This window comes from Pseudomonas sp. 13159349 (assembly GCF_013305685.1).
Taxonomy (GTDB): Bacteria; Pseudomonadota; Gammaproteobacteria; order Pseudomonadales; family Pseudomonadaceae; genus Aquipseudomonas; species Aquipseudomonas asiatica.
On the sequence record NZ_CP045553.1, the window covers coordinates 1,335,794 to 1,392,746 of the forward strand.

Consider the following 56,953-nt stretch of genomic DNA (forward strand, 5'->3'; position numbering starts at 1 on the left):
GTCGATATCGACGCCGTGGTCGAAATCGCCGTGGACGACGAGGAAATCGTCGGCCGCATGGCTGGCCGCCGCGTGCACCTGGCTTCGGGCCGCACCTACCACATTCAGTACAACCCGCCGAAAGTGGAAGGCAAGGACGACGAGACTGGTGAAGACCTGATCCAGCGTGATGACGACAAGGAAGAGACCGTTCGCCATCGCCTGTCGGTTTACCACAGCCAGACCAAGCCGCTGGTGGACTTCTACCAGAAGCTGTCGGCGGCCAATGCCGGCAAGCCGAAGTACAGCCACATCGAAGGCGTCGGCTCGGTCGAAGCCATCACCGCCAAGGTCCTGGCAGCCCTGAGCTGATCCAGCGCCTGACGCACCTCGACAACGGCCCGCTTGCGGGCCGTTGTCGTTTTTGGCCCTGTTGCCACATGCGATCCCTGTAGGAGCGGCCTTGTGTCGCGATGGGGCGCGCAGCGGCCCCAAAAAACTTAGCTTCGCCGCGAAAATTGCAGGGGCCGCTTTGCGGCCCATCGCGACACAAGGCCGCTCCTACAGGGACGGCGCCAGCCGAGCGGGCAATGGCCGCACAGCGGCCCCTTGCGGACACAACGCCGCGGCTGCTCTATACTGCCGCTCTTTTCCCCCTAGTACCTGGATACCCGTTCGATGACCACCCTGCTGGCCCTGGATACCGCTACCGAAGCCTGTTCCGTCGCACTGCTGCATGACGGCAAGGTAACCAGCCATTACGAGGTGATCCCGCGCATGCATGCCCAGAAGCTGCTGCCGATGATCAAGCAGCTGCTGGCCGAATCCGGCGTGGCGCTGAATGCGCTGGATGCCATCGCCTTTGGCCGTGGCCCGGGCGCTTTCACCGGCGTGCGCATTGCCATCGGGGTGGTCCAGGGCCTGGCCTTCGCACTGGAGCGCCCGGTTTTGCCGGTGTCCAACCTGGCCGCACTGGCCCAGGGCGCGCTGCGTGAACACGGTGTACAGCAAGTGGCGGCCGCCATTGATGCGCGCATGGATGAAGTGTATTGGGGCTGCTACCAGGCCGCCGAAGGTGAAATGCGCCTGGTCGGCCAGGAGGCAGTGCTGCCGCCCGAGCAGGTGGCGCTGCCGGTGGGCAGCGCTGGCGAGTGGTTCGGCGCCGGTACCGGTTGGGGCTATGCCGAGCGCCTGGCGGTGCAGGTGGCCGCCAGCAATGCCAGTGCCTTGCCCAACGCCCTTGACATCCTCAGCCTGGCCAGCTTTGCCTGGGCACGCGGCGAGGCGATCGTTGCCGAACAGGCGCAACCGGTCTACCTGCGCGATAATGTAGCGACACCCAAGAAGCGCTGAGTGTTGTTCGTCGGTTATCGCCGATGACACTAAAACCTTTTGCGCGATCTGTGGTCCAGTTATCACTCGAGCATTAGCGATGGAACCCTGATGCTGCTAGATTGCCATCATTGGTTCTGAGTGCTCATGCCATGCGTATCGACGGTTTCTCATCACAGTCCTATCCGATCAAGCGCACGCCGCGCAAGGCAGCTGTGCGTGACGAGGCCATCGATGATGCCGAGGTGATCGAGGAGGTCGAGACCGCCCCTCAGGAAACCACCGCTCGCCGCCGCAGTGGTGGCCTGCCAGCACGCCAGCAGGACATGATCTTCCCCCGCGCCCGTGACCGCCGCACCGCTACCGCATTGGCCAGCTACCTGAGCACTGCCGGTTTTACCGACTGGGACATGGAAGTACTGGGGCTCGACCTGTACATTTAGTGGATGAGTCCATCACCACTGCCTTATTTTCTCGGTTGCCCGTCATGGAGCGAAAACGCCTGGCGCGACTACCTGTATCCCGCCGACGCCAACAGCGGTGAAATGCTCGGCTACTACAGCCAGGTGTTCAACGCCGTCGAGGGCAATACCACTTTCTACGCACGCCCCGCACCAGGCACTATTGCGCGCTGGGCGCAGATCATGCCCGAACACTTTCGCTTCACTGCCAAGTTCCCCCGGGACATCAGCCATGAAGGCGACCTGCGTGATCAGCTGGAACCGGCCTCTGACTTCACCCGCCTGATGGCCCCGTTGGGCCAGCGCGTAGCGCCATACTGGCTGCAGTTGCCGGCCCAGTTCAGCCCAGCACGGCTGGGCGAGCTTTGCCACTTCCTTGACGAAGTCGGAGTGCCGGTGGCCGTGGAGGTGCGTAACCAGGCTTTCTTCGCCAAGGGTGAAGAAGAGCGGTTGCTCAACCGCCTGCTGCATGAGCGCGGTGTGGAGCGTATCTGCCTGGACCCGCGCGCCTTGTTCAGCTGCACCTCTCGTGAACCTGCCGTGCTGCATGCGCAGGCGAAGAAGCCCAAAGTACCGCCTCGCCCGGCAGCCTTCACCCAGCACCCGCAGGTGCGCTTCATCGGCCACCCGCAGCTGGAGGCCAACGAGGCCTTTCTTACCCCCTGGGTGGACAAGGTCGCCGCCTGGATCGAGGAAGGCCGCAACCCCTACATCTTCCTGCACACCTCGGACAACCGATTGGCCGCGGCATTGGCCCAGCGCTTTCATCAACGCCTGATGCAGCGCCTGCCGGGCCTTGCCGCGTTGCCGGAATTGCCGCGCACCCCCGCGGTCGAACAATTGGGGCTACTCTGACCTTCCCCTGACTGCCGGAGGTTGAACCATGGATGTGCAAACCCTGCGAGCCGAAGCCTTCAAGGCCCTGCACGAGCGTGACAGCGCCTTCGTCATCCCCAACCCGTGGGATGCCGGCTCGGCCAAGTTGCTGGCCAGCCTGGGCTTCGAGGCGCTGGCCACCACCAGTGCAGGCCTGGCTTTCAGCCTGGGCCGTCCGGACGCCGAAGGCGCCTTGAGCCTGGACGATACCCTTGATAATGCCGGGGAGATCGTCGATGCCACCCCGCTGCCGGTGGCTGCCGACTTGGAGAACGGCTTTGGTGACCTGCCCGAAGATTGTGCCCAGACCATCCTGCGCGCTGCCGAGGCTGGCCTGGTAGGCGGTTCCATCGAAGATGCCAGTGGCCGCAGTGAAGCGCCCATCTACGACTCCGGGCTGGCCGTGGAGCGCATTCGTGCAGCTGTGCAGGCAGCGCGTAGCCTGTCGTTCCCGTTCACCCTGTGCGCCCGGGCAGAGAACCTGCTGCACGGGCGCATGGACCTGGACGACACCATCCTGCGCCTGCAGGCCTATGCCGAGGCCGGTGCTGATGTGCTGTACGCGCCAGGGCTGCGGACTGTCGAGGAAATCCGCGCGGTGGTGCAGGCCCTCGCGCCGCGGCCGGTGAATGTGCTGATGGGCATGGCGGGCGTGCCGCTGAGCGTCAACCAGTTGCAGGACCTGGGTGTACGCCGCATCAGCGTCGGCTCGTCGCTTGCCCGTGCCGCGTTGGGGGCCTTCCACCGTGCCGCGCTGGAGATTCGCGATGAGGGCACCTTCGGCTATGGGGAGCAGGCGCTGCCATTCGCCAAACTCAACGACCTGTTCCGCCGCTGATGAGGGCCGTGCTGGCGTTGCTGGCCAGCCTGTCGCTGCTTGCGGGGCTGGCCTGGCACCTGGGTTGGCGGCTGCCCGCCGCGTGGAACCCGTGGGCGCCGCTCGACGTGCGTCAGCCCCCCAACCTGCTGACCCCGTACAAGTTGTCTCGCCTTCGCGATGACCCGACGCTGTGTCGCCTGGCACTTCAAACCAGCCAGCTGCGCTACCGGGCACAAGCCGACAGTTCGGCTACTGCCAACTGCCCATTGCGGAACGTATGGCGTATCGACGGTGGTCAGGCGCGGCTCGGCGGCAGCTTCCTGGCCAGTTGTCCGTTGGCAGTGGCGTATGCACTGTTCGAAAACCATGGGCTGCAGCCTGTGGCGCAACGGGTGTTGGGGCAGCCGGTGGTTCAGATCGACCACCTGGGCAGTTTTGCCTGCCGCAATGTCTACCACCGCAAGCAGGGCCGGCTGAGCCAGCACGCCACGGCCGATGCCCTGGACATCAGTGGCTTTCGCCTGCGGGACGGCCAGCGCATCGTCCTTGCGCGGGACTGGCAGGCGGGCGGGCAGAAAGCGGAATTCCTTCGTCAGGTGCAGCGGGCGGCCTGTGACAGCTTCAGCACGGTACTGGGGCCGGACTACAACGCTGCACACCACAACCACTTTCATATGGACATGGGCCGCTGGCAGATCTGTCGCTGAGCGTGGGCGCGTTCAGGCGTGGGCGCGCACATTGTTAAGCACCACCGGGCGTGCCCAGTGGATGTCGAACTCCAGGTCGTTCTGTTGCTTGGCCAGGGTGGCGTCATCGAACGGTTCGCGCGCCGGGTCCAGCAGGTTGGTCTCGAACTCGGCGATCGGCAGGAACAGCGAGCGCGGAGCAGGGCCGGGGCCGGGCTCGGCAATCGGGTGACCTTGGCTCATCACCACCGGGCGTAGCCAGCTGTTGCTGATATCGAGCTGGCGCTGCTGCTCGATCAGCTCGACTGCGCTAAACGGCTCGGGGGCGGGCGGCAGCAGGTTGGCTTCGAGTTCTGCCTTGGGCAGGAACAGTGGCTCGGGCGGTGCCACGATGGTGTCATGCACCGGGCAGGCACGCTGGGCGTCGATCAGGGCTAGCGCCCGGGCGCCGCCGATCGGCTCGCCACTGCTCTGGTCGTATTGCACGAACGACTGGCTGACGCTGTCTACCGGCTCTTCCTGCTGCTCGGCCATGGCCCGGGCAAAGAAATCCTGCCACAGGTGGCTGACGCCCCCGAGTGCCTGGGTGTTGTGCTGACTGTAGTTGCCGACAGGCGACAGGTAGGTCAAGCCGATGGGAAGAGTATCTGACATGGCAGTCGCGCGCGTTGTGCTCTGGCAGAATAGCGGGATATTGCCTGTATCGGCCGAAGTAGCCGATACATTAACGGCTGGGTTCAATTTCTAGGTGTGAATGATGGAAGAGCAGGGCACAGGTATCCGGGTCGAGGCGTTGTCGGCTGAATTCGAGGCGCAAGCTGCTGCGTGGGCCGAGCGCCTTGAGCTGCCGCTGCAGGACGATGCTGCCGGGTTCGCCGTGCAGGTGGGCGTTGATGGCTTGCAGATCCAGCAATTGGGCCCGCAGGCCCCGGGGCCGGTGCGGGTGGACTTTGTCGAAGGCCAGGCCGCGCACCGGCGCATGTTCGGTGGTGGCAACGGGCAGATGATCGCCAAGGCGGTGGGCATTGCCCAAGGCGTGCGTCCGCAGGTACTGGATGCCACTGCCGGGCTGGGCAAGGACGCGTTCGTGCTGGCCAGCCTGGGCTGCCAGATGACCCTGATCGAGCGCCAGCCGCTGATTGCCGCGCTGCTGGAGGACGGCCTGGCGCGGGCCCGTGCGGATGAAGAGGTGGGGCCGATCGTGGGGCGCATGCGCCTGCTGACCGGCAACGCCATCGAGCGCATGCGCGCCTGGGAAGGCGAGGCGCCACAGGTGATCTACCTCGACCCGATGTTCCCGCACCGGGACAAGAGTGCGCTGGTGAAGAAGGAAATGCGTGTGTTCCGCCCGCTGGTCGGTGATGACCTGGATGCCCCGGCCCTGCTCGAAGCCGCCCTGGCGCTGGCCAGCCACCGGGTGGTGGTGAAGCGGCCGCGCAAGGCGCCGATCATCGACGGGCCGAAGCCGAGCCATAGCCTGGAGGGCAAGTCGAGTCGGTATGACATTTATCCGAAGAAAGCGTTGAGAGGCTGATCGCAACTGCGAGATCATCTTGTCAGTCTGGCCTCAATGCTAGTCCATGCGGATTTTTGCTACTTCCTTGTCGATGTAATTACCTGTGAAATCATCGAGATTTTTCGAACGTGGCCTTCTTCTGGGCCACGTAGACGACGGCTGATCTGGCCTGTTGTAGAAGGTAGAAGTGGTCGGGGCACCGTTGCTACTGTATTTGGCCTTAAATTCTTCAAATCTTTTTGTTACTTCTTCAAAACCTTTTGTTACATCTTCAGGGCTGATTTTTGCCGCGTCGACGTATCGTGTTCTGCCATTGAATTCGTCACGCGTAAGGCTCGTTAAAATGGATTCTTGGGAAGTGGCGTTGAGGATTCTATTTTTACCTATTGTTCTTACTTCGGGGGATTGGGATATTGCCTCCTTCATCCCTTTAACTTTTTGGGCTGCAAAGTGTCGTGTAAGTATTTTGTATTCTCGGGATGTCAAACTGGGGTTGTTCTCGTACAGGCGAAGAATGATGTTTTTTGCGCGGTATCCTCCGGTCACGAATTTTAGTATCGAAAACATACCGCTAGGATCCGATCTGTTAATGGGATCATTGGTACAGTAAGCGTAAGCATTGATTCCCCCTTTTTCGAATGGGGACAAGCTATCTGCACTGTGAAAGCGCATCAGTCCCACGTTGAACAAGCGATGGCCATTACCGAGCAGGTAACCGATGGCTGAGGGTAGCCAGGTTTGCCCGGTAAAGCGGGACAGTACCTGGTAAGAGGCCGGTAAACTGTCATTGCCATAAGGGCTGTAGGCAATGGCCGTTTGGCTTCCTGCATGGGCGGTAACTGTCGACGCTTGGGCATCGGTGGCCAAAAGCTGTGTTGGCGTGGTTTGGTTGGTCGTTTCGCACAGATTCTGGTGGTTGGCGCTGACGACTGTGAAATGAGCACTGCCTGAGTGCATTGTCGAGAGTTTGCTGCCCTTGTAAAAAAGTTTGAGTGTTTGCATGGACATGGTCGCGTTCTATTGCGGACGAGTACATGAGAGTCTGTCAGGAGGGGGGCTGGTCAGATACTGGCAAAAATGTCAGGTAGTGCGCCGGTTGGGGCGCAGTAACTGGCATACGGGGTTCTACAAAGTGACCGCGTATGCCAGAAGGTGCTTTCAGGGTAGGTAAGCTCGCAAGAATACCCCCACCACCTCGCGCACATGCGCTTCTGCCTCGTCACCTTCCAGCGGCCCGGCACACCCCAGCAGCAACCGATAATCCGGCGCGCCCTTGACCAGGCAGAAGAAGTGTTCGGCAGCTCGCAGCGGGTTTTCGATGCGCAGCAGCCCGCGCTCATGCGCCCCGCGCAGCAAAGCTTCCATCCCCGCCAGCACGCGCTTGGGCCCGGCTTCGTAGAAGTACTCGCCAAAGCTCGGGTCGAGGCTGCCCTGGGCCATGATCAGGCGGCTCAGTTTGACCGCTTCATCGCTGCTGATCAGCGCCTGGAAACCACGGGCAATGGTCAGCAGTACCTCTTCTACCGGCACACCGTCGGGGTACTCGAACAGCAGGTCGGGCAACTGGATCTGGCAGGTTGCCATGACCGCCGAGCCGAAAAGCGTCTGCTTGTCGGTGAAGTGGCTGTATACGGTGAGCTTTGAAACACCTGCCGCCGCAGCGACCGCATCCATGCTGGTGTTGGCGTAACCGAGGCTGAGGAAAAGGGCTTTGGCTGCTTCGAGAATTGCCTCGCGTTTGGCCAGGTCCTTGGGCCGGCCCGGGCCGATGGGTGCGTCGTTGGACATTGTGGTCTGCATCTGGTTGGAGAAACACCATCTTAACGGTTCAGGCGCCATCCGGCTAAAGCCTGCGGGGAAAACCTGTGTGGCGGTAAATTGACGAGATAATTTTAACGTGTGTAACTTCGCGCCATTCGTCGATTAGTTGACTTTTCGTCGCATGCAGGAGTGCCCTCATGGGGGCGCCCGATGAGCCCAAGACATTGATTTTCAGGGGCGGGACGGGGTGAGCATGGCTCCCATCCACAGGGGGCTTGAGGTGCTGCCTGCCGGCGCGAGGGACTGGCAGCAGGCAAGGTTCGCCTAGACTCCACCGAAGGGTCTGTAGGAAAAGGCTTACAAGGGGAGGACATGGAACGTTTTTCATGGGAGACAGTAGGAGCAGCCTTGTGCTGCGAAGAGGCCGGTACAAGCAATAGAGAGGCTTTGTCAGTACCGGCCTCTTCGCAGCACAAGGCTGCTCCTACAGAACCTCGCCGAACCAATGAGTCATGTTTTGTTATATGAGCCGGCTTGCCGTCGATGGGCCGCAAAGCGGCTCCACTTCGCTTAACTGACTGGCATTGCGCTGCGAGGGTGGTTTCCAGGGCACCCTCGCAGGTTTCACGTACGCAGTGTTTCAGGCGCTGCCGTTGAAGATGTCGCTGTTGAAGATATCGACCCCGACCAGGGTGATGGTCGTCGTCTGCCCGCCGGATTCGGCAATGGAGATCCCGGTGATCGAGTTCATCAAGGAAACCGAGACCTGGCCTACGACGTCAAATTGCAGTTCAGTGCGACGCTGACGGACAAAGATGGCGACTCGGCGAGTAGCACGTTCGACGCCAACCTGTTCGCCAACGAATCGGGCAACGCACCGTTCGACTTCACCCTGGTTGGCACGACTGGCCAGCGCGATGCCTTCAACGTCGACCTGTCGACCGATCAGCTCCTCTACCAGGTCAGCGGGTTCGATGCTGGCGCGGGGCAACGAGACACGCTGGTGCCCAATGGTGATCCGAACGCCGTCGTCCAGTCGATCGACAACACTGGCGCAGACAGCATCTGTAGCGAGGCTTCGGTCGGGTCGGGTACCCCGAGTCCTATGCCTTCGGCAACCTGATCGGAACCGGAAGTATCCTGCCGCAATATGGGTTCTGGGACAGTACGATCGGCGCCGACGGCCTGGGGGCTACCGGTCTGGCCTTTGAGGTCGACGGCGGCCCCGTTCTCGACGAGTACGCGGTTGTGATCCTGTGTGGTGGTGTACTCGATCTTACGTCATTGACGACGGTCGGGTTCGCGGTGGTGAACATCAGGAACAGGTTCTGGCCGGAGGGGGCGTTGGCCAGGCTGAATAACAGGTCCTGACTGGTGCCGATGAACACCTTGTTCAGCAGATTGAGCGCGTCGTCGGAGTTGCTCGTGTCCGGATGCTTCAGCGGTTGGTATTCCACCGTCCAGATCTTGCCGCCGCTGACGGGCGATCCGGTTTCTTCGATATAGCCCGCGAAGATGATCGCGCCTGTTGGCCCGCCAGCCCGGCCCAGCACGATGTTGTTGTCTGCAACGAGGTCGTTTCGTCCAGCGTCACGCTCACACCGGTCGCGGTGATGATCGGCGCGCTGTCTGTGAACGAGGCCGTGGCCCTCACCACTGCCGGTTGTCGAGGCCTGACCACAGGCCTCTGTAATAGACCTCCACTATGGCGAAGCGCCATGAGCTGCGCATCGGCTGATACTCCTAGGCGGACTGGGAGTATCGGACTATACGGCCCTGGCGCCGGGAGCCCGAAGGCGCACGGTCACATGCCGTTCAACGCACGCCTGCCGTATTCGGCTGCAACCTCTTCCCGGCATCCGTTGCCTGACTTAATATACTCTCCAGTACAAATATTGAATGTGCCCTCCGCGAAAGGATTCATCATGTTGCGCCATGCCTTGTTCATTGCTCTGTCTGCCGCTGCCGCGCTGTTGCTGGCGGCGTGCGGCCAGGAAGCCGCTCCACCGGCTGCGCCACGCCCGGCGCTGGTGGTGCAGCCGCAGCCGGCCGAAGCCGCTGCCGACAGTTACCCCGGCGAAGTGCGTGCACGCTTCGAGCCGGAACTGGCTTTCCGCATAGGCGGCAAGGTCAGCAAGCGCCTGGTCGAGGAGGGGCAGCGGGTAAAGGCCGACCAGCCGCTGGCCGAACTGGACCCGCAGGATGTGCGCCTGCAACTGGAGGCCAACCGTGCCCAGCTGGCAGCCGCCGAGGCCAACCTGTCGCTGGTGCGCGCCGAGCGCGATCGCTACCAGAAGCTGCTGGACCGGCAAATGGTCAGCCATTCCCAGTTCGATAACGCCGAAAATCTCTACCGTGCCGGCCTGGCCCGGCTGAAACAGGCCAAGGCCGAGTTCGACGTGGCTGGTAACCAGGCTGAATATGCTGTGCTGCGCGCCCCGCAGGCCGGGGTGATCGCCAAGCGCCAGGTGGAAGTGGGCCAGGTGGTCGGCGCAGGGCAGACCGTGTTCACCCTGGCCGCAGATGGCGAGCGGGAAGTCGCCATCGGCCTGCCGGAGCAGCAGTTCGCCCGCTTTGCCGTGGGCCAGCCGGTGAGCGTGGAGCTATGGTCGCACCCGCAGGAGCGCTTCCAGGGGCGTATCCGCGAGCTGTCACCGGCTGCCGACCCACGTTCGCGCACTTTCGCTGCCCGTATTGCCTTTACCTCGGCCGCCACCCCGGCGGAGCTGGGCCAGAGCGCCCGGGTGTTCATCGCCCACGAAGGGCTGATCCCGCTGGCGGTGCCCCTGTCGGCAGTCACAGCGGAAAACGGCCAGGCCTACGTCTGGCGGGTCAACAAGGACAGCCGCCTGGAGCGGGCAGTGGTGCGCCTGGGGCCCTACGGCGCCGACAGCGTACCCGTGCTCGAAGGCCTCGCCCCCGGCGACTGGGTTGTCGCCGCGGGTGGCCATGTATTGCGCGAGGGCCAGGAGATACGCCCCGTGGACCGTACCAACCGCGTAGTGAACCTGACGGCCAAGGAGTAAGTCCCGATGGGTTTCAACCTTTCTGCCTGGGCGCTGCGCAACCGCCAGATCGTCCTGTTCCTGATGATCCTGCTGGCGGCCATTGGCGCCATGTCCTACACCAAGCTCGGCCAGAGTGAGGACCCGCCGTTCACCTTCAAGGCCATGGTCATTCGTACCCTGTGGCCCGGTGCCACCGCTGAGGAAGTGTCGCGTCAGGTCACCGAGCGCATCGAAAAAAAGCTGATGGAAACCGGCGAGTACGAGCGGATCGTCTCGTTCTCCCGCCCGGGCGAATCGCAGGTCACCTTCATGGCCCGCGACTCGCTGCATTCCAAGGACATCCCCGAGCTGTGGTACCAGATCCGCAAGAAGGTCGCGGACATCCGCCACACCTTGCCGCCGGAGATCCAGGGCCCGTTCTTCAATGACGAGTTCGGCACCACCTTCGGCAATATCTATGCACTGACCGGTGAGGGCTTCGACTACGCGGTGCTCAAGGACTATGCCGACCGTATCCAGATCCAGTTGCAGCGGGTCAAGGACGTGGGCAAGGTCGAGCTGATCGGGCTGCAGGACGAGAAAATCTGGATCGAGCTATCCAACGTCAAGCTGGCCACCCTCGGCGTGCCGCTGGAGGCCGTGCAGCAGGCCCTGCAGGAGCAGAATGCGGTCAGCACCGCCGGTTTCTTCGAAACGCCCAGCGAGCGCCTGCAACTGCGGGTGAGCGGGCGCTTCGACAGCGTCGAGCAGATCCGCCAGTTCCCCATCCGCATAGCTGAACGCACCTTCCGTATCGGCGATGTGGCCGAGGTGCACCGCGGCTTCAACGACCCGCCCGCACCGCGCATGCGTTTCATGGGCGAGGATGCCATTGGCCTGGCGGTTTCGATGAAGGACGGCGGCGACATCCTGGTGCTGGGCAAGGCATTGGAAAGCGAGTTCGAGCGCCTGGCACGCAGCCTGCCGGCCGGCATGGAACTGCGCAAGGTCTCGGACCAGCCGGCGGCGGTCAAGGCCGGCGTGGGCGAGTTTGTCCAGGTGCTGGTCGAGGCGTTGGTCATCGTGCTGCTGGTGAGTTTCTTCTCGTTGGGCCTGCGCACGGGGCTGGTGGTGGCGCTGGCCATCCCGTTGGTGCTGGCCATGACCTTCGCCGCCATGCACTACTTCGGTATCGGCCTGCACAAGATCTCCCTCGGCGCGCTGGTGCTGGCCTTGGGCTTGTTGGTCGATGATGCGATCATTGCCGTGGAGATGATGGCGATCAAGATGGAGCAGGGCTACGACCGCCTCAAGGCGGCCAGCTACGCCTGGAGCAGCACCGCGTTCCCGATGCTCACCGGCACCCTGATCACGGCGGCGGGCTTCCTGCCCATTGCCACGGCGGCCTCCAGTACGGGCGAGTACACCCGTTCGATTTTTCAGGTGGTGACCATTGCCTTGCTGACCTCCTGGGTGGCCGCCGTGGTATTCGTGCCTTACCTGGGCGAGCGCCTGCTGCCGGACCTGGCCAAGCTGCATGCCTCCCGTCATGGCAAGGACGGCCACGCGCCAGACCCTTACGCCACACCGTTCTACCAGCGTGTACGGCGTGTGGTGGAGTGGTGTGTGCGGCGGCGCAAGACGGTGATCCTGCTGACCATTGCCGCCTTTGTCGGCAGTATCCTGCTGTTCCGTTTCGTGCCCCAGCAGTTCTTCCCGGCCTCAGGGCGCCCGGAGTTGATGGTCGACCTGAAACTGGCCGAGGGTGCCTCGCTGGCCAACACCGCCGAGCGGGTCAAGCAACTGGAGGCGTTGCTCAAGCAGCAGGAAGGTATCGACAATTATGTGGCCTACGTGGGCACCGGTTCGCCGCGTTTCTACCTGCCACTGGACCAGCAGCTGCCGGCGGCCAGCTTCGCCCAGTTCGTGGTACTGGCCAAGTCGATGGAAGACCGCGAGCGCCTGCGCAGCTGGCTGATCAGCACCATGGACCAGCAGTTCCCCGACCTGCGTGCCCGGGTCACCCGCCTGGAAAACGGCCCGCCCGTGGGTTACCCGGTGCAGTTCCGGGTGACTGGCGAGCACATCGAGAAGGCCCGCGCGCTGGCCCGTGAAGTGGCCGACAAGGTGCGCCAGAACCCGCATGTGGTGAACGTGCACCTGGACTGGGAAGAGCCGAGCAAGGCGGTGTTCCTCGAGATCGACCAGGACCGCGCCCGCGCCTTGGGCGTGAGCACCGCTCACCTGTCGAGCTTCCTGCAAAGCTCGCTGACCGGCACCACGGTCAGCCAGTATCGCGAGGACAACGAGTTGATCGAGATCCTGCTGCGCGGCACCCGGCAGGAACGCAGCGAGCTTGGCAACCTCGGCAGCCTGGCACTGCCGACCGACAATGGCCAGAGCGTGGCGTTGTCGCAGGTCGCGACCCTGGAGTACGGCTTCGAGGAGGGCATCATCTGGCACCGTAACCGCTTGCCGACGGTGACCGTGCGCGCCGATATCTACGACAAGGAGCAGCCGGCGACGCTGGTGAAACAGATAGAACCGACCCTGCGTGACATTCGTGCCAAGCTGCCGGATGGATATTTGCTGGAAGTGGGCGGCACGGTCGAGGACTCCGAGCGCGGGCAGAAGTCGGTGAATGCCGGCATGCCGCTGTTCGTGGTGGTGGTGCTGAGCTTGCTGATGATCCAGCTGCGCAGCTTCTCGCGCACGGTGATGGTGTTCCTCACCGCGCCGCTGGGGCTGATTGGCGTGACCTTGTTCTTGCTGGTATTCCGCCAGCCGTTCGGCTTTGTCGCCATGCTTGGCACCATTGCCCTGGCGGGGATGATCATGCGCAACTCGGTGATCCTGGTGGACCAGATCGAGCAGGACATCGCGGCGGGGCTGGATCGCTGGCAAGCGATCATCGAAGCCACGGTGAGGCGCTTCCGCCCGATCGTGCTGACTGCTTTGGCGGCGGTGCTGGCGATGATCCCGTTGTCGCGCAGTGTGTTCTACGGGCCGATGGCGGTGGCGATCATGGGCGGGTTGATCGTGGCCACGGTGCTTACCCTGCTGTTCTTGCCGGCGTTGTATGCGGCTTGGTTCAGGGTGAAGAAAGCCTAGCGGCTGTCATCGCACTGTAGGAGCAGCCTTGTGCTGCGAAGAGGCCGGCACGGCAACATGAATTTTCATGTGCTGCCCCGGCCTCTTTGCAGCACAAGGCTGCTCCTACAAGGATTTGCGACAACCGGGATTCAGAGGGCGCCGAAGACCTTCTTGGCCAGGCTGGTAGCCGCTTCAGCCGGGTTCTGGCGAATGCTCTGCTCCTGCTTGGCAATCATCTCGAACAGGCCATCCAGTGCCTTTTCAGTCACGTAGTTCTCGATGCTGGCGCTCTTGGCATCGACCACACCCAACGCCACTGCCTGCCCGGCAAAGTTGTTGTACTGCTGAGCCAGGCCAACCTTGTCGGTAGCCTGCTTGACGATCGGCAGGAACTTGGCGCGGATCTGCTCGCGGCTGCTCTTGTTCAGGTACTGGGTGGCCGAGTCGTCACCGCCGGCGAGGATGCCCTTGGCATCGGTCACGCTCATGTTCTTCACGGCATCTACCAGAATCGCCTGGGCCTGCGGCACGGCAGCCTCGGCGGCCTTGTTCATGCTGGTTTCCAAGGCCTCGACCTGTTCACCCTTGCCGAACATCTTCATCGCCTTGGCGGCCTTGCCCAGGTTGCCAGGCAGTTCGATGCGCACGTCGGGGTTGTCGCTGAAGCCGCCCGGGGTGCTCAGCTGCTTGACGGCCAATTGTGCGCCTTGGGTCAAGGCATCCTTCAGGCCGCCAGTGGCGTCTTTCTGGGTCAGATCGCCCAGCGACAGGGCCAGGGCACTGGCCGACAGCAGCAGGCCGGCACACAGGGTGGTGAAGCGCAGGGAAGTGCGGATCATGAAGCTTTCCTTGTAAACAGATGAATGCGGGTTTCAGCGGACCGGATCGACCTTGATCCGCACGGGCTGAGGGTCACTGCCGTCGAGCATGACACCGTGGTGCTCGGTGTTTATGAACAGCAGCTTGCCGTCCAGCTCGATGCGCGCGCTTACCGCATAGCGGTGGCCTGGCTTGACCTGGGCCGGGTCGTAGATGAGGTGGAATGGCAGCGGTACGTTGCCTTTGACCGGACCAGCCTGGCGGGCCAGGGTAACCGCCGGGGCGTCCATCAGCGAGACGTCCTGCAGCTCCACGCTGAGGGTGGCGGCCGGTGGCAGGGCACTGCGTTGCAGGTAGAAGACTTCGCCATCCAGGCTGGCCTGGTTGGACGGGGTGTGGCTGGAACAGGCTGCTAGCAAGGATGCGCAACACAGCATAAAGAGCTTTTTCATGGTATCTCCGAAGTCCTTGGCGTTGGCTTGTGGCCAACCCCAGGGACTTTAGCGGATTTCTTCTGGTGGGTCCTTGATGAAGATGCGACAAAGACAAAGAGGGGGAGAGCAAGGCGAAGCGCAATATTCAGCTACGGCGCGGCGGTCGCAGGCTGATTGCCTCCAGTTCGGTAACGCTTGGAAGGGTCAGGCCGCGCAGCGTTCTCCCGGCGTACGGGGTCATGGTGTGTGGGTCGTAGTAGGCCACGCGCAGATGCAAGGGTTCGTCGTCATTGACTGTGTTGCCATCCAGGTACGTGGTAAGCGTCACAGGTCCGTGTGTCGGCCACAGGGCGGCACCGGCAATGTAGCTGGAGCTTCTGTTGCTGTAACCGTCTTCCTGGGTCCGATACAGGCCGAACGTCATGAGCGCCTGTGGCCTTAGCAACTCTTCGGGAATCTCGATGATGTTCTTCATCTCGATGATCGCGGGCGACAGGGGCTGCTGACTTTGCTCGCCAGGCTGGGCGGGTATCCTCAGGACCATGGGAGGGTTTGGCTCAGGCTGGTTGATTGCAAGTGGCATCGACAGGCTCAAGCCGTTTGGCTCTTCATTGACGCCAACACCATAACTGGCCACTAGCGTTGGTTCGGCACCTTCCGGCAGGCTATTGCGGTCCAGCAGCAAGTTGAAAGGCATTGCGACGCCAAGCGTCTGGCACCCCCAGGCGGCCAGGATGATCTTGTTCTCATCCGTGCCCAACTGTACGCGTACGCCAAGGTGCGGTGCGCCTTCAGCTGTATGGATGCACGACGGGACAAGCACGGTCCCGCGGATCTCGATGAAGTTGGCGGGTAGCATGTTGGTTTTCCTCGGTTCGGTCATGGGTACAGGCGCCAGTCACTCAGCGAGGTTGTCGCTGAACTGGCGACCGTTTTCGGTGGCAATCTGGTCGACAGTCACCCGTTGTGTACCCGATACCGTGGCTGGTTCTATCGAGTGACGGCTGGTGGTGATGTAGCGCAGTTGGCCGTCTATCTCGATGCGCGCGGCGAGGGCATAGCTGCGGCGTGGGTCGATAAGGCTGGTATCAAACGTCAGCGGCAGATTGATCGGCATCAGGCCGCCACAGCGCAGACGCAACTCGGCAAGGCTGATGGAGCGCGCATCTGCCTTCGAAATATCGATCAGCTTCAATTCAACCAGGCCGGACGGTGCGAGCGTGTTATCGCCAGAGGAAACGATTTCAACGTCCAGCGTCTTCATTTGAGTCATGTTGGTGCTCCTTGAGAGGGATGTGCTGAAGAGCACCGTGATCCTGATCCCTCCCAAGGGCTGAGAGCAGCCTGAAAAGCTACCGCTGTATAACCTCCGCAGGCTCATCGCGGTGCAATGCCACCTGGCGGATCGACAGGCGCAGTTCCGCAGACAGCACGCGCTTGGCCACGCCTTCGGCCAGCTCGCCGAGCTTGTTGCGATAACCGAGCTTGCCTTGGGCGTCAGCATGTAGCACGCCTTGCTCGACCAAGGTCTGGATAAAGTGGCGGAACAGGGTCTTGTCGAAGAACTCCGGGGCGTTCAGGCCGTGCAGGATCGACAGGCGCTGGGCCATCATCACGCACAGGTCTTCCAGTTCTTCGGCGCTGAGGCTGTTCTGCCCGCTGTTGAGCAACAGCGAGGTGGCCATGTAGAAACGCTGCAGGGTCTGGGTGATAGTGCGGGCGAGCAGGGTCAGCAACACGAACTGCCGCGAGCTGGGCGCCGGGCGAATGTAGATGGCGTTGTCCTGGCGCAGCAGCCCTTGCTCGACCAGTGCGGCCAGCCACTGGTCGATCACCGCATCCAGTTGTTCCGGCGTCCAGCGCAGGAACAGTTCGGCCTGCAGGTAGGGATACAGCGCGTGTACATACTGGCCCAGCAGTTCGCGGCTCATGCGCGAGCTGCTGAGGAAGAAGCTGGCCAGCAGCGCCGGCAGGGCGAAGATGTGCAGCACGTTGTTGCGGTAATAGGTCATCAGTACCGCGTTGCCTTCATCCAGGTACAGGATGCGGCCCAGGGCGTCCTTCTGCTCGGCCACCAGGTTCATCCCGCGCACGTGCTCGATCAGCGCCTGGCCGTCGCCGTCGGGCAGGGTGGTGTGCGGCGAGTAGGGTACCTGGCGCAGCAAGGCCAGGTACAGGTCGAGCACGCGGGTCAGGGCGCGCTCGTCCAGGGCCAGGCGGCTGGTGGACAGCAGCGCCAGCGCCACCAGGTTGACCGGGTTGATAGCGGCCGCCTCGTTGAGGTGGCGGGCAACGGTTTCGCCCAGGCGGGTGGTGGTGGCGTTGAGCCAGGCCGGGCGGTACTGCGGGCCGTGGTCCTGTTCACGCCAGCCGGGTTGTTGCTGGTCGAGGAAACCGGCCAGGCGGATCGGCTCGCCAAAGTTCACGTACACCTGGCCAAAGCGCTGCCTGAGCGCGCCGAACACCTTGAAGATATCGAAGATCGACTCTTTCTTCTTGCTGGCACCGCGCAGCTCGCCCAGGTAGGTGCGGCCTTCGAGCACGCGCTCGTAGCCGATGTAAACCGGCACGAAAACGATCGGCGTACGCGACGAACGCAGGAAGCTGCGCAGGGTAATGGCCAGCATTCCGGTGCGCGGCTGCAGCATGCGCCCGGTGCGCGAGCGCCCGCCTTCGACGAAGTACTCGACCGGAAAGCCCTTGGTGTACAGGGTGTGCAGGTACTCGTTGAACACCGCGGTGTACAGCGGGTTGCCCTTGAACGTGCGGCGCATGAAGAAGGCGCCGCCACGGCGTAGCAGGTTACCCACCAGCGGCATGTTGAGGTTGATGCCCGCGGCCACGTGCGGCGGCGTCAGGCCGTTGCGGAACAGCAGGTACGACAGCAGCAGGTAGTCGATGTGGCTGCGGTGGCACGGCACATAGATCACTTCGTGGCCGGGTGCGATGCCTTGCACCTGCTCGATGTGGTTGACCTTGATGCCGTCGTAGATCTTGTTCCAGAACCAGCTCAGCACCACTTCGAGGAAGCGGATCGCGGTGTAGGTGTAGTCCGAGGCAATCTCGTTGCCATAGCGCAGGGCCTGGGCTTCGGCCTTGGCCAGCGGCAGGTTTTCGCGCTGCGCCTCTTCGACGATGGCCTGGCGCACCTGGGGCGCGTGGATCAGGCCTTTGACCAGGTTGCGCCGGTGCGAGATGTCCGGGCCGATGACTGCGGTCTTCAGGTTGCGAAAGTGCACGCGCATCAGGCGCTGGGCCATGCGTACGGTGCGTTCGTGGCCCTTGTTGTGCTGTACCAGTTCGCGCAGGTGAATGGGCGCGGAGAACTGCACCCGGGTCTTGCGCCCGAGGATCAGTACGGTCAGCAGCCGGCGCAGGCGCCCGGTAACCGCCCAGCTGTCGGCGAACAGCAACTTCCACGGGCTGGATTCACTTGCCGGGGTCTGCCCCCAGAACACACTGACCGGAATGATCTGCGCATCCTCTTCGGCATGCTGGCTGACGGCGGCGACCAGGCGCTCCAGGGTGGGTGGGGCACCGCGCTTGTCATGGCGGCCGAGCCAGTCCGGGTCCGGGGTGAGGTAGAAGAATGCCGCAGGTTCCTGCAGCGGGCCAACCGCCACCGGCAGCACCGGGCGCGGCAGGCCCGCCTTGGTGCATTCATGGTCGAGCACGACCAGGTCGGTGAGCGCGGGCGAGGGCAAGGCATAGAACACCGGCCGGCTGCGGTCGAGCTTGAGGGTGAGGGAAGACTGGTTGATGGTCTCGGAGCGCACCCACAGGTACAACAGGCGACGCAGGGCGCCGAAGATCAGGCGGCGCAGGGGGGAACGGGTCATGGGGTGTGTGCCCTGGGGGTGGTTTTCAGGTGGGTATCCAGCCAATTAGTCTGCCGTATCCGCGCAAGTTCAGCAAAAATCGCCGAACGGCGCGACGGTCATCAAATTTTTTTGTTCTGTGTCATATACTCGGCCTGCCACTTGCAAGATATTTGCGCAAGCGGCGTCGACACAGGGAGGGACTCTGTGTCTGCAAGGCGATCTTCACAATAAAAATCCGGAGTAGTTCAGATGTCGTCTCGTGAGACTGGGAATGTAAAGTGGTTCAACGATGCCAAGGGTTATGGCTTCATTCAGCGCGAAGGTGGTGCGGATGTATTCGTCCACTATCGGGCGATCCGCGGTGAGGGGCATCGTACCCTGGTCGAAGGTCAGCGGGTGGAGTACGCCTGCGTGCAGGGCCAGAAAGGCCTGCAAGCCGAGGACGTAGTAGGGCTCTGAGCCTCATGCGGTAAGGCTTGCTGTGGGAGCTGGCTTGCCGGCGATCACCGGCGAAGCCGGTGCCAGGCACCGTGTTGCCTGCATCGCCGGCAAGCCGGGCTCCCACAAAGAATGCAGTGCATTCAGGTGCGCCAGGTGATTTCCTCTTCACCGTCGGCGCTGATGCGGACCCAGCGGTCGGCATCTTCTTCCCCATCTTCCTCCACCCAGCCACCTGGCGCGCAGCGCACTTCCACACCCAGTGCGGCAAATGCGGCGCGGGCGCAGGCAACGTCATCGGCCCACGGCGTCTGGTCGCTTTCCAGGTACAGGCTGTTCCATTTCCCTACAGCCTTGGGTAGCCAGGTGACCGGAATGTTACCGGCCTGGCATTTGAAGGTATGGCCTTTCTGCTTCCATTCGCTGCAGGGGCCGATTGCCTGGGCGAGCCACTCGGCAATCTGCTTGTGGTCGACGTCGGCGTCCTTCAGGTAGATCTCGATATCAGGTTGGCGCATAAGGGCTCCGGGTGTGCTCAGTCTTGGCGCACGAAATAGTCATAACGCATGGAAACCGTGACCTCGAACGGCTCGGGCTGGTCGATCACCCGGGCACGCTTTTCGGCACTGGCACGCCAGCCGTGCGGGGTCATGGCCAGCAGGTCGGCGCGGGCCTTGGGCGCGGCCAGGCTCAGGCGGAACTCCAGGGTTTCGCTGTGGGCATGGGCCATGCCTTCGGGGACCAGGGCCAAGTGTTTGTCGTCGGCGTAAGGGCGTACTTCATCGTAGAGCACTTCGCGCAGTTCCATCAGGTGGCCGCTGGTGGGGCCGACCCGCATCAGGCCGCCGCCCGGGCTGAGCAGGCGCTTGGCCTCGTCCCAGTCCAGCGGGCTGAATACGCTGGCGATGAACTGGCAGCTGGCGTCGGCAAGCGGCACGCGGGCCATGCTGGCGACCATCCAGGTAACCTCGGGCGCGCGACGGCAGGCACGCTTGACTGCCTCGCGGGAAATGTCCAGGGCATAGCCGTCGGCAGCCGGCAGTGCCTGGGCGATTTGCGCAGTGTAGTAACCCTCGCCACAGCCGATGTCCAGCCAGGCCTCGGGCTGGCGTTCGGCGGCCAGCTCGGCCAGGCGGCGCGCCACCGGCGCGTAGTGGCCGGCGTCGAGGAAATCGCGGCGGGCTTCGACCATGGCCTGGTTGTCACCCGGGTCGCGGCTGTTCTTGTGCTGCACCGGCAGCAGGTTCAGGTAACCCTGGCGGGCCCGGTCGAAGCGGTGGCCGGCCGGGCACACCACGCCGTTGTCGAGCCGGCTCAGCGGCGCCTGGCAAAGAGGGCAGGCGAGCATCAGGCGAGCAACCGGACCAGGGTCTGGTAATAGATTTCGGTCAGCAGGTCGAGATCGCTGGCCAGGATCCGCTCATCCACCTGGTGGATGGTGGCGTTGACCGGGCCGAGCTCGACCACCTGGGTGCCCATGGTGGCGATGAAGCGCCCATCGGAGGTACCGCCGCTGGTCGACGGCTGGGTGTCGCGGCCGGTGACGCCCTTGATGCTGGCCGAGACGGCGTCCAGCAATTCGCCCGGTTCGGTAAGGAACGGCAGGCCCGACAGCGCCCAGTCGATCGACCAGTCCAGCTCATGCTTGTCGAGGATCGCCGACACCCGCGCCTGCAGGCCTTCGACGGTGGACTCGGTAGAGAAACGGAAGTTGAACAGGGCGGTCAGCTCGCCGGGGACCACGTTGGTGGCGCCGGTGCCGGAATTGAGGTTGGAGATCTGGAAACTGGTCGGCGGGAAGAACGCATTGCCTTCGTCCCAGTGCTCGGCCGCCAGTTCCGCCAGGGCCGGAGCGGCCAAGTGGATCGGGTTGCGCGCCAGGTGCGGGTAGGCCACATGGCCCTGCTTGCCGCGCACGGTCAGCTTGGCGCCCAGCGAGCCACGGCGGCCGTTCTTGACCACGTCACCCAGCAGGGTGGTGCTGGAGGGTTCGCCGACGATGCACCAGTCCAGGCGCTCGTTGCGTGCTTTCAGGCGCTCGACCACGGCCTTGGTGCCATGGTGGGCCGGGCCTTCCTCGTCGCTGGTGATCAGGAACGCGACCTTGCCGCGGTGGTCCGGGTAGTCCTGCACGAAGCGCTCGCTGGCAATCACCATGGAGGCCAGGCTGCCTTTCATGTCGGCGGCGCCACGACCGCAGAGCATGCCGTCGGCGTCGATCAGCGCTTCGAACGGCTCATGCTGCCATTGCTGCACCGGGCCGGTGGGTACCACGTCGGTGTGGCCGGCGAAGCACAGCACCGGGCCATCCTGGCTGCCGTGGGTGGCCCAGAAATTGTCGACGTCCTCGATGCGCATCGGCTCGAGCTGGAAGCCTACGGCGCCCAAGCGGTTCATCATCTGCGCCTGGCAGTCGGCGTCGACGGGGGTGACCGAGGGGCGACGGATCAGGTCGCAGGCCAGTTGAAGGGTAGGCGAGAGCTCGGCAGGGGCCGTCATGGGGAACTCCGGGGCAAGGCAAGGCGGGGAAATCTGAGGGCGTTATCTTATATCAAACCGTCAGGCCAATGGGGCCGCTTTGCGGCCCATCGCGACACAAGGCCGCTCCTACAGGCGATCTCGCCATATCTGACGGGATGCGATCCCCTGTACGCGCGGCCTTGTGTCGCGATAGGGGCGCAAAGCGCCCCCGGCATTCTCAGGCCTGCTGCGGCTCGGCGGCCTTTTCCCCAGGCTTGGGCAGCGAAGACAGGAACGCCATCACCAGCGCCGCCACATAAGGCAACGATTGCACCAGCAACATCGCCACCCAGAAGCGCATGTCCGAACTCGGCAGCCCCTGTACCAGGTAGATGCCCAGCGCGGCGCCCCACAGCAGCAACATGATGAACAGCTCTTCCCGAGCCTCGGAAATCGCCACCAGCAGCCCGTGGCTGTCGGCGTTTTTCGGTGTGCGGAAGAACGGCATGCTGCTGGTGAAGAACCCGTACAGCACCGCCTTGGCGATGGTATGCGACAGTGCCAGCCCGGCCAGCGCCGCAGCAAAGGCATCTTTCAGGTTCACCCCTACCGCGCGGCGGTAGAGGAAGATGATCTTGCCGACCTTGAAGAAGAACAGTGCCAGCGGCGGAATGGCAAAGATCATCAGCGGCGGGTCGACCCGGTGCGGCACGATGATCATCGCCGCCGACCACAGCAGCGCGCCGATGGTGAAGAAGATGTTCATGCCATCGGCGATCCACGGCAGCCAGCCGGCCAGGAAGTGGTAGCGCTGGCCGCGGGTCAGCTCGCTGCCCTTGCCGCGCAGCAGGGCGCTGGCGTGGTGCTTGATGATCTGGATGGCGCCGTAGGCCCAGCGGAAGCGTTGCTTCTTGAAGTCGATGAAGGTGTCGGGCATCAGGCCCTTGCCGTAGCTGTTGTGGGCATAGGCGGCCGACAGGCCCTTCTCGAATACCCGCAAGCCCAGTTCGGCGTCCTCGCAGATGCACCACTCGGCCCAGCCCAGCTCTTCCAGCACGCTGCGGCGGGTCATGGTCATGGTACCGTGCTGGATGATCGCGTCACGGTCGTTGCGGGTGACCATGCCGATGTGGAAGAAGCCCTTGTACTCGCTGTAGCACAGCTTCTTGAAGGCGCTTTCGTGCTGGTCGCGGTAGTCCTGCGGCGACTGCACCACGGCAATCTTCGGGTCGGCGAAGTGCGGCACCATGTGCTTGAGCCAGTTGCGGTCGACGCAGTAGTCCGAGTCGATCACCGCGATCACCTCGGCGTCTTTGGCGGTGTGCGGGATCAGGTAGTTCAGCGCGCCGCCCTTGAAACCGGCCAGGGGCGCGACGTGGAAGAACCTGAAGCGCTCGCCGAGCTTCTCGCAATGGGCCTTGAGCGGCTCCCACACGGCCGGGTCCTTGGTGTTGTTGTCGATCACCAGCACTTCGTAGTCTGGGTAATCCAGCGCGGCCAGGGCATCGAGGGTCTGTTTGACCATCTCCGGCGGCTCGTTGTAGCACGGCACATGCACCGATACCTTGGGCCGGTAGGCGCTATCGGCCTGCACCGGCAGGAATTCGCGCCGGCGCTTGTGTATCCATACTGCCTCGGCCAGTTCGTGGGCCTCGGTCAGCAGCACGATGAACACGCCCAGCGCGCCGAGGGCAAGCAGCACGCCTACGGTCAGGCTGAACCAGGTGCTGTATTGCTGGCTGTAGTCGTAGGCGATCCATACCAGCACCGACCCGCACAGGAAGGTGATGAAGGTCAGGAAGGTGCGGCCGCGCTGGCGCAGGGCCGAACCGTCGATGAAAAGTACCATCAGGGCGATCATCGCCAGCACTACCGAGGCCACCGCCAGGGCGCGCCATTGCGGTATCGCCACCACCGGGCCGTCAAAGTTGAATTTTTGCTGGCGTTCGGCGTTGTACACGCCCCAGTAGGCGCCCACCGAGCCTTCGTCGCTGGCCTTCCACGGCTGGTCGTAGGCTTCGATGACGAAGTAATTGTAACCACGGCGGTTGAGGGTGTTGACCAGGGTACGCAGGTAGATGGCCTGGTCAGCCTGGGTGGCATCGGCGCCGCCGCGCATGCGGCCGTTGCTCGGCCAGCCGACTTCCGACAGCAGCAGGGGTTTGCGCGGGAACTGGTGCTTCAGCTCGCGGGCACGGTCGAGCACGAACTCGACCGAATCCTTCATCGGCACGAACTCCCAGTACGGCAGGATGTGCGCGGCAATCAGGTCGACGTGCTTGGCCAACTGCGGGTTTTCCTTCCAGATGTGCCATTGCTCACTGGTGGTCACCGGCACCTTGACCGCTGCGCGTACCCGGTCCAGGTACTTGATCAGGTTTTCCGGGGTGACTTCTTCGCGGAACAGCGCCTCGTTGCCGACCACCACCCGCACCACGCTGCGCGAGGTGTTGGCCAGCTGGATGGCCGTGGCGATTTCGCGTTCGTTGCGCTCCAGGTCCGGGCTGATCCAGATGCCCAGCGTCACCCGTAGGCCGAATTCCTCGGCCAGGCGCGGGATATCCGCCTGGGTGCCCTCCACGGTGTAGATCCGGATGCTGTCGGTCAGTTTGCTCAACTGTTCCAGGTCCTGGCGCATCTGGTCGTCACTGGGGTACTGGCCCTTCTGCGGGCTTTCGCCCAGGCGGAACGGTGAATACGAGAAGCCAGAGATCTGCTCTGGCCAGGCGGGGGCGGAGACCGGGCGGTTGATCAGGGCCCAGAACCCGGTGAACAACGCGGCGATGGCCAGGACCACGACCAGGTTCAGGCCGAATTTACGTGAAGACATTGTCGTCCATATGTGTCGAAGTGATACGACATTAAAGCAGGGTTGGTAGTCTCTTTCCTAACGATGCAGGCCATGGGCCCGCTGGCATATAATGCGCGCCGGTTTTTTGGGGTATGAACATGAGCACAGAAGATCCACGCTTCGCCGGCGTTGCCCGGCTGTATGGCGACCAGGGGTTGCACCGTCTGGGCCAGGCCCATGTGGCCGTGGTCGGTATTGGCGGGGTAGGCTCGTGGGCGGCGGAAGCGCTGGCACGCAGTGGCGTGGGCGAGATCACCCTGTTCGACCTTGACGATGTGTGCGTCAGCAACACCAACCGCCAGGCCCATGCCTTGGAAGGGCAGGTGGGGCGGCCCAAGGTCGAGGTCATGGCCGAGCGCCTGCGGGCGATCAACCCGGGGTGTACGGTGCATGCTGTCGCTGACTTCGTCACCCGCGACACCATGGTCGAGTACATCACCGAGAACCTCGACTGTGTGATCGACTGCATCGACAGCGTCATGGCCAAGGCGGCGCTGATTGCCTGGTGCCGGCGGCGCAAGATCGCCATCGTCACCACGGGGGGCGCCGGTGGGCAGATCGACCCGACACAGATCCAGATCGCCGACCTGAACAAGACCTTCAACGACCCGCTGGCCTCGCGGGTGCGTTCCACCCTGCGCCGCGACTACAACTTCTCGCGCAATGTCAGCCGCAACTATGGCGTGCCATGCGTGTTCTCCAGTGAACAGCTGCGCTACCCCAAGGGCGATGGCAGCGTTTGCCTGCAGAAAAGCTTCGTGGGCGAGGGCGTGCGGTTGGACTGCGCGGGTGGCTTTGGCGCGGTGATGATGGTGACCGCGACCTTTGGCATGGTGGCGGCGAGCAAGGCGGTGGAAAAACTGGTAGCGGGGGCGCGGCGACCTTCGGAGCGGGTCAAGCCTGAATAGACCGCGTGGGCTTCTTCGCGGGCTTGCCCGCTCCCACAGGTACTGCATCTCTCTCCAGAAAGGTGAAGGTCCTGTGGGAGCGGGCGAGCCCGCGAAGAGGTCAGCACCGATTCAACGGTTGGACGCCAGCTCCGCCATCCGCTGCAACACCGCATGCAGCCCATTGCTGCGCGACGGCGAAAGCTGGCGCTCCAGGCCCAGCTGAGTGAACCACTCACGCAGATCGAGCCCGGCGAGTTCTTCACTGGCCAATCCCTGCACCCGCACCAGCAACAACGCCAGCAGCCCACGCAACAGGCGTGCATCGCTGCTGGCCTTGAACCGCCACAAGCCCTCGACCTGCTCGGCCACCAGCCATACCAGGCTTTCGCAGCCATGCACCCGGTTGGCCTCAGTCTTTTCAGTGTCAGCCAGCGGTTCCAGCCGGTAGCCCCACTGCATCAGCAGCCGTGCACGCTGCTCCCAGCCCTTGCCCTGCTCGAAAGCTTCCAGCGCCTGGCGCGCCTGATCCGGCAGGGTCATCGCAACAGCTCCAGGCCTTGATCCAACGCCTCGAAGAAACGCTGCAAGTCATCGCTGTCGTTATACAGCCCCAATGACACGCGGATCGCGCCCTCCAGGCCCAGGCCCTGCAGCAGCGGCATGGCACAGTGGTGCCCGGCACGCACGGCAATGCCTTGCTCGGTCAGCAGGTGGGCGATGTCGGCGTTGTGCACGCCTTCGATGACGAAACTGGCAAGGGCCGCCTGTGGCGTGCCCAGGATGCGCACACCATCGCGGTCTGCCAGGCCGCGCAGCAGGTGCTGGTGCAGGCTGGTTTCATGGGCTTCGAGTGCCTGGGCATCGAAGCTGGCCAGGTAGTCCAGGGTCGCACCCAGGCCGATCACCCCGGCGATCGGTGGCGTGCCAGCCTCGAACCCCAGCGGCGCCGGGCGGAAGCTGGCGTTGTGGTACTCGGCCAGTTGCACCATCTCGCCGCCGAACTGCCAATGGTGCAGCAGCTCCAGCGCCTGGCTGCGGCCGTACAGCACGCCCACGCCTTCCGGGCCGTACAGCTTGTGACTGGAGAACACATAGAAGTCGCAGCCAAGCTGCTGCACATCATGGCGGCCATGCACCACGCCCTGGGCACCGTCGACCACGGTCAGCGCGCCTTGGGAGCGGGCATGGGCCAGCAGCGCCGGCAGCGGCTGCCAGGTACCCAGCACGTTGGACAGCTGGCTCACCGCCAGCACCCGGGTGCGCGGGCCGATCAGTTGCAGCGCTTGGTCCAGGTCGATGCGGCCATGGGCATCCAGCGGCAGCACCACCAGGCGCAGGTTGCGTCGACGCGCCAGCTGTTGCCAGGGCAGCAGGTTGGCATGGTGCTCCAGGGCGCTGACGGCAATTTCGTCACCGGCCTCGAAGCGGTGTTCCAGGCCATAGGCCAGCAGGTTCAGTGCCGAAGTGGCACCGTGGGTGAAGATGATCTGCCGCGAGTCTGGCGCATTGAGCCAGGCGGCAACCTTGTCGCGGCTGGTTTCGAAGGCCTGTGTGGCCAGTGCGCCGGGCAGGTGCTGGGCACGGTGCACGTTGGCCGCGCCATGGCCGTAGTAATGGCTCAGGGCATCGAGCAGGGCTTTCGGCTTCTGGGTGGTGGCGGCGCTGTCCAGGTAGGTCTGGTGCTGCCGTTGCAGGGCGGCGATGGCGGGAAAATCGGCACGCCAGGGGGAGGGCTGGAACATGGTCGCGGGGCCTGGAATGAAAATCGGGTCTGGCGTGGTGCCAGACCCGATCTTAACATTTCAAACGCTGAGAATCCGCTGTTCGCGAGCAAGCTCGCTCCGGCAGCGGTTGAAAGGTTCTCAGTTGTGCGCGTGCAGCGCCTCGTTCAGCTCGATGGCCGACTTGTGGGTCTTGCACTCCACCGCGCCGTTCAGCGAGTTGCGGCGGAACAGCAGGTCGGTCTGGCCGGCCAGGTCGCGGGCCTTGACCACTTTGACCAGCTGGTTGTTCTCGTCCAGCAGGTTCACCTTGGTACCGGCGGTGATGTACAGGCCGGCTTCGACGGTGTTGCGGTCGCCCAGCGGAATGCCGATACCGGCGTTGGCGCCGATCAGGCAGCCTTCGCCAACCTTGATGACGATGTTGCCGCCACCGGACAGGGTGCCCATGGTCGAGCAGCCGCCGCCCAGGTCCGAGCCCTTGCCGACGAATACGCCAGCGGAAACGCGGCCCTCGATCATGCCCGGGCCTTCGGTGCCAGCGTTAAAGTTGACGAAGCCTTCGTGCATGATGGTGGTGCCTTCGCCGATGTAGGCGCCCAGGCGCACTCGGGCAGTGTCGGCGATACGCACGCCTGCCGGGACCACGTAGTCGGTCATTTTCGGGAACTTGTCCACCGAGAACACTTCCAGCAGCTCGCCCTTCAGGCGCGCTTCCAGTTGCAGTTCGGCGAGTTCGGCCAGGTCGACCGCGCCCTGGTTGGTCCAGGCCACGTTCGGCAGCAGCGGGAAGATGCCAGCCAGGCTCACGCCGTGCGGCTTGACCAGGCGGTGCGACAGCAGGTGCAGCTTGAGGTAGGCCTCTGGCGTCGAGGTCAGCGCGGCGTCTTCGGCCAGCAGGGTGGCGACCAGCGGCTTGTGGCTTTCGGCCAGGCGGGTCAGCAGGGCGGCTTGGGTGGCATCCACACCTTTCACGGCTTCGGCCAGTTGCGCGGCCTGGGCGTTGCTGAAGGCGATGGCCTGGTTGCCACCTTGGTAACCGAGAACAGGGGCTACTGCAGCGACCAGTTCGGCGCTCGGGTTGAGCAGTGGTTGTGCGTAGAACACTTCCAGCCAGGCGCCCTGGCGGTTCTGGGAGCCGACACCGAAGGCCAGGCTGAACAGGGTATTGGACATGTGATTACCTCGTGCGAAATAGGGTAGGGGCTCAGGCCAGGGCAGCGGCGTACAGGTCGGGCTTGAAGCCGACCAGGGTACGCGCGCCAAGGTCGAGCACCGGGCGCTTGATCATCGACGGCTGGGCCAGCATCAGCTCGACGGCCTTGGCCTGGTCGAGGTCGGCCTTGCTGGCGTCGTCCAGCTTGCGGAAGGTGGTGCCGGCACGGTTGAGGATGACTTCCCAGCCGTGTTCCTCGCACCAGCGGTTCAGGCTGTCACGGTCGATGCCTTGGGCCTTGTAGTCGTGGAATTCGTAGGCGATGGCCTGGTCTTCGAGCCAGGTACGTGCCTTTTTCATGGTGTCACAGGCTTTGATGCCGTAGAGCGTGTAGGTCATTGTGTGCATTGGGGATAACAGGCTGCCCCAATCTCTCCGTTTTCCGATTTCAGTCGCGGGATTATGCGGGAACGATCCTGTGAGCGCCACGGGTGTGCATGTCTTGGGTCTTGCAGTGTGTCGGAGACCGAGCGCCGCCCGCGCGGCGCATCGCCGGCAAGCCAGCTCCCACATCTGTTTCGGGCCAGTTATTCCTGCACCTCAGCCGCGCGAACCCTTAGTGCATGACTGAATTTTGGTGAGAAGCAGAAGCGATACCTTCAATATCGAAGGGAACAAACAGGGCGGGCAGCGGTAATTTCACAGAAGAGACTGGCCCGAAACAGATGTGGGAGCTGGCTTGCCGGCGATGCGCCGCGCGGGCGGCGCTCGATCTCAGCATCACCTCAACTTCAAGGCATACAGTTCCAAGGCAACACCCGGTCAAGCCTGCACCATTGTTAAGTATGTGCAACTTGCGTACGTTTTCTCTATGGCCATCACTGTGGAAGTCGAGGCGCGAAAAACGAAGCGATCGGTCAAGCAGAGGAGCAAATGAATGAAAAAGCGTGATTTGTTTGCCGAAATGATGAGCGGCATCGACGAGATGAAAGCGCAGCGCGAGGGGAAGATCACCCTGCGCCAGCATCATGTAAAGGCATTGGATGCACCCAAGGTTACTCCGCAGGAGATTGTCGCCATACGTGAGGGGCTGCGTATGTCGCAGGAGGTATTTGCCAGGTGCATCAGGACGAAGGCAGCAACGCTCCGGAACTGGGAGCAGGATAAAGCCAGCCCGAACCCTCAGGCGGCAATGTTGCTCAAGTTGGTTGAAAAATACCCGGATATGCTGGAGCGGCTTGAAGCGGTGTAAACATTTGGAATTACCCAGACCCGCTTCGGCGGGTCTATTTTTTCGCTTGAGACGCATCGTGTTACATATTCGTGGTTCCCTTGCGACTATTGTGCAGCGGCCCCGAATCGCCCACCGCCGCTAACATATTGTTTCAATGGCGATGTTTCGCCCTGTTGTCGTTTCTGGTTCACAAAGGAAGCTTTCCCGGATGCAGTCCGCCTACACCGTCCTCATCCTGCTGACGCTGGTCAGCGTGTCGAAGCTGGTCGGCCGCATGATTCCGCTGCCCTTGCCGCTGGTACAGATCGCCGCTGGTGCCTTGCTCGCTTGGCCGACACTGGGCCTGCATGTGGCACTGGACCCCGAGCTGTTCCTGTTCCTGTTCCTGCCACCGTTGCTGTTCGCCGACGGCTGGCGCATTCCCAAGCGTGAGTTGTGGCGCATTCGTGGGCCGGTGGTGGCGCTGGCCGTGGGCCTGGTGCTGTTTACCGTGGTTGGGGCCGGTTACTTCATTCACTGGCTGCTGCCGAGCATCCCGCTGCCCGTGGCCTTCGCCCTGGCCGCAGTGTTGTCGCCAACCGACGCCGTGGCGGTTTCGGCCATTACCCAGGACCGCCTGCCCACCCCGCTGATGCACATGCTCCAGGGCGAGGCCCTGATGAACGATGCCTCGGGCCTGGTGACCTTCAAGTTCGCCCTGGCGGCGGCGATCACCGGGGTGTTCTCGCTGACCGATGCAAGCTTCAGCTTTGTGCTGGTCGCCTTGGGCGGCCTGGCGGTGGGCGTGGGCCTGAGCTGGCTGATCGGCCGCCTGCGTGCCTGGATGATCGCTCGCGGCTGGGATGACCCGGCCACCCACGTGGTGTTCATGTTGCTGCTGCCCTTCGCTGCCTACGTGCTGGCCGAGCGCCTGGGCGTATCGGGCATCCTTTCGGCGGTGGCCGCCGGCATGATGCAGAGCTGGCTGGACCTGCTGCCACGGCAGACCAGCACGCGCCTGCTCAACCGCAGCGTATGGTCGCTGCTGGAGTTCGCTTTCAACGGCCTGATCTTCCTGCTGCTGGGCCTGCAGTTGCCGGACATCATCAAGGCCGTGGTCAGCCATGAGCCCACCGTCTGGCCGACCCTGGCCTGGCGCTGCCTGGACGTGGTGGCGATCTTTGTGGCGCTGATCTTGCTGCGGTTCATCTGGGTCCAGAGCATCTGGCGCTTGATCGATGTGGTACGCCGCTGGCGCGGCAAGCCGGCGCTGGTGCTGGTGCCCACGGCGCGCTCGTGCTGGCTGCTGACCCTGGGCGGTGTGCGCGGAGCGGTCACCCTGGCCGGCGTGATGTCGATCCCGTTGCTGATGGGAGCAGGCAAGGCCTTCCCGGAGCGTGACCTGCTGATCTTCATTGCGGCCGGTGTGATCCTGTTGTCATTGATCAGCGCCTGTATCGCGCTGCCGCTGTTGCTGCGCGGGGTGACCAAGAGCCCGGACGAGCGCTTGCACCAGGAAGTGCAGGAGGCCTGGCGACGCACGGCCGAGGCGGCGATCCATGCGCTGGAGGCAGAGGAAGTGATCGACAGCAATGCGCCGCAGGATGCCGCGCAGGCGACCCTGGCGACCGAGTTGAAGGCGCGCTTGATGGCGGAATACCGCGATGAGCTGGACAGCTACAACAACAGCGCCGAGGCCAAGGCCCTGGCCGAGCAGATGGACCTGCTGGAGCGGCGTTTGCGCCTGCGGGCGCTGCGGGCCCAGCGGCTGGAGCTGTATGAACTGCATCGCCAGCATCTGGTGGGGGATGAAGTGGTGCGGCAGGTGCTGGGTGAGCTGGATATGAGTGAAGCGAACCTGGGGTCAGTCAGGTAGACCCCAAGGGGCCGCTTTGCGGCCCTGTGGGAGCGGGTTTACCCGCGAATCAGGCGACGCGGTGCATGGCACCGGCTGTGCCGGTGTTCGCGGGTAAAACCGCTCCTACAGGTACTGCACAACACTCGAGAGTTGTACGGCCCCTGTCGAATCAGCGGTTCTGCAGGAATTCGCGAATCCGCTCCGCCGCCTCGATGCACTCGGCCAGCGGTGCAACCAGTGCCATGCGCACACGCCCGGCGCCCGGGTTCACGCCATCCACTTCACGCGACAGGTACGACCCCGGTACCACCGTCACATGCTGAGCCTCGAACAGGTCGCGGGTGAACTCGGCATCGCTGCCGGGCACCTTGGCCCACAGGTAGAAGCTGCCATCCGGGCGCTGCACATCCAGCACCGGCTGCAGGATATCCAGCACGGCGTCGTACTTGGCGCGGTACTGGTCGCGGTTTTCACGCACATGCGCCTCGTCCTGCCAGGCAGCGATACTGGCCAGCTGGGTTTGTACCGGCATGGCGCAGCCGTGGTAGGTACGGTACAGCAGGAACGGCTTGATGATCTCGGCGTCACCGGCGACGAAGCCCGAGCGCAGGCCCGGCAGGTTGGAGCGCTTGGACAGGCTGTGGAATACCACGCAGCGCTTGAAGTCGCTGCGGCCCAGTTCCGCACAGGCGGTCAGCAGGCCTGGTGGCGGGGCATCCTCGTCGAAGTACAACTCGCTGTAGCACTCGTCGGCGGCAATCACGAAGTCGTGCTCGTCGGCCAGGGCAATCAGCTTCTTCAGGGTGTCCATCGGCACCAGTGCGCCGGTGGGGTTGCCCGGCGAGCACAGGAACAGGATCTGGCAACGCTTCCACACTTCAGCCGGCACGGCGTCGAAGTCGGGGTTGAAACCGTTGCTTTCCAGGCACGGCAGGTAGTGCGGGGTGGCACCGGCCAGCAGCGCTGCGCCTTCGTAGATCTGGTAGAACGGGTTGGGGCTGACCACCAGGCCGTCATCGGCGCGGTTGACCACGGCCTGGGTGAAGGCGAACAGCGCTTCACGGGTGCCGTTGACCGGCAGGATGTGGTGGTCGGCATCCAGCCAGCCGGCCGGTACGCCGAAGCGCCGCTCGCACCACTGGCCAATGGCCTGGCGCAGGGCGGGCAGGCCGATGGTGCTTGGGTACACTGCCAGCTTGTCGAGGTTGTCGGCCATGGCCTGGGCGACGAACACCGGCGATTCGTGCTTCGGCTCACCGATCGACAGCGCGATGGCGCGCTTGTCCGCCGCAGGCTTCACGCTGCCCAGCAGGGCGCGGAGTTTCTCGAACGGGTAGGGCTGAAGCTGGGTCAAGGCATGGTTCATCGGCGCAAGGTCTCGTCAATCGTCTAGTCGTTAAAAGGTCACGCGGGTGGGGCTGGCATCGCTGGCCTGGCCGGCCTGCAACTGCTGGACGATGGCCTCCTGCAGTCGGCTGCACAGCTGTGGGTCGGACAGCGGCTGGTTGTCGGCATCGGTGATGAAGAACACGTCTTCCACCCGCTCGCCAAGGGTGGCGATCTTGGCGTTCTGCAGCGACAGGTCGAACTCCAGGAAGATCCGCCCCAGCCGGGCCAGCAGGCCTGGGCGGTCGGGCGCGGTGATTTCGAGGATGGTCACCGGCCGCTGGGCATCGTTGAGGATGGTCACCTGTGGCGGGAAGTCGAAGTGCTTGAGCTGGCGCGGTACCCGGCGCTGGATGATGGTCGGGTAGTCCTCGGGGTTGCGCAGCGCTTCGGTCAGGCCGTCGCGAATCTGCTTGACCCGCTGCGGGTTGTCGCCGATCGAGCCGCCGTCGTTGTCCAGCACGATGTAGGTGTCGAGGGTGAACTGGCTGCTCGAGGTGATGATTCGCGCGTCATGAATGTTCAGGTTCAGCTGCGACATGGCTGCCACCGTGACGGCGAAGAAGTCGTGCTGGTCGGGGGCATAGATGAAGATCTGCGTGCCACCCTCGAACTCGCGCTGGGTGGTTTCCTTGATCAGCACCAGCGGCCCGCCATCGGCTGGCTGCTGGAGGATCGCGTCACTGTGCCAGGCCACGTCGGCAGCGGTGTGCTTGAGGAAGTAGTCATCCCCCAGCTGCGACCACAGTTGCTCGACATCGTCCGGGTCGGTGCCTTCGCGCACCAGGATATCCAGCGCCGCCGATTGGGTCTGGCGAATCTGCTCTTCGCGGTCCAGCGGGTTTTCCAGGCCTCGGCGCAGGGCGCGTTTGGTCTCGGTGTACAGCTGGCGCAGCAGGCTGGCCCGCCACGAGTTCCACAGGCTGGGGTTGGTGGCGTTGATATCGGCCACGGTCAGCACGTACAGGTAGTCCAGGCGTGTCTCGTCGCCCACGTGCAGGGCAAAATCGTTGATTACCTGAGGGTCGGACAGGTCCTTGCGTTGGGCGGTGGTCGACATCACCAGGTGGTTCAGCACCAGCCAGACGATCAGCCGGCTGTCCCAGGCCGGCAACTGGTGGCGCTCGCAGAACTTCTGCGCATCCACCGCGCCCAGCTCGGAATGGTCGCCCTGGCGGCCCTTGCCGATGTCGTGGTACAGGCCGGCCAGGTAGATCAGCTCGGGCTTGGGCAGGCGGCCCATGAGCTTGCTGGCCAGCGGGAATTTCTCGGACACCGGGGTGTATTGCAGCTTGCGCAGGTGCTTGATGAGGTTGAGGGTGTGCGCATCGACCGTATAGATGTGGAACAGGTCGTGCTGCATCTGCCCGACGATCAGGCCGAACTCCGGCAGATAGCGGCCAAGGATGCCGTAGCGGTTCATCCGCCGCAGGTTGCGGTGTATACCGATTTCACACTTGAACAGCTCGATGAACAGGCTGGTGTTGCGGATATCGGTGCGGAAAGTGTCGTCGATCAGGTGCCGGTGTTCGCGCAGCAGCCGCACCGTATCGGCGCGTACGCCCTTGATCTCGGGGTGCTGAGCCATCAGCACGAAGATTTCCAGCATTGCGAACGGTGTGCGCCTGAACACGTTCGGCCTGACTGCCTCTATATAGCCATCATGCAGGCGGAAGCGCGCATTCAGCGGCTGGGTGGTGCCGCTGTCGTCATCGGCGAGGATGACCTCCTCGAAGTGCTGGATGATCAAGTCGCACAGCTGGCTGATGCTCATCACCACCCGGTAGTACTGCTGCATGAACTGCTCGATCGCCCGCTTGGGGTTGTCGTCGCTGTAGCCCAGCAGCGCTGCGATGCTGCGCTGATGGTCGAACAGCAGGCGATCCTCGGCGCGCCCGGCCAGCATGTGCAAGGCGTAGCGCACCCTCCACAGGAAGTCCTGGGACGAGGCCAGCAGTTCGTTCTCGCTTTCCAGCAGGAAGCCTTCGCCGGCCAGCGCGTGCAGATTGAGGGTGCCGTACTGGCGGCGGGCCACCCACAGCACTGTCTGGATATCGCGCAGGCCACCGGGTGAACCTTTCACGTTGGGTTCGAGGTTGTACTCGGTGTCGTTGTACTTGTGATGGCGGGCCTTGAGTTCGGCGCGCTTGGCCAGGAAGAAGTCCTTGCTCGGCCACATGTGCGCAGTGCTGGTCACCTCAAGCATGCGTTGGCGCAGCGCCTCGGGACCGGCAATGGTGCGGCTTTCCATCAGGTTGGTGATGACCGTCAGGTCGGCGCGGGCCTGCTCGGCGCACTCGTCGACGGTGCGCACGCTCTGGCCTACTTCCAGGCCGATGTCCCAAAGCAGGGTGAGAAACCGCTCTATGGCGTCGCGGTACTGCTCGTGTTCGGCAGCACCCAGCAGGATCAGCAGGTCGATGTCCGAATGCGGGTGCAGCTCGCCGCGTCCGTAGCCACCCACTGCGACCAGGGCGATGCCGCTCTGGTCACCCCAGTCGAACTGGTTCCAGGCCTGTTGCAGGATGTTGTCGACGAGCCAGGCGCGGGCCTCGATCAGTGGGCGGATTTCGCTGCCACTGCGGAAACGCTTGTCGAGCACCTCGCCGGCCTGGCGGATGGCTTTCTTGAAGGCGGCGATGGGGCTCGCCTTGAGGGCCAGTTCCGCCTGGAACTGGCCGCGGTCGAACAGCTCGGGGTCCACCTGGGGCATCGCGTCACGTTCCTGTCGTAGGGTGGCCTGTGGGAGTGCGGTCAGGCCGAGGTGCGCGGGATGGTGTCGTCCTTGCGCAGGGTGAAGATCTCGTAGCCGGTCGCGGTCACCACCAGGGTGTGCTCCCACTGGGCCGAGAGTTTGCGGTCCTTGGTGATGGCGGTCCAGCCGTCGCCCAGCACCTTGGTGTCGGCCTTGCCCTGGTTGATCATCGGCTCGATGGTGAAGGTCATGCCTTCCTTCAGCTCCATGCCGGTGCCGGCGCGGCCGTAGTGCAGGATCTGCGGCTCTTCGTGGAACACCTTGCCGATGCCATGGCCACAGAACTCGCGTACCACCGAGAAACCGTTCTTTTCAGCGTGCTTCTGGATCACTTCGCCGATGTCGCCCAGTCGGCAGCCCGGCTTGACCAGTTCGATGGCCTTGTACATGCACTCCTGGGTGACCTTGGACAGGCGCTCGGCCCATACCGGCACGGTGCCGACGTGGAACATGCGGCTGGTATCGCCGTGGTAGCCGTCCTTGATCACGGTGACGTCGATGTTCAGCGTGTCACCGTCCTTGAGCGGCTTGTCGTTGGGGATGCCGTGGCAGACCACATGGTTGATCGAGGTGCAGATCGACTTCGGGTAGCCCTTGTAGTTGAGCGGTGCCGGGATGGCCTGCTGGACGTTGACGATGTAGTCGTGGCACAGGCGGTCCAGCTCTTCGGTGGTGACACCGGGCTTGACGTGTTCCTCGATCATTTCCAGCACCTCGGCGGCCAGGCGGCCGGCGATGCGCATCTTCTCGATGTCTTCTGCGGTCTTGATGGTGACGGTCATTACAGGCTCTCTACAGCGCCGTGCACGGCGCGAACAAACGGGAAAGGCCGGATTCTAGCAGAGCAGGGCGCCGATCGGTCGGGATAAAGGCGGCAATGCTGCTGTCTACAGCTGGCATTCTGGCGCGAAAGCCGGGGTGCTGCAAAAACCGCTGACGGACGCAACGGTATCCGGGTTCCGTTCGGTCGCGGTCTGTGGTATAAAATGCGCCGCTTTCGGGGACGACCCCGTCAGCACTTAACCCACACACGTGTCGACACGATGACCTGGGTGCCCCGAGTTGCAGAATTCGCGGGTTGGTCATTGGGATACGTGGAGGCCCAACCCGACTTATCAAGGAACTATCATGTCCCAAGTCAACATGCGCGATATGCTGAAGGCCGGTGTGCACTTCGGCCACCAGACCCGTTACTGGAACCCGAAAATGGGCAAGTACATTTTCGGCGCGCGTAACAAGATCCACATCGTCAACCTGGAAAAAACCCTGCCAATGTTCAACGACGCTCTGTCGTTCGTAGAGCGCCTGGCCCAGGGCAAGAACAAGATCCTGTTCGTCGGTACCAAGCGTTCCGCCGGCAAGATCGTCGCCGAGCAAGCTGCTCGTTGCGGTTCGCCGTACGTTGACCACCGTTGGTTGGGCGGCATGCTGACCAACTACAAGACCATCCGCGCTTCGATCAAGCGCCTGCGCGACCTGGAAACCCAGGCCGAAGACGGCACTTTCGCCAAGCTGACCAAGAAAGAAGCCCTGATGCGCTCCCGCGACCTGGAAAAACTGGATCGCAGCCTGGGCGGCATCAAGGACATGGGTGGTCTGCCAGACGCTCTGTTCGTTATCGACGTTGATCACGAGCGCATCGCGATCACCGAAGCCAACAAGCTGGGCATCCCGGTAATCGGCGTTGTCGATACCAACAGCAGCCCGGAAGGTGTTGACTACATCATCCCAGGTAACGATGACGCCATCCGCGCTATCGAGCTGTACATGACTTCGATGGCTGACGCAGTCATCCGCGGCCGCAACAACGTTGCCGGCGGCACCGAAGTTTACGCTGAAGAAGCGGCTGCACCTGCTGCCGAGTAATTAGACGCTAGCGTCGACTTGGCACGCAAAAAGGGGGCTCTGCCCCCTTTTTGCCACCTTGAAATCCTGCTGTCAGCATCGGCCCCGCATCATGGGCCCGCTGAGATAAACACAGTGGATTTGCAGAATTGAACGCCCGTGACGAACGGGTGGAATGGTTGAAAAACTTTCCAAGAGGATTTTGAAATGGCAGCAATTACTGCAGCGCTGGTCAAAGAACTGCGCGAGCGTACCGGCGAAGGCATGATGGATTGCAAGAAGGCCCTGGAAAAGGCCGGCGGCGACATCGAAAAAGCCATTGACGACATGCGTGCCTCGGGCGCCATCAAGGCCGCCAAAAAGGCTGGCAACGTCGCTGCTGAAGGCGCTATCGCCGTCAAGACCGACGGTAAATCCGCCGTCCTGCTGGAAGTGAACTCGCAGACCGACTTCCTGGCCCTGCAAGACGACTTCAAGAACTTCGTTGCCGACAGCATCGAAGAAGCCTTCGCCCAGAAGCTGACCGACGCTGCTCCGCTGATCGCTTCGCGTGAAGCTGCTCGTGAAGCCCTGGTTGCCAAGTGCGGCGAGAACGTCAACATCCGTCGCCTGGTGCGCGTTGAAGGTGACGTTGTCGGTGCCTACCTGCACGGCAACAAGATCGGCGCTGCCGTTGTCCTGAAAGGCGGCGACGTCGATCTGGCCAAGAACATCGCCATGCACGTTGCAGCTTCGAACCCTGAGTTCCTGCTGCCGTCGGAAGTATCGGCCGAAGCCATCGAGCGCGAGAAGGGCGTCTTCCTGCAGCTGAACGCTGACAAGATCGCCGGCAAGCCGGAAAACATCGTCGAGAACATGATCAAAGGTCGTATCTCGAAGTTCCTGGCCGAAGCCTCGCTGGTCGAGCAAGCCTTCGTCATGAACCCGGAAGTCAAGGTTGGCGATCTGGCCAAGAAAGCCGGCGCTGAAATCGTTTCCTTCACCTACTTCAAGGTAGGCGAAGGCATCGAGAAGCCAGTCGACGACTTCGCTGCTGAAGTTGCCGCTCAGGTCGCTGCTGCCAAGCAGTAAGACAGCCCCGTCTGTCGCCCCAAAGAGGCTGCCCGCTCACGCGCGCAGCCTCTTTGTCAAAACGGCGAAGGGTTTATAAGGCCCGTCGTCGCTGGCACCGAAGCGGTGCCACGCTACAGTTAGCAGGCTGCAAACAGCCCGCACGAATTTTCTAAAAGTACGCCGCAGGAGAGACTCGCAATGGCTCAGCAGGTGAGTGGTCGCCAACCTCGCTATAAACGCATTTTGCTCAAACTTAGCGGCGAGGCCCTGATGGGCTCGGAAGACTTCGGGATCGACCCGAAAGTGCTGGATCGCATGGCCCTCGAAGTTGGCCAGCTGGTAGGGATCGGTGTCCAGGTCGGCCTGGTGATCGGTGGTGGCAACTTGTTCCGCGGCGCCGCGCTCAGCGCAGCCGGCATGGATCGCGTCACCGGTGACCACATGGGCATGCTGGCTACCGTGATGAACGGCCTGGCCATGCGCGACGCGCTGGAGCGCTCGAACATCCCGGCCCTGGTCATGTCGGCCATTTCCATGGTCGGTGTCACCGATCATTACGATCGTCGCAAAGCTATTCGCCACCTCAACTCCGGGGATGTGGTAATTTTCTCCGCCGGTACCGGCAACCCGTTCTTCACCACCGACTCCGCCGCCTGCCTGCGCGCCATCGAAATCGATGCCGACGTGGTGCTGAAGGCGACCAAGGTCGATGGTGTGTACACTGCCGATCCATTCAAGGACCCGCATGCCGAGAAGTTCGATCACCTGACCTACGACGAGGTCCTGGATCGCAAGCTGGGTGTGATGGACCTGACCGCAATCTGCCTGTGCCGTGACCACAAGATGCCATTGCGGGTATTCAACATGAACAAGCCTGGCGCCCTGCTGAACATCGTGGTGGGTGGCGCTGAAGGTACTCTGATCGAGGAAGGCCAAGCATGATCAACGACATCAAGAAAGACGCGCAGGAGCGCATGGGCAAGTCTATCGAAGCCCTGGCTCGCAACCTCGCGGCAATCCGCACCGGTCGCGCCCACCCAAGCATCCTGGACAGCGTCAAGGTCACTGCCTGGGGTAGCGAGATGCCACTGAACCAGGTGGCCGCGATCACCGTCGAAGATGCCCGCACCCTGAAGATCGTCGCCCACGACAAGAACCTCAGTGCTGCCATCGAAAAGGCCATCCTCACCTCCGACCTGGGCCTGAACCCGTCCAGCGCCGGCACCACCATTCGTGTGCCGATGCCGGCCCTGACCGAGGAAACCCGCAAGGGCTACACCAAGCAGGCCAGCGGCGTTGCCGAGGATGCCAAGGTAGCCGTGCGCAATGTGCGCCGTGACGCTCTGGCCGACCTGAAGAAGCTGACCAAGGACAAGGAAATCAGCGAAGACGAAGAGCGTCGCGCCGCTGACGAGATCCAGAAGCTGACCGACAAGTACGTTGCCGAAGTCGATGCAGCCTTCAAAGCCAAGGAAAAGGACCTGATGGCCGTCTAAGGCCGGGGCTTTTTAATGGAAAAGACCAAGCCAGCGGCGCCGTCCTCGGTGCCGCGTCATGTCGCGATCATCATGGATGGCAACAACCGCTGGGCGAAAAAGCGCCTGTTGCCCGGCGTTGCCGGGCACAAGGCGGGTGTAGACGCCGTTCGCGCGGTCATCGAAGTCTGTGCCGAATCCGGGGTCGAGGTGCTGACCCTGTTCGCCTTCTCCAGCGAGAACTGGCAGCGTCCCGCCGAAGAGGTCGGTGCGCTGATGGAACTGTTCTTCTCGGCCCTGCGCCGCGAGGCCAAACGCCTCAACGAGAACAACATCAGTCTGCGTATCATCGGTGACCGTTCGCGCTTCCATCCCGAGCTGCAGGCCGCCATGCGTGAGGCCGAGGCACTGACTGCCGGCAACAATCGCTTTATCTTGCAGATCGCGGCCAACTACGGTGGCCAGTGGGATATCGCCCAGGCCGCCCAGCGGCTGGCGCGGGAAGTGCAAGCCGGGCACCTGCGCCCGGAAGACATCACCCCGGGCCTGCTGCAGACCTGCCTGGCAACCGGCGAGCTGCCGCTGCCGGACCTGTGCATCCGCACCGGTGGCGAGCACCGCATCAGCAACTTCCTGTTGTGGCAGCTGGCCTACGCCGAGCTGTACTTCTCCGACCTGTACTGGCCGGACTTCAAACACGAGGCCATGCGCACCGCCCTGGCCGATTTCGCTTCGCGCCAGCGCCGCTTCGGTAAGACCAGCGAGCAGGTCGAGGCTGGAGCTCGTGCTTAATGCTTAAACAACGCATCATTACCGCGCTGATCCTGCTGCCGATCGCGCTGGGTGGCTTCTTCCTGCTCAACGGTGGGGACTTCGCCCTGTTCATCGGCTTCGTGGTGACCCTCGGCGCCTGGGAGTGGGCGCGTCTGGCCGGGCTCATGGCCCAGCCGCTGCGCATCGCCTATGCCGTGGTCGTCGCCGGAGCGCTGATGCTGCTGTACATCCTTCCGGAGCTGGCGCCCTGGGTGCTGGGCGCTGCGGTGATCTGGTGGGGGTTGGCCACCTGGCTGGTGCTTACCTATCCACGTAGTAGCGAGCTGTGGGCCAGTGCAGCCTGCCGGTTGCTGATCGGCCTGCTGGTTTTGCTGCCGGCCTGGCAGGGTCTGGTGCTGCTCAAGCACTGGCCGCTGGGTAACTGGCTGATCCTGTCGGTCATGGTGCTGGTGTGGGCTGCCGATATTGGCGCGTACTTCTCCGGCCGTGCCTTCGGCAAGCGCAAGCTGGCGCCTCAGGTGAGCCCTGGCAAAAGCTGGGAAGGCGTGTATGGCGGCCTGGCGGTCAGCCTGGTGATTACCCTGGTGGTCGGCATCAGTCGCGACTGGGGCTTCGGCCAGATTCTGCTGGGCCTGCTGAGTGCAGCCCTGGTGGTCATGTCTTCGGTGGTCGGTGACCTGACCGAAAGCATGTTCAAGCGCCGTTCCGGCATCAAGGACAGCAGCAACCTGTTGCCTGGCCATGGTGGGGTACTCGATCGCATCGACAGCCTGACTGCGGCGATCCCGATTTTCGCCGTGCTGCTATGGGCCGCCGAATGGGGTGTGATGTGAGCCGTCCGCAGCGTATTACCGTGCTCGGGGCCACCGGCTCCATCGGCCTGAGCACGCTGGATGTCATCGCGCGCCATCCCGACCGTTATCAGGTGTTCGCCCTGAGTGGCTATTCGCGTATCGACGAATTGCTTGCGCTGTGCGTGCGCCATCGGCCGACATTCGCCGTGGTACCGAATGCCGAGGCGGCCGCGCGACTGCGCGAAAGCCTGGTTGCGGCAGGTTGCGCCACCGAGGTGCTGGAAGGCGAGGCCGGGTTGTGCCAGGTGGCTTCTGCGTCGGAAGTGGACGCGGTGATGGCGTCCATCGTCGGCGCCGCCGGCCTGCGCCCCACCCTGGCGGCGGTCGAGGCGGGCAAGAAGGTGTTGCTGGCCAACAAGGAGGCGCTGGTGATGTCCGGCGCGCTGTTCATGGAGGCGGTGCGGCGCAGTGGTGCCGTGCTGCTGCCGATCGACAGCGAGCATAATGCGATCTTCCAGTGCATGCCCGGCGACTACGCGCGCGGCCTGAGTGCCGTCGGCGTGCGCCGGATCCTGCTTACTGCCTCCGGTGGCCCGTTCCGCGAGACGCCCGTCGAGGCGTTGCTGGACGTCACCCCGGAACAGGCGTGCGCGCACCCCAACTGGTCCATGGGGCGCAAGATTTCCGTGGATTCGGCCAGCATGATGAACAAGGGCCTGGAGCTGATCGAGGCCTGCTGGTTGTTCGATGCCGCACCGGCCAAGGTCGAGGTGGTAGTGCACCCGCAGAGCGTGATCCACTCCCTGGTGGATTATGTGGACGGTTCGGTGCTGGCGCAGTTGGGTAACCCGGACATGCGCACACCCATCGCCAACGCCCTGGCCTGGCCCGAGCGGATCGATTCCGGTGTGGCACCGCTGGACCTGTTCGCCATCGCCCGTCTGGACTTCCAGGCGCCCGACGAACAGCGCTTCCCTTGCCTGCGCCTGGCGCGGCAGGCTGCCGAGGCCGGCAACAGCGCACCGGCCGTGCTCAATGCGGCAAACGAGGTCGCAGTCGAGGCATTTCTCCAGCGGCGTATCCGCTTCCCGGAGATCGCGGGTATGATCGAACAGGTGCTCGATCAGGAGCCCGTCGTACCGCTGCCGTCGTTGGACGCGGTGTTCGCCGCCGACCAGCGTGCCCGGGAGCTTTCCCGTGAGTGGCTGAGGCGTCACGGTCGCTGATGCAGGCCCGCCACGGTTCACGAGGGGGCTGGGCATGATGCCAGCCCGCTGAACATCATTCGGAGATGGATATGACAGCGCTCTACATGATTATCGGCACCCTCGTAGCCTTGGGTGTACTGGTCACTTTCCATGAATTCGGCCACTTCTGGGTGGCACGCCGCTGCGGTGTCAAGGTGCTGCGCTTCTCGGTGGGCTTCGGCACGCCGCTGCTGCGCTGGCATGACCGCCATGGCACCGAGTTCGTGGTCGCGGCGATCCCGCTGGGTGGCTACGTCAAGATGCTCGACGAGCGCGAGGGGGACGTGCCGCCGGCGCTGATCGAGCAGTCGTTCAACCGCAAGTCCGTGCGCCAGCGCATCGCGATCGTCGCGGCGGGCCCGGTTGCCAACTTCCTGCTGGCCATCCTGTTCTTCTGGGTGCTGGCGATGCTGGGTACCCAGCAGATCCGCCCGGTGATCGGCGCGGTCGATGCGGGCAGCCTGGCAGCATCGGCAGGCCTGACCGCAGGTCAGGAAATCGTCTCCATCGACGGCAAGCCGACCAATGGTTGGTCTGCGGTCAACCTGCAACTGGTTCGCCGCCTGGGCGAGAGCGGCACCTTGCAGATTGGCGTGCGTGAAGAGGGCACCAGCGCCGAGCGCCAGCTGCAGGTGAAGCTGGACAGCTGGCTCAAGGGCGCCGACGAGCCGGACCCGATCCAGTCCCTTGGGCTGCACCCTTGGCGCCCGGCGATCTTGCCGGTGTTGGCCGAGATCGATCCGAAGGGGCCGGCTGCCGCTGCGGGCCTGAAAACCGGTGACAAGCTGCTGGCCCTCGATGGCGTGGCAGTGAGCGAATGGCAGCAGGTGGTCGATGCCGTGCGGGCCCGCCCGCAAGCCAAGGTTCTTGTGCGTGTCGAGCGCGATGGTGCTGCGCTGGACGTCCCGGTCACCCTGGCGCGCAAGGGCGAGGGCAAGGCGGCCGGCGGCTATCTGGGCGCCGGGGTAAAAGGTGGCGAATGGCCTGCCAACATGCTTCGCGAAGTCAGCTACGGCCCGCTGGATGCGGTGAGTGAGGGCTTGTCACGCACCTGGAACATGAGCGTCCTGACCCTTGAATCGCTGAAGAAAATGCTGTTCGGGGAGCTCTCGGTAAAAAACTTGAGCGGACCGATAACCATTGCTAAAGTGGCGGGCGCTTCAGCCCAGTCCGGCGTGGGGGATTTCCTGAATTTCCTGGCCTACCTGAGCATAAGCCTGGGGGTTCTTAACCTGCTGCCCATCCCGGTTCTGGATGGGGGGCATTTGCTGTTTTACCTGGTCGAGTGGGTGCGCGGTCGTCCGCTGTCGGATCGGGTGCAAGGTTGGGGGGTCCAGATCGGTATCAGTTTGGTCATAGGGGTGATGTTGCTCGCCCTGATCAACGATCTGGGTCGACTATAAAGCTTCGCTCAATTGCGAAACCTGCCGTCTTGTCGCGGCGGGCTGTTTATTGCCAGTTGGAATAAAAGGACTTCATGAAACGTCTGCTGCTAACTGCGGTCATGTCCGCACTGATGATCGCTGAAGTTCACGCCGAGTCCTTCACCATCTCCGATATCCGCGTCAACGGCCTGCAGCGGGTTTCCGCCGGCAGTGTCTTCGGTGCCTTGCCGCTGAACGTCGGCGACCAGGCCGATGACCGCCGACTGGTGGAGTCGACCCGTTCCCTGTTCAAGACCGGCTTCTTCCAGGACATTCAGCTGAACCGCGATGGCAATGTCCTGATCATCAACGTGGTCGAACGCCCGTCGGTGTCGAGCATCGAGATCGAAGGCAACAAGGCCATCAGCACCGAAGACCTGATGAAAGGCCTGAAGCAATCCGGCCTGGCCGAAGGCGAGATCTTCCAGCGTGCCACCCTCGAAGGTGTGCGTAACGAACTGCAGCGCCAATACGTGGCCCAGGGCCGCTATTCGGCCGAGGTCGACGCCGAGGTGGTGCCGCAGCCGCGCAACCGCGTGGCGCTGAAGATCAAGATCAACGAAGGCACCGTCGCCGCCATTCAGCACATCAACATCGTTGGCAACAACGTGTTCGACGACGAGACCCTGGCGCAGCTGTTCGAGCTGAAGACCACCAACTGGCTGTCGTTCTTCAAGAACGACGACAAGTACGCCCGCGAAAAGCTCTCCGGTGACCTGGAGCGCCTGCGTTCCTACTACCTGGACCGCGGCTACATCAACATGGACATCGCCTCCACCCAGGTGTCCATCACGCCGGACAAGAAACACGTCTACATCACCGTCAATATCAACGAAGGCGAGAAGTACACCGTCCGTGACGTGAAGCTGTCCGGTGACCTGAAGGTGCCGGAAGATCAGGTCAAGTCGCTGCTGCTGGTGCAGCCTGGCCAGGTGTTCTCGCGCAAGGTGATGACCAGCACCTCCGAGCTGATCACCCGCCGCCTGGGTAACGAAGGCTACACCTTCGCCAACGTCAACGGTGTGCCGCAGCCGAACGATGAAGACCACACCGTCGACATCATGTTCGTGGTCGACCCGGGCAAGCGTGCCTACGTCAACCGCATCAACTACCGCGGCAACACCAAGACCGAAGACGAAGTGCTGCGTCGCGAAATGCGCCAGATGGAAGGCGGCTGGGCCTCGACCTACCTGATCGACCAGTCCAAGACCCGCCTGGAACGCCTGGGCTTCTTCAAGGAAGTGAACGTCGAGACCCCGCCGGTGCCGGGCACCGACGACCAGGTCGACGTCAACTACAGCGTCGAGGAACAGGCCTCCGGCTCGATCACCGCCAGCGTCGGTTTCGCCCAGAGCGCCGGCCTGATCCTCGGTGGTTCGATCAGCCAGAGCAACTTCCTCGGTACCGGTAACAAGGTATCCATCGGCCTGACCCGTTCGGAATACCAGACCCGCTACAACTTCGGCTTCGTTGACCCCTACTTCACTGCCGATGGCGTGAGCCTGGGTTACAACGCCTTCTACCGCAGCACCGACTACGACGACCTCGACGTCGACGTGGCCAGCTACGCGGTGGACAGCTACGGTGCAGGCGTCAGCCTCGGCTACCCGATCAGCGAGACCTCGCGCCTGACCTATGGCCTGAGCGTGCAGCAGGACAAGATCAAGACCGGCAAGTACACCGTTGACGAGATCTTCGATTTCCTCGAAGAGGAAGGCGACAGCTTCCTGAACTTCAAGGCCTCGATCGGCTGGTCGGAGTCGACCCTGAACAAAGGCGTGCTGGCGACCCGTGGTCACTCGCAAAGCCTGACCCTGGAATCCACCATTCCGGGCAGCGACCTGTCGTTCTTCAAGCTCGACTACCGCGGCCAGCTGTTCAAGCCGATTACCAACGACTACACCCTGCGCCTGCACACCGAGCTGGGCTATGGTGATGGTTACGGCAGCACCTCCGGCCTGCCGTTCTACGAGAACTACTTCGCGGGTGGCTTCAACTCCGTCCGTGGCTTCAAGGACAGCAGCCTGGGCCCACGCAGTACCCCAAGCCGCGGCGAGGCCAACGGTGGCAAGCCAGGCACCATCGCCGATCCGGACCAGGATCCGTTGCCGTTTGGTGGCAACGTGCTGGTACAAGGTGGTGTGGAGCTGCTGTTCCCGCTGCCATTCGTCAAGGATCAGCGTTCGCTGCGCACGTCCGTGTTCTGGGATGTGGGTAACGTGTTCGACACCAATTGCGGCAACCAGCCTGATTGCGAGAAGGTCGGTTTCTCGGGTATGGCCAGCTCGGTCGGCCTGGGCGTGACCTGGATCACCGCACTGGGCCCGCTGAGCTTCAGCCTGGCAATGCCGGTCAAGAAGCCGGACGATGCCGACACCCAGGTGTTCCAATTCTCTCTGGGCCAGACCTTCTGAGGTCGGCCCTCGCTTAATGACAACGGTTTATCCAGGAGTGCATCGTGCGTAAGTTGACCCAACTGGCCGTAGTGGCCGCGGCGCTTGTCGCCACCCCGGCTTTCGCCGAAATGAAGGTTGCCGTCCTGAACTATCAGATGGCCCTGCTGGAGTCGGACGCCGCCAAGAAATACGCGGTGGATGCCGAGAAGAAGTTCGGCCCGCAACTGACCAAGCTGAAAAGCCTGGAAAGCAGCGCCAAGGGCATCCAGGACCGTCTGATCAAGGGCGGCGACAAGATGCAGCAGCAGGAGCGCGAGCGCCTGGAACTCGAGTTCAAGCAGAAGGCCCGTGACTTCCAGTTCCAGTCCAAGGAACTGAACGAAGCCAAGGCCGTTGCTGACCGCGACATGCTCAAGCAACTGAAGCCGAAGCTGGATGGCGCTGTCGAGGAAGTGATCAAGAAGGGTGGTTACGACCTGGTCCTCGAGCGTGGCGCGGTCATCGATGTCAAGCCTCAGTACGACATCACCCGCCAGGTCATCGAGCGCATGAACCAAGCCCGTTGATATGACTGTGACCATGACGCTAGGCCAGTTGGCCGAGGCCCTCGGCGCCACTCTCAAGGGGCCCGAGGCGCTGCAGATTACCGGGCTGGCCACCTTGCAGGAGGCTGGCCCAGGTCAGTTGAGCTTCCTCGCCAACCCGCAGTACCGCAAGTTCCTGGATAGCAGCCAGGCGGCTGCGGTGCTGCTGAAGGCGGCGGACGCCGAAGGCTTTGCCGGCAATGCGCTGATCGTCGCCGACCCGTATCTGGCCTATGCGCGCATCTCCCACCTGTTCGACCCCAAACCCAAGGCTGTGGCGGGTATTCATCCCAGCGCCGTGGTGGCCGAGGACGCGCAGGTGGACGCCAGTGCCAGCATCGGGCCGTTCGCGGTCATCGAAAGCGGTGCGCGCATCGCGGCTAATGTCAGTGTGGGTGCACACTGTGTGGTCGGTGCCCGTTGCGTGATCGGTGAGGGCGGCTGGCTGGCCCCGAGGGTCACCCTGTACCATGATGTGACCATCGGAAAGCGTGTGGTCATCCAGTCAGGTGCCGTGATTGGCGGTGAAGGCTTCGGTTTTGCCAACGAGAAGGGCGTGTGGCGCAAAATTGCCCAGATCGGTGGTGTCACCATCGGCGACGACGTGGAAATCGGTGTCAACACTGCGGTCGACCGCGGGGCACTGTCGGATACGCGCATCGCTGATGGGGTCAAGCTCGACAACCAGATCCAGATCGCCCACAACGTGCAGATCGGTGAGCACACGGCCATGGCTGCCTGCGTCGGGATTTCCGGCAGCACGCGCATCGGCAAGCATTGCACCATTGCCGGAGGTGTCGGCATGGTGGGTCATATCGATGTCTGTGATAACGTTTTCGTGTCCGGGATGACCATGGTGACCCGTTCGATCACCGAACCGGGTGCCTATTCTTCCGGCACTGCCATGCAGCCACTGGCTGAATGGCGCAAGAGCGCCGCGCGTATCCGCCACCTGGACGACATGGCCAAGCGTCTCCAGCAGCTGGAAAAACGCGTCGATACCGTGACCTCAGGTGGCCAGCCGACATCAGAAGGCTGATACCATTCCCTGAGCAAGAGTGAACAGTCGCTAGCTGGCTCCTCTTTGGACTGCAAAAGGAGCGTGTGGTCAGCACCTGCGCTCCCTATTCTTATTACAGGCTTCCCCCCCGAAATGATGGACATCAACGAGATTCGCGAATACCTGCCTCACCGTTACCCGTTCCTGTTGGTGGACCGCGTGACGGAGCTGGACTACGAGGCCCAGAGCATTCGTGCCTACAAGAATGTCAGCATCAACGAGCCGTTCTTCAACGGCCATTTCCCGGCGCACCCGATCATGCCGGGCGTCCTGATCATCGAAGCCATGGCACAGGCCGCGGGTATCCTCGGTTTCAAGATGCTCGACGCCAAACCGGCCGATGGCACCCTGTACTACTTCGTCGGCTCCGACAAGCTGCGTTTCCGTCAGCCGGTACTGCCGGGTGACCAGCTTGTGCTGGAGGCGAAGTTCCTCAGCCGCAAGAGCATGATCTGGAAATTCGAGTGCCGCGCCCTGGTCGACGGCAAGCCGGTTTGCTCGGCAGAAATCACCTGTGCGGAACGCTCCCTATGAATTCGATTGATCCTCGGGCCATTATCGACCCCTCGGCCAGGCTGGCCGATGGTGTCGAGGTCGGCCCCTGGTCGATCATTGGCCCTGATGTGGAGATCGGGGAGGGCACCGTTATCGGCCCGCATGTTGTGCTCAAAGGGCCGACCCGCATCGGCAAGCACAACCGTATCTTTCAGTTTTCCTCGATCGGCGAAGACACCCCGGACCTCAAGTACAAGGGTGAGCCGACGCGCCTGGTGATCGGTGACCACAATGTGATCCGCGAAGGGGTGACCATTCACCGCGGTACCGTCCAGGACCGTTCGGAAACCACCGTCGGTGACCATAACCTGATCATGGCCTATGCCCACATCGGCCACGACAGCGTTATCGGCAACCACTGCATCCTGGTCAACAACACGGCCTTGGCCGGCCATGTGCACGTGGGGGATTGGGCGATCCTGTCCGGTTACACCCTGGTGCACCAGTACTGCCATATCGGTGCCCACGCGTTTTCCGGCATGGGCACGGCGATCGGCAAGGATGTCCCAGCCTTCGTCACCGTGTTCGGCAGCCCGGCCGAAGCCCGCAGCATGAACTTCGAAGGCATGCGCCGCCGGGGTTTCAGCGACGAGGTGATCCATGTGCTGCGCCGTTGCTACAAGATTGTCTATCGCCAGGGCCTGACCGTCGAAGACGCGCTCAAGGAGCTGGACGAACTGGCTGCGAAGCACCCTGAGGTCGATCTGTTCCGCCAGTCGATCGTGAACTCCGCCCGCGGCATCACCCGCTGACATGGCCCAGCTTTGCGTAGCCTTGGTCGCAGGTGAGGCCAGCGGCGATATTCTCGGTTCAGGCTTGATGCGTGCCATCAAGGCACGCCACCCCGATGTACGGTTCATCGGCGTTGGTGGTCCCTTGATGGAAGCCGAAGGCCTGCAATCCTATTTCCCCATGGAGCGCCTGGCCGTCATGGGCCTGGTCGAAGTGCTGGGGCGCCTGCGCGAGCTGCTCAAGCGGCGCAAGCTGCTGATCGAGACCCTGATCGGCGAAAAGCCCGATGTGTTCATCGGCATCGATGCCCCCGACTTCACCCTCAACATCGAACTGAAACTGCGTCAGGCCGGGATCAAGACCGTGCACTACGTCAGCCCGTCGGTATGGGCCTGGCGGCAGAAGCGTGTGCTGAAGATTCGCGAAGGCTGCGACCTGATGCTGACGCTGTTGCCATTCGAGGCGCGGTTCTATGAAGAGCAGGGCGTGCCAGTGCGCTTCGTTGGCCACCCGTTGGCCGATACCATCCCGCTAGAAGCCGACCGTCCTGCGGCGCGTGCCGCGCTGGGCCTGGGCGAAGGGCCGGTAGTGGCGTTGATGCCGGGTAGCCGGGGCGGCGAAGTAGGGCGCCTGGGGGCACTGTTCCTGGATGCTGCCCAAAGGCTGCGCCAGCAGGTACCGGGCGTGCGTTTCGTACTGCCCTGTGCCAATGCCGCGCGGCGCGCCCAGGTCGAGCAGATGCTCGAAGGGCGTAAGCTGCCGCTGACCCTGCTCGATGGCCAGTCGCACCAGGCTTTGGCGGCCTGTGACGCGGTGCTGATCGCCTCGGGTACTGCCACCCTCGAAGCGCTGCTGTACAAGCGGCCGATGGTTGTGGCCTATCGCCTGGCGCCCCTGACCTACTGGATCCTCAAACGCCTGGTAAAGAGCCCCTACGTTTCGTTGCCGAACCTGCTGGCCCAGCGTGCGCTGGTACCCGAGCTGCTGCAGGATGACGCCACCAGCGAAGCACTGGCCAATACCCTGGCGCCGCTGGTAGCCGATGGCAGCCGGCAGACCGAAAGTTTCGACGAAATTCACCGCACCCTTCGCCGTGACGCCTCCAACCAGGCGGCCGAGGCGGTACTGGCCTTGCTCAAGGACCGCTGACATGCAAATTGGACTGGACTTCAACCTGGTCGAGGACCTGGTCGCGGGCGTCGACGAAGTGGGCCGTGGCCCGCTGTGCGGTGCAGTCGTGACCGCGGCGGTGATCCTCGACCCGGCGCGCCCGATCCTCGGCCTGAACGATTCGAAGAAACTCACCGAAGCCAAGCGCGAAGCGCTGTTCGACGAGATCTGCGAAAAGGCCTTGAGCTTCTGCATCGCGCGTGCCGAGGTCGAGGAAATCGACCGCCTGAACATCCTGCATGCGACCATGCTGGCCATGCAGCGCGCGGTGGAAGGCCTGCACATTACACCGAAGCTGGCCCTGATCGACGGTAACCGCTGCCCGAAACTGGCCGTACCGGCGTCGCCGGTAGTCAAGGGCGATAGCCAGGTGCCGGCCATCGCGGCGGCGTCGATCCTGGCCAAGGTGACCCGTGACCGGGAGATGAGCGCATTCGAGCTGATCTACCCGGGTTATGGCATTGGTGGGCACAAGGGGTACCCGACCCCGGTGCACCTCGAGGCGCTGGCACGGTTGGGGCCTACGCCCATTCATCGGCGCTCCTTTGCCCCGGTGCGGGCTGCGTGGGACGCACGTGAAGGCGTCACCGACTCCCTGATCTGACCTCTGGGGCCGCCTTGCGGCCCTTCGCGGGCACGCCCGCTCCCACAGGTATGGCGCCGTTCCCGAGGGCGATGATATTCCTCTGGGAGCGGGCGTGCCCGCGTACGGCTGCGAAGCAGCCCCAAAAAACATCCCCATTTACGCTACAATCCCGCCCTTGTCGTTCAGCATTGCTACAGGATCTTCCATGTCGGTTCCCTTCGTTCACCTGCGCGTCCACTCCGAATTCTCGCTGGTCGACGGCCTGGTGCGGATCAAGCCGCTGGCCAAGGCGCTGGCCGGGATGAACATGCCGGCAGTGGCGATCACCGACCAGAGCAACATGTGCTCGCTGGTAAAGTTCTACAAGACTGCCATGGGCGCGGGCATCAAGCCGATCTGCGGCGCCGACCTGTGGCTGGCCGCTGCCGACCCGGAAGCACCGCTGTCGCGTATCTGCTTCCTGGCCATGAACCCCAAGGGGTACCGCAACCTCACCGAGCTGATCTCGCGCGGCTGGACCGAGGGCCAGCGCAACGGCCTGGTGATCCTTCAGCGTGAATGGATCGCCCCGGCCAGCGAGGGCCTGATCGCCCTGTCCGCAGGCAAGGAAGGTGACATCGGCATGGCCTTGCTGGCGGGGCGGCAAGATGAAGCCGAGGCCCTGCTGCAGGACTGGATGGCGATGTTCCCCGAGCGCTTCTATGTCGAGGTGCAGCGCACCAACCGCGCCCGCGACGAGGAATATGTGCACGCCGCCGTGGCCTTGGCCGACAGGTTCGGCGCTCCGCTGGTGGCAACCAACGATGTGCGTTTCATCAAGCAATCGGACTTCGATGCTCACGAAACCCGCGTATGCATCGGTGAGGGCTGGACCCTTGACGACCCGCGCCGCCCAAGGATGTACAGCGACCAGCAGTACCTGAAGTCGGCCGAAGAAATGACCGAACTGTTCAGCGACCTGCCCGACGCCATTGCCAACACCGTCGAGATTGCCAAGCGTTGCAACATCCAGGTGCAGCTGGGCAAATACTTCCTGCCCGACTTCCCCACGCCCAATGGCATGGGCATCGATGACTACCTGCGGCATGTGTCCCACGAAGGCCTGGAAGAGCGCCTGGCAGTGCTGTGGCCGAAAGAGACCACGCCCAACTACGAAGAGAAGCGCCAGGTTTACCTGGACCGCCTGAAGTTCGAACTGGACATCATCATCCAGATGGGCTTCCCCGGTTACTTCCTGATCGTGATGGACTTCATCAAGTGGGCCAAGAACAACGGTGTGCCGGTAGGCCCGGGCCGGGGGTCGGGTGCTGGCTCGCTGGTGGCCTACGTACTGAAGATCACCGACCTCGACCCGCTGGCCTACGACCTGCTGTTCGAGCGCTTCCTCAACCCTGAACGTATTTCCATGCCCGACTTCGACGTCGACTTCTGCATGGATGGCCGTGACCGGGTGATCGACTATGTGGCCGAAGCCTATGGCCGCAACGCGGTCAGCCAGATCATCACCTTCGGTACCATGGCGGCGAAGGCGGTGGTGCGAGACGTGGCGCGGGTACAGGGCAAGTCCTACGGCCTGGCCGACCGCCTGTCGAAGATGATCCCGTTCGAAGTGGGCATGACCCTGGAAAAGGCCTACGAGCAGGAAGAGATCCTGCGCGACTTCCTCAAGGGTGACGAAGACGCCCGCGAAATCTGGGACATGGCCCTGAAGCTCGAGGGCGTGACACGCGGTACCGGCAAGCACGCCGGTGGTGTGGTCATTGCCCCCACCAAGCTCACCGACTTCTCGCCGATCGCCTGTGATGAAGAGGGCGGCGGCCTGGTAACCCAGTTCGACAAGGATGACGTCGAGGCCGCCGGCCTGGTGAAGTTCGACTTCCTCGGCCTGCGGACCCTGACCATCATCAAGTGGGCGATGGAGATCATCAACCGCGAGCAGGCCAAGAAGAACCTGCCCGATGTAAACATCGACTTCATCCCACTGGACGACCGCAAGACCTACGAGCTGTTGCAGAAGGCCGAAACCACGGCGGTGTTCCAGCTTGAATCGCGGGGCATGAAAGAGCTGATCAAGAAGCTCAAGCCCGACTGCCTGGAAGACCTTATCGCACTGGTGGCGCTGTTCCGCCCAGGTCCGCTGCAGTCGGGCATGGTGGACGACTTCATCAACCGCAAGCACGGCCGCGCCGAGCTCGCCTACCCCCATCCGGACTACCAGTACGAAGGCCTGAAGCCGGTGCTGGCACCGACCTACGGCATCATCCTGTACCAGGAACAGGTGATGCAGATCGCCCAGGTGATGGCTGGCTATACCCTCGGCGGCGCCGACATGCTGCGCCGTGCGATGGGTAAGAAGAAGCCCGAGGAAATGGCCAAACAGCGCGGTGGTTTCATTGAAGGTTGTGCCAACAACAATATCGATGCAGACCTGGCTGGTAACATCTTCGACCTGGTGGAAAAGTTCGCCGGTTACGGCTTCAACAAATCCCACTCCGCCGCCTATGGCCTGGTTTCGTACCAGACCGCATGGCTGAAAACCCACCACCCGGCGCCGTTCATGGCTGCGGTGTTGTCGGCGGATATGCACAACACCGACAAGGTGGTGGTGCTGGTCGAGGAAGTGCGCAGCATGAAGCTGCGCCTCGACGCGCCCGACGTGAACTTCTCCGACTTCAAGTTCACCGTCAACAATGACGGGCGCATCGTCTACGGCCTGGGCGCCATCAAGGGCGTCGGCGAGGGCCCGGTGGAGGCGATCGTCGAGGCCCGCGCCCAGGGTGGCCCATTCAAGGACCTGTTCGACTTCTGTGAGCGCATCGACCTCAAACGGGTCAACAAGCGTACCCTCGACGCGCTGATCCGCAGTGGTGCGCTGGACCGCCTGGGCCCGCACTTCCATGACGAGATCAAGGCCTACCACGCCAATATCGATATCAACCGTGCAACCCTGCTCTCGGCGCTGGGCGAGGCCATCAAGGCTGCCGAGCAGGCCGCCCACACAGCTGACAGTGGCCACGTCGACCTGTTCGGCGGCATGTTCGAAGAGGCGGATGCCGACGTCTACGCCAACCACCGCAAGGTGCGCGAACTGACCCTCAAGGAACGCCTGAAGGGCGAGAAGGACACCCTCGGCCTGTACCTCACCGGCCACCCGATCGACGAGTACGAGACCGAGATCCGCCGCTTCGCCCGCCAGCGCATCATCGACCTCAAGCCGTCACGCGAAACCCAGACCATCGCCGGCATGATCATTGCCCTGCGGGTGATGAAGAACAAGAAGGGCGACAAGATGGGCTTCGTCACCCTGGACGACCGCTCCGGGCGCATCGAGGCGTCGCTGTTTGCCGATGCCTTCATGGCGGCACAGTCCTTGCTGCAGACCGATGCCATGGTGGTGGTCGAAGGCGAGGTCAGCAACGACGATTTCTCCGGTGGCCTGCGCCTGCGGGTGAAGCAGGTGATGACCATGGAGGATGCGCGCACCAAGCTGGCCGAGAGCCTGCGCCTGAAGGTGGCACACGAAGCGCTCAAGGGCGACCGGCTGAAGTGGCTGGGCGAGTTGATTACCCGCCATCGCGGCGCTTGCCCGATCACCCTCGAGTACACCGGCAGCGACGCCAAGGCCATGCTGCAGTTCGGTGAGCAGTGGGCGATCGACCCGGCCGATGGGCTGATTCAGGCGCTGCGTGACCAGTTCGGGCGTGAGAACGTCTTCCTGCAATATCGTTGAACCGACAAAAATTTAATCTCGACCTGAATGCGCCTGATCCCTTAAGGTAGGGCGCCAAACGGATCAACCGGCCGGCCGCCTGGCCGTAGACCCAAGACGGATGACTATGAACCCGAATTTTCTCGATTTCGAACAGCCGATTGCCGACCTGCAAGCCAAGATCGAAGGCCTGCGCCTGGTAGGCAACGACAACTCGCTGAACATCAGCGATGAAATTGCCCGTCTGCAAGACAAGAGCAACACCCTGACCGAAAGCATCTTCGGCAACCTGACCAGCTGGCAGATCGCCCGCCTGGCTCGTCATCCGCGTCGTCCTTACACCCTGGACTACCTGGAGCACATCTTCACCGAGTTCGAAGAGCTGCACGGCGACCGCCACTTCTCCGACGACGCTGCCATCGTCGGTGGTACCGCGCGCCTGGATGGCAAGCCGGTCATGGTCATCGGTCACCAGAAGGGCCGCGAAGTGCGCGAGAAGGTACGCCGCAACTTCGGCATGCCGCGCCCTGAAGGCTACCGCAAGGCCTGCCGCCTGATGGAAATGGCCGAGCGCTTCAAGATGCCGATCCTGACCTTCATCGACACCCCGGGCGCCTACCCGGGCATCGACGCCGAAGAGCGCAACCAGAGCGAGGCCATCGCCTGGAACCTGCGCGTGATGGCGCGCCTGAAAACCCCGATCATCGCCACCGTGATCGGTGAGGGTGGTTCCGGCGGTGCGCTGGCCATCGGTGTGTGCGACCAGTTGAACATGCTGCAGTACTCCACCTACTCGGTGATCTCGCCGGAAGGCTGCGCCTCGATCCTGTGGAAGACTGCCGACAAGGCAGCCGACGCAGCCGAAGCCATGGGCATCACCGCCGAGCGCCTGAAGAGCCTGAACATCGTCGACAAGGTCATCCAGGAGCCGCTGGGCGGCGCCCACCGTGACCCGGCGAAGATGTCGGAAAGCATCCGTGCCGACCTGGTACAGCAGCTGGACATGCTCGGCAAGCTCGACCATGACGCGCTGCTGGCCCGCCGTTACGATCGCCTGATGAGCTACGGTCTCTGAGACACCCTGGGGCCGCTATGCGGCCCTTTCGCGACACAAGGCCGCTCCTACAGGGGATCGCGTAATCCTGTAGGAGCGGCCTTGTGTCGCGAAAGGGGTGCAAAGCCCCCCGGCAATCTCAAGCCATGTGAGGCCCCAATGATCAACCTCACCCCCTGGCTCAACGCCCCAGCCTGGTACATCGCCTTCTCCGGCGGCCTCGATTCCACCGTCCTCCTGCACCTGCTGGCCGACTACGCCCGCAATCACGCATCCCCTCCATTGCGCGCCATCCACGTCCACCACGGCCTGCAACCCGCCGCCGATGCCTGGCCCGCCCACTGCCAAACCGTCTGCGACAATCTCGGCATCGAACTCCAGGTCATCCATGTCCAGGTCACCCCCGGCGCCAGCCTCGAACAGGCCGCCCGCGACGCCCGCTATGCTGCCTTCAGGCAAGCGCTCGGCCCAGGCGACATCCTGTTCACCGGCCAGCACCGCGACGACCAGGCCGAAACCCTGCTGTTCCGCCTGCTGCGCGGCGCAGGCCTGCGTGGCATGGCTGCGATGCCGGGGCAGCGGGCGCTAGGGCAGGGCAGCCTGGTCAGGCCATTGCTGGGCTGTTCCCGCCAGCAACTGCAGGACCACGCCCAGGTCAATGGGCTGGCCTGGATCGAAGATCCCTCAAACGCTGACACACAATTTGCCCGCAATTACCTGCGCAGCGAAGTGTTTCCGCTGCTTCAGCAACGTTGGCCGCAGGCCAGCCAGAACCTGGCCCGCGCCGCCGAGCACCTGGGCGAAGCCCAAGGCCTGCTGGACGAGCTGGCCCAGGATGACCTGGTGCTCGCCGGGGAGGGCGCGCCGCTGGCTTGGCCGGGGCTGGACTCCCTCGACCTGGCTACCTTGGTGGCACTGTCGCCGGCCCGTCAGCGCAATGCCCTGCAGTACTGGCTGAGCCGCCGTACCCGCCTGCCCGACACCCGACACTGGGCCGGCTGGGCGGACCTGCGCGATGCCGCCGCCGATGCCCGGCCCGCCTGGCAGCTTGCCGATGGGCAGTTGCTGCGCAGTCATGGCCGCATCTGGTGGTTGAGTGGTGACTGGCTGCAGTTGCCCGTCGGCGAACTGCCTTGGGCCGATCCCGCCAAGCCTTTGCTGTTGCCGGGTAACGGCAGGGTG

The 56,953-nt window shown here is 63.2% G+C and carries 50 protein-coding genes and 2 pseudogenes (2 of these 52 cut by a window edge); 32 read left to right on the forward strand and 20 right to left on the reverse strand.

The features are described from left to right. From adk to GEV38_RS06230, 6 genes are all read left to right on the forward strand, one after another. Positions 1-351: the 3' portion of an adenylate kinase gene (gene adk / locus GEV38_RS06205; protein WP_003259830.1), read on the forward strand. It extends 300 nt beyond the left edge of the window; 351 of the gene's 651 nt are visible here — the last part of the coding sequence; its start codon lies off the left edge, out of view; the stop codon is at positions 349-351. A gap of 306 nt (positions 352-657) precedes the next feature. Beyond that, the gene (tsaB, locus tag GEV38_RS06210) at positions 658-1,332 is read left to right on the forward strand and encodes a tRNA (adenosine(37)-N6)-threonylcarbamoyltransferase complex dimerization subunit type 1 TsaB (RefSeq protein ID WP_015269167.1); all 675 of its coding nucleotides are present in this window, start codon (positions 658-660) and stop codon (positions 1,330-1,332) included. 131 nt (positions 1,333-1,463) lie between these two features. Further along, positions 1,464-1,754: a hypothetical protein gene (locus GEV38_RS06215; RefSeq protein WP_003259832.1), complete on the forward strand. Its 291-nt coding sequence runs from the start codon at positions 1,464-1,466 to the stop codon at positions 1,752-1,754. Between the two features lie 3 nt (positions 1,755-1,757). Beyond that, entirely contained in the window at positions 1,758-2,627 is an 870-nt protein-coding gene (locus tag GEV38_RS06220) for a DUF72 domain-containing protein (protein ID WP_015269168.1), read from the forward strand. 28 nt (positions 2,628-2,655) lie between these two features. Then, on the forward strand, positions 2,656-3,486 hold the full coding sequence (locus tag GEV38_RS06225; protein WP_015269169.1) for an oxaloacetate decarboxylase: 831 nt from the start codon (positions 2,656-2,658) through the stop codon (positions 3,484-3,486). Next, positions 3,486-4,175, forward strand: a complete 690-nt coding sequence (locus GEV38_RS06230; protein ID WP_015269170.1) for an extensin family protein — start codon at positions 3,486-3,488, stop codon at positions 4,173-4,175. The genes GEV38_RS06225 and GEV38_RS06230 overlap by 1 nt, the downstream gene beginning before the upstream one ends. A gap of 12 nt (positions 4,176-4,187) precedes the next feature. Here the strand turns inward: GEV38_RS06230 and GEV38_RS06235 are convergent, their stop codons facing one another. Further along, positions 4,188-4,808, reverse strand: coding sequence for a hypothetical protein (locus GEV38_RS06235; protein ID WP_054573219.1), 621 nt, complete (start codon positions 4,806-4,808; stop codon positions 4,188-4,190). A gap of 103 nt (positions 4,809-4,911) precedes the next feature. Here GEV38_RS06235 and GEV38_RS06240 point away from each other — a divergent pair, with 103 nt between their 5' ends. Beyond that, a complete protein-coding gene (locus GEV38_RS06240) occupies positions 4,912-5,688 on the forward strand; it encodes a class I SAM-dependent methyltransferase (protein ID WP_015269172.1) in 777 nt (258 codons plus the stop codon). A 39-nt stretch (positions 5,689-5,727) separates the two neighbouring features. Here GEV38_RS06240 and GEV38_RS06245 read toward each other — a convergent pair whose 3' ends face one another. Together GEV38_RS06245 and GEV38_RS06250 are read right to left on the reverse strand one after the other, a co-directional pair. Beyond that, positions 5,728-6,678 carry an RHS repeat-associated core domain-containing protein gene (locus tag GEV38_RS06245; RefSeq protein ID WP_173895614.1) on the reverse strand — a complete coding sequence of 317 codons (951 nt, stop codon included), beginning with the start codon at positions 6,676-6,678 and terminating at the stop codon, positions 5,728-5,730. Positions 6,679-6,828: 150 nt separating this feature from the next. Beyond that, positions 6,829-7,470 carry a TetR/AcrR family transcriptional regulator gene (locus GEV38_RS06250; protein WP_015269174.1) on the reverse strand — a complete coding sequence of 214 codons (642 nt, stop codon included), beginning with the start codon at positions 7,468-7,470 and terminating at the stop codon, positions 6,829-6,831. 686 nt (positions 7,471-8,156) lie between these two features. Here GEV38_RS06250 and GEV38_RS06255 point away from each other — a divergent pair. Beyond that, a pseudogene (locus GEV38_RS06255) lies at positions 8,157-8,554 on the forward strand (hypothetical protein); the annotation flags it as partial. A gap of 157 nt (positions 8,555-8,711) precedes the next feature. On the opposite strand, the pseudogene GEV38_RS06260 reads toward GEV38_RS06255, so the two are convergent. Then, positions 8,712-8,996, reverse strand: a pseudogene (locus GEV38_RS06260) (hypothetical protein); the annotation flags it as partial. Between the two features lie 360 nt (positions 8,997-9,356). Here GEV38_RS06260 and GEV38_RS06265 point away from each other — a divergent pair. Next, positions 9,357-10,457 (forward strand): efflux RND transporter periplasmic adaptor subunit, encoded by a 1,101-nt coding sequence (locus tag GEV38_RS06265; RefSeq protein WP_015269177.1) that lies wholly within the window; start codon positions 9,357-9,359, stop codon positions 10,455-10,457. A 6-nt stretch (positions 10,458-10,463) separates the two neighbouring features. Further along, positions 10,464-13,529 (forward strand): efflux RND transporter permease subunit, encoded by a 3,066-nt coding sequence (locus tag GEV38_RS06270; protein ID WP_015269178.1) that lies wholly within the window; start codon positions 10,464-10,466, stop codon positions 13,527-13,529. A 131-nt stretch (positions 13,530-13,660) separates the two neighbouring features. Here the strand turns inward: GEV38_RS06270 and GEV38_RS06275 are convergent, their stop codons facing one another. The 5 genes from GEV38_RS06275 to plsB form a co-directional block, all read right to left on the reverse strand. Beyond that, complete coding sequence (locus GEV38_RS06275; protein WP_015269179.1) at positions 13,661-14,350, reverse strand: DUF4197 domain-containing protein; 690 nt, start codon at positions 14,348-14,350, stop codon at positions 13,661-13,663. 33 nt (positions 14,351-14,383) lie between these two features. Beyond that, the gene (locus tag GEV38_RS06280; protein WP_015269180.1) at positions 14,384-14,782 is read right to left on the reverse strand and encodes a YbaY family lipoprotein; all 399 of its coding nucleotides are present in this window, start codon (positions 14,780-14,782) and stop codon (positions 14,384-14,386) included. Between the two features lie 127 nt (positions 14,783-14,909). After that, on the reverse strand, positions 14,910-15,623 hold the full coding sequence (locus tag GEV38_RS06285; protein ID WP_015269181.1) for a hypothetical protein: 714 nt from the start codon (positions 15,621-15,623) through the stop codon (positions 14,910-14,912). Positions 15,624-15,662: 39 nt separating this feature from the next. Next, positions 15,663-16,037, reverse strand: a complete 375-nt coding sequence (locus tag GEV38_RS06290; protein ID WP_039614804.1) for a YbaY family lipoprotein — start codon at positions 16,035-16,037, stop codon at positions 15,663-15,665. 79 nt (positions 16,038-16,116) lie between these two features. Further along, positions 16,117-18,603: a glycerol-3-phosphate 1-O-acyltransferase PlsB gene (gene plsB / locus GEV38_RS06295; RefSeq protein WP_054573221.1), complete on the reverse strand. Its 2,487-nt coding sequence runs from the start codon at positions 18,601-18,603 to the stop codon at positions 16,117-16,119. A gap of 231 nt (positions 18,604-18,834) precedes the next feature. On the opposite strand from plsB, the gene GEV38_RS06300 reads away from it, so the two are divergent. Beyond that, positions 18,835-19,044: a cold-shock protein gene (locus tag GEV38_RS06300; protein WP_003252255.1), complete on the forward strand. Its 210-nt coding sequence runs from the start codon at positions 18,835-18,837 to the stop codon at positions 19,042-19,044. A 122-nt stretch (positions 19,045-19,166) separates the two neighbouring features. On the opposite strand, the gene GEV38_RS06305 is transcribed toward GEV38_RS06300, so the two are convergent. From GEV38_RS06305 to GEV38_RS06320, 4 genes are all read right to left on the reverse strand, one after another. Continuing rightward, positions 19,167-19,541 (reverse strand): hypothetical protein, encoded by a 375-nt coding sequence (locus GEV38_RS06305; RefSeq protein WP_003257701.1) that lies wholly within the window; start codon positions 19,539-19,541, stop codon positions 19,167-19,169. 17 nt (positions 19,542-19,558) lie between these two features. Further along, positions 19,559-20,371 carry a putative RNA methyltransferase gene (locus GEV38_RS06310; RefSeq protein WP_015269184.1) on the reverse strand — a complete coding sequence of 271 codons (813 nt, stop codon included), beginning with the start codon at positions 20,369-20,371 and terminating at the stop codon, positions 19,559-19,561. Beyond that, positions 20,371-21,522: a succinyl-diaminopimelate desuccinylase gene (dapE, locus tag GEV38_RS06315; RefSeq protein ID WP_013971240.1), complete on the reverse strand. Its 1,152-nt coding sequence runs from the start codon at positions 21,520-21,522 to the stop codon at positions 20,371-20,373. The genes GEV38_RS06310 and dapE overlap by 1 nt, the downstream gene beginning before the upstream one ends. Before the next feature lie 199 nt (positions 21,523-21,721). Beyond that, positions 21,722-24,313 carry a glycosyltransferase gene (locus GEV38_RS06320; protein WP_015269185.1) on the reverse strand — a complete coding sequence of 864 codons (2,592 nt, stop codon included), beginning with the start codon at positions 24,311-24,313 and terminating at the stop codon, positions 21,722-21,724. A gap of 119 nt (positions 24,314-24,432) precedes the next feature. On the opposite strand from GEV38_RS06320, the gene tcdA reads away from it, so the two are divergent. Then, positions 24,433-25,242, forward strand: coding sequence for a tRNA cyclic N6-threonylcarbamoyladenosine(37) synthase TcdA (tcdA, locus tag GEV38_RS06325; protein WP_161551231.1), 810 nt, complete (start codon positions 24,433-24,435; stop codon positions 25,240-25,242). A 111-nt stretch (positions 25,243-25,353) separates the two neighbouring features. On the opposite strand, the gene GEV38_RS06330 is transcribed toward tcdA, so the two are convergent. From GEV38_RS06330 to GEV38_RS06345, 4 genes are all read right to left on the reverse strand, one after another. Next, positions 25,354-25,764: a SufE family protein gene (locus GEV38_RS06330; RefSeq protein ID WP_015269187.1), complete on the reverse strand. Its 411-nt coding sequence runs from the start codon at positions 25,762-25,764 to the stop codon at positions 25,354-25,356. Next, positions 25,761-26,966 (reverse strand): cysteine desulfurase, encoded by a 1,206-nt coding sequence (locus GEV38_RS06335; protein WP_015269188.1) that lies wholly within the window; start codon positions 26,964-26,966, stop codon positions 25,761-25,763. The genes GEV38_RS06330 and GEV38_RS06335 overlap by 4 nt, the downstream gene beginning before the upstream one ends. A gap of 120 nt (positions 26,967-27,086) precedes the next feature. Beyond that, a complete protein-coding gene (gene dapD, locus GEV38_RS06340) occupies positions 27,087-28,121 on the reverse strand; it encodes a 2,3,4,5-tetrahydropyridine-2,6-dicarboxylate N-succinyltransferase (RefSeq protein ID WP_013971245.1) in 1,035 nt (344 codons plus the stop codon). Between the two features lie 31 nt (positions 28,122-28,152). Beyond that, positions 28,153-28,500 (reverse strand): ArsC family reductase, encoded by a 348-nt coding sequence (locus tag GEV38_RS06345; protein ID WP_013971246.1) that lies wholly within the window; start codon positions 28,498-28,500, stop codon positions 28,153-28,155. Between the two features lie 538 nt (positions 28,501-29,038). Here GEV38_RS06345 and GEV38_RS06350 point away from each other — a divergent pair. Together GEV38_RS06350 and GEV38_RS06355 are read left to right on the forward strand one after the other, a co-directional pair. Further along, on the forward strand, positions 29,039-29,353 hold the full coding sequence (locus GEV38_RS06350) for a DNA-binding transcriptional regulator (RefSeq protein WP_015269189.1): 315 nt from the start codon (positions 29,039-29,041) through the stop codon (positions 29,351-29,353). 190 nt (positions 29,354-29,543) lie between these two features. Continuing rightward, complete coding sequence (locus tag GEV38_RS06355) at positions 29,544-31,190, forward strand: Na+/H+ antiporter (RefSeq protein WP_015269190.1); 1,647 nt, start codon at positions 29,544-29,546, stop codon at positions 31,188-31,190. A gap of 151 nt (positions 31,191-31,341) precedes the next feature. Here GEV38_RS06355 and dapC read toward each other — a convergent pair whose 3' ends face one another. From dapC to map, 3 genes are read right to left on the reverse strand one after another with little or no spacing between them, the layout of a single operon-like run. Then, positions 31,342-32,538: a succinyldiaminopimelate transaminase gene (gene dapC, locus GEV38_RS06360; protein WP_015269191.1), complete on the reverse strand. Its 1,197-nt coding sequence runs from the start codon at positions 32,536-32,538 to the stop codon at positions 31,342-31,344. A 30-nt stretch (positions 32,539-32,568) separates the two neighbouring features. Next, positions 32,569-35,271, reverse strand: a complete 2,703-nt coding sequence (locus GEV38_RS06365) for a [protein-PII] uridylyltransferase (RefSeq protein WP_054573194.1) — start codon at positions 35,269-35,271, stop codon at positions 32,569-32,571. A gap of 41 nt (positions 35,272-35,312) precedes the next feature. Continuing rightward, positions 35,313-36,095, reverse strand: coding sequence for a type I methionyl aminopeptidase (gene map, locus GEV38_RS06370; RefSeq protein ID WP_004375406.1), 783 nt, complete (start codon positions 36,093-36,095; stop codon positions 35,313-35,315). Positions 36,096-36,441: 346 nt separating this feature from the next. Between map and rpsB the strand changes: the two genes are divergently transcribed. The 18 genes from rpsB to tilS all read left to right on the forward strand — a co-directional run. Next, positions 36,442-37,179 (forward strand): 30S ribosomal protein S2, encoded by a 738-nt coding sequence (gene rpsB, locus GEV38_RS06375; protein WP_003252287.1) that lies wholly within the window; start codon positions 36,442-36,444, stop codon positions 37,177-37,179. Positions 37,180-37,365: 186 nt separating this feature from the next. After that, entirely contained in the window at positions 37,366-38,229 is an 864-nt protein-coding gene (gene tsf / locus GEV38_RS06380) for a translation elongation factor Ts (protein WP_015269193.1), read from the forward strand. A 180-nt stretch (positions 38,230-38,409) separates the two neighbouring features. Next, the gene (gene pyrH / locus GEV38_RS06385; RefSeq protein WP_003252294.1) at positions 38,410-39,153 is read left to right on the forward strand and encodes a UMP kinase; all 744 of its coding nucleotides are present in this window, start codon (positions 38,410-38,412) and stop codon (positions 39,151-39,153) included. Beyond that, entirely contained in the window at positions 39,150-39,707 is a 558-nt protein-coding gene (frr, locus tag GEV38_RS06390) for a ribosome recycling factor (RefSeq protein ID WP_004375414.1), read from the forward strand. The genes pyrH and frr overlap by 4 nt, the downstream gene beginning before the upstream one ends. A 15-nt stretch (positions 39,708-39,722) precedes the next feature. After that, positions 39,723-40,478 (forward strand): polyprenyl diphosphate synthase, encoded by a 756-nt coding sequence (uppS, locus tag GEV38_RS06395; protein WP_013971252.1) that lies wholly within the window; start codon positions 39,723-39,725, stop codon positions 40,476-40,478. Beyond that, positions 40,478-41,293: a phosphatidate cytidylyltransferase gene (locus GEV38_RS06400; protein ID WP_013971253.1), complete on the forward strand. Its 816-nt coding sequence runs from the start codon at positions 40,478-40,480 to the stop codon at positions 41,291-41,293. The genes uppS and GEV38_RS06400 overlap by 1 nt, the downstream gene beginning before the upstream one ends. Then, entirely contained in the window at positions 41,290-42,480 is a 1,191-nt protein-coding gene (ispC, locus tag GEV38_RS06405; protein ID WP_015269195.1) for a 1-deoxy-D-xylulose-5-phosphate reductoisomerase, read from the forward strand. The genes GEV38_RS06400 and ispC overlap by 4 nt, the downstream gene beginning before the upstream one ends. A 71-nt stretch (positions 42,481-42,551) precedes the next feature. Next, positions 42,552-43,904, forward strand: a complete 1,353-nt coding sequence (rseP, locus tag GEV38_RS06410; RefSeq protein ID WP_054573193.1) for an RIP metalloprotease RseP — start codon at positions 42,552-42,554, stop codon at positions 43,902-43,904. 74 nt (positions 43,905-43,978) lie between these two features. Next, on the forward strand, positions 43,979-46,339 hold the full coding sequence (gene bamA / locus GEV38_RS06415; RefSeq protein WP_013971256.1) for an outer membrane protein assembly factor BamA: 2,361 nt from the start codon (positions 43,979-43,981) through the stop codon (positions 46,337-46,339). A gap of 44 nt (positions 46,340-46,383) precedes the next feature. Further along, complete coding sequence (locus tag GEV38_RS06420; protein ID WP_015269197.1) at positions 46,384-46,887, forward strand: OmpH family outer membrane protein; 504 nt, start codon at positions 46,384-46,386, stop codon at positions 46,885-46,887. A gap of 1 nt (position 46,888) precedes the next feature. Beyond that, positions 46,889-47,944 carry a UDP-3-O-(3-hydroxymyristoyl)glucosamine N-acyltransferase gene (gene lpxD, locus GEV38_RS06425; protein WP_013971258.1) on the forward strand — a complete coding sequence of 352 codons (1,056 nt, stop codon included), beginning with the start codon at positions 46,889-46,891 and terminating at the stop codon, positions 47,942-47,944. A 114-nt stretch (positions 47,945-48,058) separates the two neighbouring features. Beyond that, positions 48,059-48,499 carry a 3-hydroxyacyl-ACP dehydratase FabZ gene (gene fabZ / locus GEV38_RS06430; RefSeq protein WP_004375427.1) on the forward strand — a complete coding sequence of 147 codons (441 nt, stop codon included), beginning with the start codon at positions 48,059-48,061 and terminating at the stop codon, positions 48,497-48,499. Beyond that, positions 48,496-49,272 (forward strand): acyl-ACP--UDP-N-acetylglucosamine O-acyltransferase, encoded by a 777-nt coding sequence (gene lpxA / locus GEV38_RS06435; RefSeq protein ID WP_015269198.1) that lies wholly within the window; start codon positions 48,496-48,498, stop codon positions 49,270-49,272. The genes fabZ and lpxA overlap by 4 nt, the downstream gene beginning before the upstream one ends. 1 nt (position 49,273) lies before the next feature. Further along, the gene (lpxB, locus tag GEV38_RS06440) at positions 49,274-50,401 is read left to right on the forward strand and encodes a lipid-A-disaccharide synthase (protein ID WP_015269199.1); all 1,128 of its coding nucleotides are present in this window, start codon (positions 49,274-49,276) and stop codon (positions 50,399-50,401) included. Position 50,402: 1 nt separating this feature from the next. Further along, on the forward strand, positions 50,403-51,026 hold the full coding sequence (gene rnhB, locus GEV38_RS06445) for a ribonuclease HII (RefSeq protein ID WP_013971261.1): 624 nt from the start codon (positions 50,403-50,405) through the stop codon (positions 51,024-51,026). 187 nt (positions 51,027-51,213) lie between these two features. Next, entirely contained in the window at positions 51,214-54,738 is a 3,525-nt protein-coding gene (dnaE, locus tag GEV38_RS06450) for a DNA polymerase III subunit alpha (protein WP_054573192.1), read from the forward strand. Between the two features lie 106 nt (positions 54,739-54,844). Continuing rightward, positions 54,845-55,792, forward strand: a complete 948-nt coding sequence (gene accA / locus GEV38_RS06455) for an acetyl-CoA carboxylase carboxyl transferase subunit alpha (RefSeq protein WP_015269200.1) — start codon at positions 54,845-54,847, stop codon at positions 55,790-55,792. Between the two features lie 138 nt (positions 55,793-55,930). Continuing rightward, positions 55,931-56,953, forward strand: partial view of a tRNA lysidine(34) synthetase TilS gene (gene tilS, locus GEV38_RS06460; protein ID WP_054573191.1) — the 5' portion only. 261 nt of this gene lie beyond the right edge of the window; only the first 1,023 of its 1,284 coding nucleotides appear in the window; it begins with the start codon at positions 55,931-55,933; its stop codon lies beyond the right edge, outside the window.

Coding starts and splice junctions, on each gene's coding strand:
- tsaB (WP_015269167.1), top strand. CDS start 658: ATGACCACCCTGCTGGCCCTGGATACCGCTACCGAAGCCTGTTCCGTC.
- GEV38_RS06215 (WP_003259832.1), top strand. CDS start 1,464: ATGCGTATCGACGGTTTCTCATCACAGTCCTATCCGATCAAGCGCACG.
- GEV38_RS06220 (WP_015269168.1), top strand. CDS start 1,758: ATGAGTCCATCACCACTGCCTTATTTTCTCGGTTGCCCGTCATGGAGC.
- GEV38_RS06225 (WP_015269169.1), top strand. CDS start 2,656: ATGGATGTGCAAACCCTGCGAGCCGAAGCCTTCAAGGCCCTGCACGAG.
- GEV38_RS06230 (WP_015269170.1), top strand. CDS start 3,486: ATGAGGGCCGTGCTGGCGTTGCTGGCCAGCCTGTCGCTGCTTGCGGGG.
- GEV38_RS06235 (WP_054573219.1), bottom strand. CDS start 4,808: ATGTCAGATACTCTTCCCATCGGCTTGACCTACCTGTCGCCTGTCGGC.
- GEV38_RS06240 (WP_015269172.1), top strand. CDS start 4,912: ATGGAAGAGCAGGGCACAGGTATCCGGGTCGAGGCGTTGTCGGCTGAA.
- GEV38_RS06245 (WP_173895614.1), bottom strand. CDS start 6,678: ATGTCCATGCAAACACTCAAACTTTTTTACAAGGGCAGCAAACTCTCG.
- GEV38_RS06250 (WP_015269174.1), bottom strand. CDS start 7,470: ATGCAGACCACAATGTCCAACGACGCACCCATCGGCCCGGGCCGGCCC.
- GEV38_RS06265 (WP_015269177.1), top strand. CDS start 9,357: ATGTTGCGCCATGCCTTGTTCATTGCTCTGTCTGCCGCTGCCGCGCTG.
- GEV38_RS06270 (WP_015269178.1), top strand. CDS start 10,464: ATGGGTTTCAACCTTTCTGCCTGGGCGCTGCGCAACCGCCAGATCGTC.
- GEV38_RS06275 (WP_015269179.1), bottom strand. CDS start 14,350: ATGATCCGCACTTCCCTGCGCTTCACCACCCTGTGTGCCGGCCTGCTG.
- GEV38_RS06280 (WP_015269180.1), bottom strand. CDS start 14,782: ATGAAAAAGCTCTTTATGCTGTGTTGCGCATCCTTGCTAGCAGCCTGT.
- GEV38_RS06285 (WP_015269181.1), bottom strand. CDS start 15,623: ATGCTACCCGCCAACTTCATCGAGATCCGCGGGACCGTGCTTGTCCCG.
- GEV38_RS06290 (WP_039614804.1), bottom strand. CDS start 16,037: ATGACTCAAATGAAGACGCTGGACGTTGAAATCGTTTCCTCTGGCGAT.
- plsB (WP_054573221.1), bottom strand. CDS start 18,603: ATGACCCGTTCCCCCCTGCGCCGCCTGATCTTCGGCGCCCTGCGTCGC.
- GEV38_RS06300 (WP_003252255.1), top strand. CDS start 18,835: ATGTCGTCTCGTGAGACTGGGAATGTAAAGTGGTTCAACGATGCCAAG.
- GEV38_RS06305 (WP_003257701.1), bottom strand. CDS start 19,541: ATGCGCCAACCTGATATCGAGATCTACCTGAAGGACGCCGACGTCGAC.
- GEV38_RS06310 (WP_015269184.1), bottom strand. CDS start 20,371: ATGCTCGCCTGCCCTCTTTGCCAGGCGCCGCTGAGCCGGCTCGACAAC.
- dapE (WP_013971240.1), bottom strand. CDS start 21,522: ATGACGGCCCCTGCCGAGCTCTCGCCTACCCTTCAACTGGCCTGCGAC.
- GEV38_RS06320 (WP_015269185.1), bottom strand. CDS start 24,313: ATGTCTTCACGTAAATTCGGCCTGAACCTGGTCGTGGTCCTGGCCATC.
- tcdA (WP_161551231.1), top strand. CDS start 24,433: ATGAGCACAGAAGATCCACGCTTCGCCGGCGTTGCCCGGCTGTATGGC.
- GEV38_RS06330 (WP_015269187.1), bottom strand. CDS start 25,764: ATGACCCTGCCGGATCAGGCGCGCCAGGCGCTGGAAGCTTTCGAGCAG.
- GEV38_RS06335 (WP_015269188.1), bottom strand. CDS start 26,966: ATGTTCCAGCCCTCCCCCTGGCGTGCCGATTTTCCCGCCATCGCCGCC.
- dapD (WP_013971245.1), bottom strand. CDS start 28,121: ATGTCCAATACCCTGTTCAGCCTGGCCTTCGGTGTCGGCTCCCAGAAC.
- GEV38_RS06345 (WP_013971246.1), bottom strand. CDS start 28,500: ATGACCTACACGCTCTACGGCATCAAAGCCTGTGACACCATGAAAAAG.
- GEV38_RS06350 (WP_015269189.1), top strand. CDS start 29,039: ATGAAAAAGCGTGATTTGTTTGCCGAAATGATGAGCGGCATCGACGAG.
- GEV38_RS06355 (WP_015269190.1), top strand. CDS start 29,544: ATGCAGTCCGCCTACACCGTCCTCATCCTGCTGACGCTGGTCAGCGTG.
- dapC (WP_015269191.1), bottom strand. CDS start 32,538: ATGAACCATGCCTTGACCCAGCTTCAGCCCTACCCGTTCGAGAAACTC.
- GEV38_RS06365 (WP_054573194.1), bottom strand. CDS start 35,271: ATGCCCCAGGTGGACCCCGAGCTGTTCGACCGCGGCCAGTTCCAGGCG.
- map (WP_004375406.1), bottom strand. CDS start 36,095: ATGACCGTCACCATCAAGACCGCAGAAGACATCGAGAAGATGCGCATC.
- rpsB (WP_003252287.1), top strand. CDS start 36,442: ATGTCCCAAGTCAACATGCGCGATATGCTGAAGGCCGGTGTGCACTTC.
- tsf (WP_015269193.1), top strand. CDS start 37,366: ATGGCAGCAATTACTGCAGCGCTGGTCAAAGAACTGCGCGAGCGTACC.
- pyrH (WP_003252294.1), top strand. CDS start 38,410: ATGGCTCAGCAGGTGAGTGGTCGCCAACCTCGCTATAAACGCATTTTG.
- frr (WP_004375414.1), top strand. CDS start 39,150: ATGATCAACGACATCAAGAAAGACGCGCAGGAGCGCATGGGCAAGTCT.
- uppS (WP_013971252.1), top strand. CDS start 39,723: ATGGAAAAGACCAAGCCAGCGGCGCCGTCCTCGGTGCCGCGTCATGTC.
- GEV38_RS06400 (WP_013971253.1), top strand. CDS start 40,478: ATGCTTAAACAACGCATCATTACCGCGCTGATCCTGCTGCCGATCGCG.
- rseP (WP_054573193.1), top strand. CDS start 42,552: ATGACAGCGCTCTACATGATTATCGGCACCCTCGTAGCCTTGGGTGTA.
- bamA (WP_013971256.1), top strand. CDS start 43,979: ATGAAACGTCTGCTGCTAACTGCGGTCATGTCCGCACTGATGATCGCT.
- lpxD (WP_013971258.1), top strand. CDS start 46,889: ATGACTGTGACCATGACGCTAGGCCAGTTGGCCGAGGCCCTCGGCGCC.
- fabZ (WP_004375427.1), top strand. CDS start 48,059: ATGATGGACATCAACGAGATTCGCGAATACCTGCCTCACCGTTACCCG.
- lpxA (WP_015269198.1), top strand. CDS start 48,496: ATGAATTCGATTGATCCTCGGGCCATTATCGACCCCTCGGCCAGGCTG.
- lpxB (WP_015269199.1), top strand. CDS start 49,274: ATGGCCCAGCTTTGCGTAGCCTTGGTCGCAGGTGAGGCCAGCGGCGAT.
- rnhB (WP_013971261.1), top strand. CDS start 50,403: ATGCAAATTGGACTGGACTTCAACCTGGTCGAGGACCTGGTCGCGGGC.
- dnaE (WP_054573192.1), top strand. CDS start 51,214: ATGTCGGTTCCCTTCGTTCACCTGCGCGTCCACTCCGAATTCTCGCTG.
- accA (WP_015269200.1), top strand. CDS start 54,845: ATGAACCCGAATTTTCTCGATTTCGAACAGCCGATTGCCGACCTGCAA.